At 46.2% G+C, this 57,671-nt stretch carries 59 protein-coding genes, 1 tRNA gene and 1 pseudogene (1 of these 61 running past the window's edge); 20 read left to right on the top strand and 41 right to left on the bottom strand.

Annotation, left to right across the window (positions count from 1 at the left end):
• From SSCH_RS11035 to ytxC (SSCH_RS21115), 17 genes and pseudogenes are all read right to left on the bottom strand, one after another.
• Positions 1 to 1,149, bottom strand: the 5' portion of a protein-coding gene (locus SSCH_RS11035; RefSeq protein WP_044665497.1) for an endonuclease MutS2. Its footprint begins 1,230 nt before the window's first position; only the first 1,149 of its 2,379 coding nucleotides appear in the window; it begins with the start codon at positions 1,147 to 1,149; its stop codon lies off the left edge, out of view.
• A gap of 25 nt (positions 1,150 to 1,174) precedes the next feature.
• Positions 1,175 to 1,927, bottom strand: coding sequence for a peptidase U32 family protein (locus tag SSCH_RS11030; RefSeq protein WP_044665496.1), 753 nt, complete (start codon positions 1,925 to 1,927; stop codon positions 1,175 to 1,177).
• 163 nt (positions 1,928 to 2,090) lie between these two features.
• Complete coding sequence (locus tag SSCH_RS11025; RefSeq protein ID WP_052835581.1) at positions 2,091 to 3,746, bottom strand: peptidase U32 family protein; 1,656 nt, start codon at positions 3,744 to 3,746, stop codon at positions 2,091 to 2,093.
• A 103-nt stretch (positions 3,747 to 3,849) separates the two neighbouring features.
• Positions 3,850 to 4,803: an NGG1p interacting factor 3 protein, NIF3 gene (locus SSCH_RS11020; RefSeq protein ID WP_044665495.1), complete on the bottom strand. Its 954-nt coding sequence runs from the start codon at positions 4,801 to 4,803 to the stop codon at positions 3,850 to 3,852.
• A gap of 33 nt (positions 4,804 to 4,836) precedes the next feature.
• On the bottom strand, positions 4,837 to 6,552 hold the full coding sequence (gene polX, locus SSCH_RS11015; protein WP_044665494.1) for a DNA polymerase/3'-5' exonuclease PolX: 1,716 nt from the start codon (positions 6,550 to 6,552) through the stop codon (positions 4,837 to 4,839).
• The gene (gene zapA / locus SSCH_RS11010; protein ID WP_044665493.1) at positions 6,549 to 6,851 is read right to left on the bottom strand and encodes a cell division protein ZapA; all 303 of its coding nucleotides are present in this window, start codon (positions 6,849 to 6,851) and stop codon (positions 6,549 to 6,551) included. The genes polX and zapA overlap by 4 nt, the downstream gene beginning before the upstream one ends.
• Positions 6,852 to 6,920: 69 nt before the next feature.
• Positions 6,921 to 9,329, bottom strand: coding sequence for a phenylalanine--tRNA ligase subunit beta (gene pheT / locus SSCH_RS11005; protein WP_044665492.1), 2,409 nt, complete (start codon positions 9,327 to 9,329; stop codon positions 6,921 to 6,923).
• Positions 9,330 to 9,341: 12 nt separating this feature from the next.
• Positions 9,342 to 10,014 (bottom strand): annotated as a pseudogene (gene pheS / locus SSCH_RS11000) (phenylalanine--tRNA ligase subunit alpha).
• 41 nt (positions 10,015 to 10,055) lie between these two features.
• Entirely contained in the window at positions 10,056 to 10,388 is a 333-nt protein-coding gene (locus tag SSCH_RS22475; protein WP_456300464.1) for a hypothetical protein, read from the bottom strand.
• Between the two features lie 566 nt (positions 10,389 to 10,954).
• Positions 10,955 to 11,827, bottom strand: a complete 873-nt coding sequence (locus SSCH_RS10995; protein ID WP_044665491.1) for a class I SAM-dependent methyltransferase — start codon at positions 11,825 to 11,827, stop codon at positions 10,955 to 10,957.
• 81 nt (positions 11,828 to 11,908) lie between these two features.
• Positions 11,909 to 12,736, bottom strand: coding sequence for a TrmH family RNA methyltransferase (locus SSCH_RS10990; RefSeq protein ID WP_052835580.1), 828 nt, complete (start codon positions 12,734 to 12,736; stop codon positions 11,909 to 11,911).
• Between the two features lie 74 nt (positions 12,737 to 12,810).
• Positions 12,811 to 13,164 carry a 50S ribosomal protein L20 gene (gene rplT / locus SSCH_RS10985; RefSeq protein WP_044665490.1) on the bottom strand — a complete coding sequence of 118 codons (354 nt, stop codon included), beginning with the start codon at positions 13,162 to 13,164 and terminating at the stop codon, positions 12,811 to 12,813.
• Positions 13,165 to 13,185: 21 nt separating this feature from the next.
• The gene (gene rpmI, locus SSCH_RS10980) at positions 13,186 to 13,383 is read right to left on the bottom strand and encodes a 50S ribosomal protein L35 (RefSeq protein ID WP_044665489.1); all 198 of its coding nucleotides are present in this window, start codon (positions 13,381 to 13,383) and stop codon (positions 13,186 to 13,188) included.
• A gap of 3 nt (positions 13,384 to 13,386) precedes the next feature.
• Complete coding sequence (gene infC, locus SSCH_RS10975) at positions 13,387 to 13,905, bottom strand: translation initiation factor IF-3 (RefSeq protein ID WP_044665488.1); 519 nt, start codon at positions 13,903 to 13,905, stop codon at positions 13,387 to 13,389.
• A 434-nt stretch (positions 13,906 to 14,339) separates the two neighbouring features.
• Positions 14,340 to 16,241 (bottom strand): threonine--tRNA ligase, encoded by a 1,902-nt coding sequence (thrS, locus tag SSCH_RS10970; protein ID WP_198142409.1) that lies wholly within the window; start codon positions 16,239 to 16,241, stop codon positions 14,340 to 14,342.
• A 411-nt stretch (positions 16,242 to 16,652) separates the two neighbouring features.
• Positions 16,653 to 16,958 (bottom strand): sporulation protein YtxC, encoded by a 306-nt coding sequence (ytxC, locus tag SSCH_RS21120; RefSeq protein ID WP_084711114.1) that lies wholly within the window; start codon positions 16,956 to 16,958, stop codon positions 16,653 to 16,655.
• A complete protein-coding gene (ytxC, locus tag SSCH_RS21115) occupies positions 16,909 to 17,526 on the bottom strand; it encodes a putative sporulation protein YtxC (protein WP_044665485.1) in 618 nt (205 codons plus the stop codon). Before ytxC (SSCH_RS21115) ends, ytxC (SSCH_RS21120) begins: the two co-directional genes overlap by 50 nt.
• Positions 17,527 to 17,960: 434 nt before the next feature.
• On the opposite strand from ytxC (SSCH_RS21115), the gene SSCH_RS10950 reads away from it, so the two are divergent.
• The 4 genes from SSCH_RS10950 to SSCH_RS10935 all read left to right on the top strand — a co-directional run bounded on the left by SSCH_RS10950 (position 17,961) and on the right by SSCH_RS10935 (position 21,247).
• The gene (locus SSCH_RS10950) at positions 17,961 to 18,437 is read left to right on the top strand and encodes a lipopolysaccharide biosynthesis protein (protein ID WP_044665484.1); all 477 of its coding nucleotides are present in this window, start codon (positions 17,961 to 17,963) and stop codon (positions 18,435 to 18,437) included.
• Positions 18,438 to 18,456: 19 nt separating this feature from the next.
• Positions 18,457 to 18,807, top strand: a complete 351-nt coding sequence (locus tag SSCH_RS10945; protein WP_044665483.1) for a hypothetical protein — start codon at positions 18,457 to 18,459, stop codon at positions 18,805 to 18,807.
• Between the two features lie 65 nt (positions 18,808 to 18,872).
• On the top strand, positions 18,873 to 19,235 hold the full coding sequence (locus SSCH_RS10940; protein ID WP_198142406.1) for a polysaccharide biosynthesis protein: 363 nt from the start codon (positions 18,873 to 18,875) through the stop codon (positions 19,233 to 19,235).
• 131 nt (positions 19,236 to 19,366) lie between these two features.
• The gene (locus SSCH_RS10935; RefSeq protein WP_044665481.1) at positions 19,367 to 21,247 is read left to right on the top strand and encodes a hypothetical protein; all 1,881 of its coding nucleotides are present in this window, start codon (positions 19,367 to 19,369) and stop codon (positions 21,245 to 21,247) included.
• 11 nt (positions 21,248 to 21,258) lie between these two features.
• Here SSCH_RS10935 and SSCH_RS10930 read toward each other — a convergent pair whose 3' ends face one another.
• The 5 genes from SSCH_RS10930 to SSCH_RS10910 all read right to left on the bottom strand — a co-directional run bounded on the left by SSCH_RS10930 (position 21,259) and on the right by SSCH_RS10910 (position 25,719).
• Positions 21,259 to 21,819 carry a hypothetical protein gene (locus tag SSCH_RS10930; RefSeq protein WP_198142405.1) on the bottom strand — a complete coding sequence of 187 codons (561 nt, stop codon included), beginning with the start codon at positions 21,817 to 21,819 and terminating at the stop codon, positions 21,259 to 21,261.
• 40 nt (positions 21,820 to 21,859) lie between these two features.
• The gene (locus SSCH_RS10925) at positions 21,860 to 22,852 is read right to left on the bottom strand and encodes a GNAT family N-acetyltransferase (protein ID WP_044665479.1); all 993 of its coding nucleotides are present in this window, start codon (positions 22,850 to 22,852) and stop codon (positions 21,860 to 21,862) included.
• Between the two features lies 1 nt (position 22,853).
• Positions 22,854 to 23,939, bottom strand: coding sequence for a polysaccharide deacetylase family protein (locus SSCH_RS10920; RefSeq protein WP_198142404.1), 1,086 nt, complete (start codon positions 23,937 to 23,939; stop codon positions 22,854 to 22,856).
• An 8-nt stretch (positions 23,940 to 23,947) separates the two neighbouring features.
• Positions 23,948 to 24,646 carry a polysaccharide deacetylase family protein gene (locus SSCH_RS10915; RefSeq protein WP_156972245.1) on the bottom strand — a complete coding sequence of 233 codons (699 nt, stop codon included), beginning with the start codon at positions 24,644 to 24,646 and terminating at the stop codon, positions 23,948 to 23,950.
• A 161-nt stretch (positions 24,647 to 24,807) separates the two neighbouring features.
• Complete coding sequence (locus tag SSCH_RS10910; protein WP_044665477.1) at positions 24,808 to 25,719, bottom strand: polysaccharide deacetylase family protein; 912 nt, start codon at positions 25,717 to 25,719, stop codon at positions 24,808 to 24,810.
• Positions 25,720 to 25,957: 238 nt separating this feature from the next.
• Here SSCH_RS10910 and SSCH_RS10905 point away from each other — a divergent pair, with 238 nt between their 5' ends.
• The 3 genes from SSCH_RS10905 to SSCH_RS10895 are packed head-to-tail and all read left to right on the top strand — an operon-like array spanning position 25,958 to position 28,722.
• Positions 25,958 to 26,983 carry a lipid II:glycine glycyltransferase FemX gene (locus tag SSCH_RS10905; RefSeq protein ID WP_044665476.1) on the top strand — a complete coding sequence of 342 codons (1,026 nt, stop codon included), beginning with the start codon at positions 25,958 to 25,960 and terminating at the stop codon, positions 26,981 to 26,983.
• A 24-nt stretch (positions 26,984 to 27,007) separates the two neighbouring features.
• Positions 27,008 to 28,096, top strand: coding sequence for a DUF354 domain-containing protein (locus SSCH_RS10900; RefSeq protein ID WP_044665475.1), 1,089 nt, complete (start codon positions 27,008 to 27,010; stop codon positions 28,094 to 28,096).
• Positions 28,093 to 28,722: a PIG-L deacetylase family protein gene (locus tag SSCH_RS10895; RefSeq protein ID WP_044665474.1), complete on the top strand. Its 630-nt coding sequence runs from the start codon at positions 28,093 to 28,095 to the stop codon at positions 28,720 to 28,722. The genes SSCH_RS10900 and SSCH_RS10895 overlap by 4 nt, the downstream gene beginning before the upstream one ends.
• Here SSCH_RS10895 and SSCH_RS10890 read toward each other — a convergent pair.
• The 8 genes from SSCH_RS10890 to SSCH_RS20375 all read right to left on the bottom strand — a co-directional run bounded on the left by SSCH_RS10890 (position 28,706) and on the right by SSCH_RS20375 (position 35,378).
• Positions 28,706 to 29,380 (bottom strand): PHP domain-containing protein, encoded by a 675-nt coding sequence (locus SSCH_RS10890; RefSeq protein WP_052835578.1) that lies wholly within the window; start codon positions 29,378 to 29,380, stop codon positions 28,706 to 28,708. The genes SSCH_RS10895 and SSCH_RS10890 overlap by 17 nt on opposite strands.
• Complete coding sequence (locus SSCH_RS10885) at positions 29,352 to 30,419, bottom strand: ATP-grasp domain-containing protein (RefSeq protein ID WP_052835577.1); 1,068 nt, start codon at positions 30,417 to 30,419, stop codon at positions 29,352 to 29,354. The genes SSCH_RS10890 and SSCH_RS10885 overlap by 29 nt, the downstream gene beginning before the upstream one ends.
• 3 nt (positions 30,420 to 30,422) lie before the next feature.
• Positions 30,423 to 31,430, bottom strand: a complete 1,008-nt coding sequence (locus tag SSCH_RS10880) for a glycosyltransferase family 2 protein (RefSeq protein ID WP_084711113.1) — start codon at positions 31,428 to 31,430, stop codon at positions 30,423 to 30,425.
• A 274-nt stretch (positions 31,431 to 31,704) separates the two neighbouring features.
• Positions 31,705 to 33,090 (bottom strand): geranylgeranyl reductase family protein, encoded by a 1,386-nt coding sequence (locus SSCH_RS10875; protein WP_052835576.1) that lies wholly within the window; start codon positions 33,088 to 33,090, stop codon positions 31,705 to 31,707.
• Positions 33,091 to 33,303: 213 nt separating this feature from the next.
• Positions 33,304 to 33,561 carry a hypothetical protein gene (locus tag SSCH_RS10870; RefSeq protein ID WP_044665473.1) on the bottom strand — a complete coding sequence of 86 codons (258 nt, stop codon included), beginning with the start codon at positions 33,559 to 33,561 and terminating at the stop codon, positions 33,304 to 33,306.
• Between the two features lie 86 nt (positions 33,562 to 33,647).
• Positions 33,648 to 34,481, bottom strand: a complete 834-nt coding sequence (locus SSCH_RS10865) for a CPBP family intramembrane glutamic endopeptidase (protein ID WP_044665472.1) — start codon at positions 34,479 to 34,481, stop codon at positions 33,648 to 33,650.
• A gap of 7 nt (positions 34,482 to 34,488) precedes the next feature.
• Complete coding sequence (locus SSCH_RS10860) at positions 34,489 to 35,229, bottom strand: DUF1616 domain-containing protein (protein ID WP_232294376.1); 741 nt, start codon at positions 35,227 to 35,229, stop codon at positions 34,489 to 34,491.
• Entirely contained in the window at positions 35,148 to 35,378 is a 231-nt protein-coding gene (locus SSCH_RS20375; protein ID WP_232294377.1) for a hypothetical protein, read from the bottom strand. The genes SSCH_RS10860 and SSCH_RS20375 overlap by 82 nt, the downstream gene beginning before the upstream one ends.
• A 321-nt stretch (positions 35,379 to 35,699) precedes the next feature.
• On the opposite strand from SSCH_RS20375, the gene SSCH_RS19395 reads away from it, so the two are divergent.
• From SSCH_RS19395 to SSCH_RS16830, 3 genes are all read left to right on the top strand, one after another.
• A complete protein-coding gene (locus SSCH_RS19395) occupies positions 35,700 to 36,179 on the top strand; it encodes an RNA polymerase sigma factor (RefSeq protein WP_198142403.1) in 480 nt (159 codons plus the stop codon).
• Entirely contained in the window at positions 36,112 to 36,942 is an 831-nt protein-coding gene (locus tag SSCH_RS17685; RefSeq protein ID WP_198142402.1) for a hypothetical protein, read from the top strand. Before SSCH_RS19395 ends, SSCH_RS17685 begins: the two co-directional genes overlap by 68 nt.
• 217 nt (positions 36,943 to 37,159) lie before the next feature.
• Complete coding sequence (locus tag SSCH_RS16830) at positions 37,160 to 37,366, top strand: hypothetical protein (RefSeq protein WP_052835575.1); 207 nt, start codon at positions 37,160 to 37,162, stop codon at positions 37,364 to 37,366.
• A gap of 9 nt (positions 37,367 to 37,375) precedes the next feature.
• Here SSCH_RS16830 and SSCH_RS10840 read toward each other — a convergent pair whose 3' ends face one another.
• From SSCH_RS10840 to SSCH_RS10820, 6 genes are read right to left on the bottom strand one after another with little or no spacing between them, the layout of a single operon-like run.
• Entirely contained in the window at positions 37,376 to 40,312 is a 2,937-nt protein-coding gene (locus tag SSCH_RS10840) for a type I restriction endonuclease subunit R (protein ID WP_232294371.1), read from the bottom strand.
• Entirely contained in the window at positions 40,300 to 40,692 is a 393-nt protein-coding gene (locus SSCH_RS10835) for a restriction endonuclease subunit S (protein ID WP_084711111.1), read from the bottom strand. The genes SSCH_RS10840 and SSCH_RS10835 overlap by 13 nt, the downstream gene beginning before the upstream one ends.
• The gene (locus SSCH_RS19390; protein ID WP_198142400.1) at positions 40,692 to 41,333 is read right to left on the bottom strand and encodes a restriction endonuclease subunit S; all 642 of its coding nucleotides are present in this window, start codon (positions 41,331 to 41,333) and stop codon (positions 40,692 to 40,694) included. The genes SSCH_RS10835 and SSCH_RS19390 overlap by 1 nt, the downstream gene beginning before the upstream one ends.
• Positions 41,334 to 41,352: 19 nt before the next feature.
• Entirely contained in the window at positions 41,353 to 41,721 is a 369-nt protein-coding gene (locus SSCH_RS19385; RefSeq protein WP_198142399.1) for a hypothetical protein, read from the bottom strand.
• A gap of 3 nt (positions 41,722 to 41,724) precedes the next feature.
• Positions 41,725 to 42,087 (bottom strand): hypothetical protein, encoded by a 363-nt coding sequence (locus tag SSCH_RS22470; protein ID WP_156972244.1) that lies wholly within the window; start codon positions 42,085 to 42,087, stop codon positions 41,725 to 41,727.
• Positions 42,088 to 42,137: 50 nt separating this feature from the next.
• Positions 42,138 to 43,826, bottom strand: coding sequence for a type I restriction-modification system subunit M (locus SSCH_RS10820; RefSeq protein WP_084711110.1), 1,689 nt, complete (start codon positions 43,824 to 43,826; stop codon positions 42,138 to 42,140).
• Between the two features lie 252 nt (positions 43,827 to 44,078).
• Between SSCH_RS10820 and SSCH_RS17670 the strand changes: the two genes are divergently transcribed.
• The 8 genes from SSCH_RS17670 (at position 44,079) to SSCH_RS22010 (ending at position 52,727) form a co-directional block, all read left to right on the top strand.
• Positions 44,079 to 44,237, top strand: a complete 159-nt coding sequence (locus SSCH_RS17670; RefSeq protein WP_084711109.1) for a type II toxin-antitoxin system HicB family antitoxin — start codon at positions 44,079 to 44,081, stop codon at positions 44,235 to 44,237.
• A 368-nt stretch (positions 44,238 to 44,605) separates the two neighbouring features.
• Positions 44,606 to 45,736: a hypothetical protein gene (locus SSCH_RS20370; protein ID WP_232294370.1), complete on the top strand. Its 1,131-nt coding sequence runs from the start codon at positions 44,606 to 44,608 to the stop codon at positions 45,734 to 45,736.
• A gap of 122 nt (positions 45,737 to 45,858) precedes the next feature.
• Entirely contained in the window at positions 45,859 to 46,197 is a 339-nt protein-coding gene (locus SSCH_RS10810) for a hypothetical protein (protein WP_044665466.1), read from the top strand.
• Positions 46,194 to 49,793 (top strand): InlB B-repeat-containing protein, encoded by a 3,600-nt coding sequence (locus SSCH_RS10805; RefSeq protein WP_044665465.1) that lies wholly within the window; start codon positions 46,194 to 46,196, stop codon positions 49,791 to 49,793. The genes SSCH_RS10810 and SSCH_RS10805 overlap by 4 nt, the downstream gene beginning before the upstream one ends.
• An 851-nt stretch (positions 49,794 to 50,644) precedes the next feature.
• The gene (locus SSCH_RS10800) at positions 50,645 to 50,992 is read left to right on the top strand and encodes an ABC transporter permease subunit (RefSeq protein WP_052835574.1); all 348 of its coding nucleotides are present in this window, start codon (positions 50,645 to 50,647) and stop codon (positions 50,990 to 50,992) included.
• The gene (gene pstA / locus SSCH_RS10795; RefSeq protein ID WP_044665464.1) at positions 50,989 to 51,834 is read left to right on the top strand and encodes a phosphate ABC transporter permease PstA; all 846 of its coding nucleotides are present in this window, start codon (positions 50,989 to 50,991) and stop codon (positions 51,832 to 51,834) included. The genes SSCH_RS10800 and pstA overlap by 4 nt, the downstream gene beginning before the upstream one ends.
• Positions 51,831 to 52,580, top strand: coding sequence for a phosphate ABC transporter ATP-binding protein (locus SSCH_RS10790; RefSeq protein ID WP_044665463.1), 750 nt, complete (start codon positions 51,831 to 51,833; stop codon positions 52,578 to 52,580). The genes pstA and SSCH_RS10790 overlap by 4 nt, the downstream gene beginning before the upstream one ends.
• A 48-nt stretch (positions 52,581 to 52,628) precedes the next feature.
• Positions 52,629 to 52,727 (top strand): hypothetical protein, encoded by a 99-nt coding sequence (locus SSCH_RS22010; protein ID WP_156972250.1) that lies wholly within the window; start codon positions 52,629 to 52,631, stop codon positions 52,725 to 52,727.
• Positions 52,728 to 52,748: 21 nt separating this feature from the next.
• Here the strand turns inward: SSCH_RS22010 and SSCH_RS10785 are convergent, their stop codons facing one another.
• The 4 genes from SSCH_RS10785 to SSCH_RS10775 all read right to left on the bottom strand — a co-directional run bounded on the left by SSCH_RS10785 (position 52,749) and on the right by SSCH_RS10775 (position 54,688).
• A complete protein-coding gene (locus tag SSCH_RS10785) occupies positions 52,749 to 53,240 on the bottom strand; it encodes a Fic family protein (RefSeq protein WP_232294375.1) in 492 nt (163 codons plus the stop codon).
• 1 nt (position 53,241) lies between these two features.
• Complete coding sequence (locus tag SSCH_RS19380) at positions 53,242 to 53,547, bottom strand: hypothetical protein (protein ID WP_198142397.1); 306 nt, start codon at positions 53,545 to 53,547, stop codon at positions 53,242 to 53,244.
• 243 nt (positions 53,548 to 53,790) lie between these two features.
• Entirely contained in the window at positions 53,791 to 54,564 is a 774-nt protein-coding gene (locus tag SSCH_RS10780) for a sugar phosphate isomerase family (RefSeq protein ID WP_044665462.1), read from the bottom strand.
• Positions 54,565 to 54,613: 49 nt separating this feature from the next.
• Positions 54,614 to 54,688 (bottom strand) — tRNA-Val (locus tag SSCH_RS10775).
• Between the two features lie 306 nt (positions 54,689 to 54,994).
• Between SSCH_RS10775 and ligD the strand changes: the two genes are divergently transcribed.
• Positions 54,995 to 55,975 carry a non-homologous end-joining DNA ligase gene (gene ligD, locus SSCH_RS10770; protein ID WP_198142396.1) on the top strand — a complete coding sequence of 327 codons (981 nt, stop codon included), beginning with the start codon at positions 54,995 to 54,997 and terminating at the stop codon, positions 55,973 to 55,975.
• Between the two features lie 285 nt (positions 55,976 to 56,260).
• Entirely contained in the window at positions 56,261 to 57,070 is an 810-nt protein-coding gene (locus SSCH_RS10765) for a L,D-transpeptidase family protein (protein WP_198142395.1), read from the top strand.
• Positions 57,071 to 57,093: 23 nt separating this feature from the next.
• On the opposite strand, the gene SSCH_RS18350 is transcribed toward SSCH_RS10765, so the two are convergent.
• Positions 57,094 to 57,234: a hypothetical protein gene (locus SSCH_RS18350; protein WP_156972243.1), complete on the bottom strand. Its 141-nt coding sequence runs from the start codon at positions 57,232 to 57,234 to the stop codon at positions 57,094 to 57,096.
• Between the last annotated feature and the right edge of the window lie 437 nt (positions 57,235 to 57,671).

The following is a 57,671-nucleotide window of genomic DNA, read 5'->3' as shown; positions in this document are numbered from 1 at the left end:
TTGTTCAATACTCTGCTCATCCCCGATATCGGCGAAAACATTCCTTAAAAAGGGGAGTACAGTTCCTTCCGCTGCCGGTATATGCAGCCCTGCCTGGGCCATCACGATCAGCAGTCCTACAGTCTTCAGGGCAACCGTCTTTCCACCGGTATTTGGCCCTGTGATCACCAGACAGTCGAAATCCTGGCCGAGCCTGACCTCAATGGGAACCACATCCCCCTTCAGCAGAGGATGGCGCCCCCCTTTGATTACCAGATGCCCCTCCTGACTGAAACCTGGCGGGTTGGCCCGCAGTTCCTTGCTGAAATGTCCCTTTGCTATGATGAAATCCAGTTCCCCCAGCAGATCTAAGTTCTCCTGAATTTCGTCATGATAAACAGCTATAAGACCGGATAGTTCCTCTAAAACTTTGAGTTCTTCCTGGCGCACTGCAGAGCGCCCGGCAGCCAGTTCATTGCCAAGTCTGACCAGGGGCATCGGTTCCATAAAAACCGTTGCCCCACTTGCGGACTGGTCATGCACCAGTCCAGGGAATTGGCTGCGGTATTCCTGTTTGACCGGCAGCACATAACGGTCCCCTCTTACTGTATAGATAGGTTCCTGCAGGAACCTATTCCATTCCTGTTTAACCAGCAGCTCATCCACCTGGTCGCGTATTTTTACCGCCAGGCTTCTCACCTTCTGGCGCTGTTTAGCCAATTCCGGAGAGGCATGATCCGCAATCTCGCCATCCGGTTCAATGCAGGCAGCAATCCTCTCCTGGAGGGTTGAGCCCTCCTCCAGGCGCGTGACACGGCCCTCCAAAAGCGGCAGTTCTATCTCCTGGCGAGCAAATATTCTTTTTAATCGCCTCGCTGCCTTCAGCAGTTCATACAAACTCAGCAATTCAACAGGCTCTAAGACACCTCCGATCAGGGCGCGCCTTAACAAAGGTGCCACATCTTGAACACCCTCCATCGTTATATCCGGGTACATCCTCAAGGCATCACATGCCTCTGAGGTCTCTTCCTGAAGCCTTAAAATTTCCTCCGCTTCTGTAGATGGTTCAAGATCCTGTACATAAGCTCTCCCCAATGAAGTAGAGCAGTGCCGCATGAGCATCTCTTTGACGCGGTGAAATTCTAACTTTTTGAGGGAAAACCTGTCCATTTAAGCCTCTTCCTCTCCTTCTTCACTAACACACAACACCCCTCAGATAGTGTCCGCGGGTCAAACCTGCCAGGGAGAGTTCTGAGAGTTTCTCCCAGATGATTTTTGCCTTCCCTGCGCCCCAAGCTCCTTCTAATACAGCATCACATGCCCTGCGGTAAATACCCGTTACCTGGCGGACATGTTCTGCTGAAGATGGGCGAAGTTCTAATCTAAGAATATCATATCCTGTCTCCATGATCTCAGTAAAATGTTCGATCAGGCAGAGCTCCCGTGAGTTGTAGATGGTCATCCGGCAGCTTTCATCACTGACCAGGGGAAAGAGATAACCAAGGCGGTCTTTTAGAAAAAATGACCTGTTGCAAAGAGCACCACACTTACCCTTCCCTCCCGAGGCAGCACCCAGAACACAGTGCTCACTGATCACCAAAGGCAGTGCCCCATGGACAATTAACTCTAAAAGGCCTGTCCCTTTAAAGGTAAGGTGCTGCAGCTGTTTGCGGTTTAGCTCAGGTGACAGTGTCAGGCGGCTGACCCCGGCCTCCAGCAGCGTATTTACTGCTGCATCATTAAACACGGGCACTGAAAAATCGGTAACCACCCTCAAATCATCCTCCAGGGAAAGTAAACACCCTCCCAGATCCCCGGCCAGCACCCCATCTGCAGCAAAGGATTGAGCCTGTTTTAAGACTTTCCCTGCCGCACTTTCCTGGTGCTCCTGCCAGATGCGCGGCAGAATCAGAAATGGGGCAACCCCTCGCTTATGGCACTCCTCCACTCCGTCACTGATCAGCCGCTCATTCCAGGGCTCCTTACCCCTAATTGAATAGCCACCGAAATAAACAAGGTCCGCACCCCCATTTAAAGCAGCCTGTAAACCCGCATAATCCCCTACTGCTACAGCAAGGCAAGGGCGCTTCCTCTGTTGATGCCTATCTGCTCTATCTGCTGATCCAAAATACGGTTCCCGGCTTTTTTTTACAAATGTCAGCTCTCTCTTTCAGCCTGAACCAATACGCTTTTTCTCTGTCCCGGAGGTCTGCGGGTAAACTGCGCTGAAAGCGGCGCAAACGGGCATTTTCCAGCGCTATAATTAACTGACGCCGCACAGCATTGATCTCACTTACCGGAAACATCACTCCCGGTTCTATGTCACACTCCAGATCCATAAGGTCAAAGGGTGTATTACCCAACCTGTCTACCTGTACGCGAACTGTCTCTCTAGTGAGCTCGTGTTTGATCGCTTTTTCACCGATAAACTCCCCTCGAACAGCAGCAGAGAAACCATCCTCATCCCTTCCCTCCAGCAGTAAAGGCTCTCCCAGGTGAGCCACAACCCGGACATAGAGGGGAACTCTTCGCCTGGAGATACCGGTGATGGTTTCATGGGCTTGTTCTGCAAGCCTCCGGTCATGGGTTTTAAAGATGCGGTCACCCTTCTGGACATGAAAGGAAACAGATATCTCCACCTGGCTACCCGGTGAAACCTGCTCTGCTTTCCTCCCAGCAAAATTCATCTTCTCCACTGTTAAGCCCCTGCTGCCATCACCGGTCCAAAATTCGATCTCATCCCCTGCCTCCAGGGGAAGGCGGGTTTTGAAAGCTATCTTACCCTTTTCGAATCTTAGAACCCGACCCAAATAAAGACCGCGGTTGTTGGGCTTGGTGTAGCCGATCAGCTGGCGCCCAGGATTGCCATGAAAATACCCGGTTGTAAAACCGCGGTTAAAGACAAGTGCGAGATCATGGATCTCCTGGGAACTGACAGCATAATTTTGCGGATCATCCCAGGCCCTGTCCAGGGCCTCCCGATAAATTCGAACAACCGCTGCCACATATTCCGGTCTTTTCATCCGCCCCTCAATTTTCAAGGAGGAGATACCTGCGATAAAGAGATCCGGAAGCTCCCGCAGCAGCATTAAATCTTTAGGGCTCAAAGGGTGCTCACCCGGAATACCGCTCAATTCCCGCCCCTTCTCATCTACAAGGTGATAGGGCAGCCTGCAGGGCTGTGCACAGCAACCGCGATTTCCGCTCCTGCCGCCGATCATGCTGCTGAAAAGGCACTGGCCAGAGTAACAGAAGCACAAAGCACCGTGCACAAAGACCTCCAACTCCATCAAAGACTCCTTGCGGATTTCCATTAGGTCAGCTAAACCCACTTCCCGGGCCAGGATCACCCGCTGAAAACCCATGTCCTCCAGAAACTTGACCCCCGCGGCATTATGCACCGTCATCTGGGTGCTGGCATGCAGGGGAAAATCCGGGAATAGGCCCTTAATCAACCCCGCAGCACCTAAATCCTGGATGATGAGGGCATCCGCTCCTTCCTGGTACAAAAAAAACAGGTAATCGGTAAGCTCTCCCAATTCCCCGTTATCCACCAGGGTGTTTACTGTTATATAAATCCGTACATTACGTGCGTGAGCATACTCCAAAGCACTTTTCAGTGCACTGCGGTCAAAATTCCCGGCATAGGCCCTGGCTCCGAACATTTCTCCTCCTAGATAAACAGCATCTGCGCCATTTTCCACCGCAGCCTTCAATGCCTGTGGATCTCCCGCCGGTGCCAATAATTCCGGTTTTCTTTTTATCATCCCTTAGTTCAATAACCTCCATTGATCCCATAGCGGGCCAGGGCGCCGCAGAAGCCACCCAGGCCCACCAGGATCAGATCATTGTCCATATATCTTAGCACAGCTATAGGCGGCTGACCCGCAGAAGCCCGGAACAAGGAATAACCTCCACACCCCTCTGGACGAGTTCATCCAAAAAGAGGTTCAATCCCAAAGAATCACTGGCCATATGCCCGGCAATGACCACATTGATATGGTGTTTCTCCGCCTCCTTGCGGTAGGGCTCACTCATGTGCATACCAACAATGGTACCCACCCCCGCTGCAGCCATCTTTTCAAAGGACTCCTTGGCTCCGCTGGTGCCCCCGGTCATATCCACAAAGATCTTACCGGCGCTGCCCTTCTCCTTGCCTGCCACAATCTTTGGCCCCGCATTGCGCTTCACTGCTTCGCGGTATTCAGGGATATCCTTCAACAGTGTTACTATATCGCCCACCCTTTCGGGTTCATTTTTAGCAAAATGCCTGTTCAGGAAATCCTGTACCAGGTTGTCGGCAGGGGTATGCACACACATCAAGGGTATACCTAACAGAGCTGCGGCATCCACCGATCTGTTGTGGTTCATGGGCATAAACCGACGCTCTACTTCAGCAATTCTTCCCGCCATCAGCCCCTCTGCCACATTGATAGGCACACCTAATTGGTGGAGTTCATCCTCCTGAATGTGCATCACTCCATACAAGGCAGCCAGTGCTTTACCCTCCGGGTGATGGGAGATGATCAGATCAATTCTTTTTCCCTTCTCCCGCAGTCGATCAGCCAGCAGAACCTCCCCTACCTCCATATCGATGCCTGCCAAAACTACCCGCACATCCAGTTCACTGTCACCACATAAGACCCTGGTATCACTATAAGGGTTTCTAAGTGATTCCTGATCAAAATCTTTTTTCTCACTTTCTTGAAGATCATCAAAATCTTTTTTCCGCCTGGCCAGTTCCTTTCTGACCCCCTCTTCACCCCGGGGGTCCACTGCAATACCTTTACGAATGGCTATCTCATAGATCTCCTGAATTCTCACCAGTTCTTCCTCCCCTTGTTCATAAGATATAGTTTATCTTCTATAAAGCCAGTCAAATAATTCGCTCAAGGGCAAAGCATTAATAATATCCGATCTCTCCGCCCAACCACGGCGCGCCTGTAAAACACCATACTGTATATCATCCAGGTAATACACATCATGGGCATCTGTATTAACCGCAAAGCGCACCCCTATCTCGATCCCCTGATGAACATACTCGTCATGGAGGTCAAGGCGGTCGGGAGATGCGTTGATCTCCAGGGCAGTACCCGTTTCCGCGGCAACCTGCAGCAGGGCATCGACATCAATATCATAAGGGTCCCTCCTGCCCAACAGGCGCCCTGTAGGATGCCCAATGATATCTACATGCTCATTCTGAAGAGCACTGAGGACCCTGCGCGTAATTGTCTTCCGGTCCTGCTTAAACCCCGAGTGCACCGAGGCAATCACGATATCCATTTCCGCCAGCAGTTCGTCCTCAAAGTCCAAACTGCCATCCGGCAGTATCTCAACCTCAATACCCGCCAACAGGCGGAAATCGGTGAATCCTCGATTGAGACGCCTGATCTCCTCCTGCTGCTCCCGGACCCTCTCTTCGGTCAAACCCCTTGCAATACGGAGAGACCTGGAGTGATCCGTAACAGCCAGGTACCGGTATCCTCGCTCCTGCGCTGACTGGGCCAGTTCCTCCAGGGTATTGATGCCATCACTCCACTCGCTGTGGACATGCAGATCTCCCTTAATATGATCTACATTTAGCAGCTCAGGCAGAACACCGTTTTGAGCTGCCTCGATCTCTCCCCGGCCCTCCCGAAGCTCCGGCGGAATGTAGTCCATCCCCAGCCGCCTGTAGAGCTCTTCCTCAGTCACTGGAGCAGCAACCTGGCCATCACAGTGGATTCCATATTCACTGATCTTTAATCCCTGTTCTCGCGCTATTCCTCGCAGAATTATATTGTGTTCTTTTGACCCTGTCAGGTGCTGCAGGGCAGAGGCAAAGAACTCCGGTTGAACAACCAGGAGATCCGCCTGAAACCCCCACTTGGTCATAATTGTCGCCTTGACCTCCCCTGCGGCAACCACTTCGTTGACAAAGGGAACTGTTTTAAAAGCATCCACAACAGGTGCAGGGTTGTCCGCTGCAGCGACAAAATCCAGATCACCCACAGATTCCTTGCCGCGACGAAGACTGCCTGCAATCTGAAGATTAGCCAGCCCGGGTAATGTATCCTTTAAATGGCTTTCTATTTCCCCGGCAAAAGCAAAGGCATGATGCAAGAGCAGCCTTCTTCTGCGCAGCACATGCGCCTCTAAACCACTTATGATGGCTTGTTCAGTTTTAACACCGATCCCCGGCAGTTCTTGCAATAATCTCTTTCTTGCGGCAGCCTCTAGATCCTGTAGATTGGTGATCCCCAGTTGCTGATAAATAATCTGGATCGTCTTGACCCCAATACCGGGGATCAGCAGCAGTTGACGAAGGGAAGTGGGTGCCTTTTTACGGAGCTGTGTAAGGTATTTCAATTCCCCTGTCTTTGCATATTCCTCAATTTTTTTTTCCAGAGCTGACCCAATCCCCGGTATTTCCTGCAGGCGCCCCTCATCAGCAAGCTCTTCCACATCGAGATAGGCATTCCCAAGTTTATGGGCAGCCCTCCTGTAGGCGCGAGCCTTATAAGGGTTTTCTCCGAGGATATCCAATAGGTCTGCAATTTCATCAAAAAGCTTCGCAATTTCCCAGTTATTCATGACCCACTGCCTAGTTTTTTCACCTCATCAAATTGTTTAGAAAGAGTATTGTAATCCTCATGCAGTTTGACAAAGTCTTCAGCGATATTCAGAGCTGCCAATACAGCTATCTTGCTCAAGGAAAGCTGTGGGTTTCTCTGTCCGACCAGACGCATCTTCCTGTCCACATAAGCGGCAATCTTTTCAATGACCATCGTGTCAGCCTGTCCTTTGATCACATACTCCTCATCGTAGATCTTCACCGCAATTTTATTCTTCCCCTGATTCGTGTTCTCCCTCCTGGTTTCCGCATCACTCATCAACTATTCCCCCTATCCTTGAGGATTATGAAAGATTTCTCCAAAGATATGGTAGAATCCTGCAACCGACTATCTTAACTGTGCCCCGATCTCCTTTGCCAGACTATCCATAATACCATTATGTACCGCGGCAACCTCTTCATCGGTCAGTGTGCGGTCCGGGGACTGGTAGAGCAGAGAATAAGCCAGACTCCTGTATCCTTTGGGAACCTGATCACCGTAATACACATCAAAAAGCCGGCAATCTGTAAGCATCTCTCCCCCGGCCTTGAAGATGACTTCCTGAACCTGATCAGCAGATATACTAACCGGTACAATCACAGCCAGGTCTCTGTTGATCCCTGGATAGCGAGGGATCGGTTGGAATAGAAGCTGCTCACTGGTGAATGGGAGTGCTGTTTCCAGGTCAACCTCACAGACAACAACCCTCAGCGGAATATCATAATTGGCCATAACATCCGGATGAAGCTCCCCGAGATAACCCAACTCTTCATTCTCATAAAGGATGCGTGCTGATCGACCAGGGTGCAACACCGGATAATCGTTGTACTGCTGGAACTGTAAATTATTGATCCCCAGCATCTCAAAGATGCCCTCTACAATTCCTTTGAGATAGTAATAATCACGCTCTTCTTCTATCCCCTGCCAGCCCGCCTGTATTTTCCCACAGGCTGTAATTCCTAGATGAAGGCGCTCTTCCGGAATCTGGCCGGGTCTTTGGGGTATGAATACCGCACCTACCTCAAACAGCCCCAGATCAGTCAGCTTACGGTTGTAGTTATACATTACAGCATCCATCAGTCCCGGCAGGAGTGTTGTCCGCATCACCCCCTGCTCCTCACGCAAGGGGTTTTGAATCATGAGCACACTGCGCAAGGGGCTTTCCTGGGGAATCCTCAACTTATCAAAATCACCCTCCCCGGTGAAACTGTAAGTAAGCGCTTCATCAAGGCCAAAACCACTCGCTGCGTTAATCACCCGGTCCCTGATCGAGTTGGGACGAAGACGGTTTTGAACCAGCACCCCCACCGGATAGGTAACAGGTATCCGGTCGTAGCCGTAAATGCGGGCTACCTCTTCGATCAGATCTATTTCCTCAAAGATATCTACCCTGTAGGAAGGTACTGTCACCAAAAGACTGTCCTGACTGCACAGCTCACAGGAAAAATCCAATCTGGCCAGGACATTCTGGATCTCCTCTCTGGATAACTTTGTCCCCAGGATCTTGTTTGTTCTTTCTGTACGCAGCCTTAGAGTGCGAGCTGCCTCAGGCCTCATATAAACATCCACAATCCCCTCTGTAATCTCACCGGCACCCAACTGCTGAATAAGCTGTGCCGCCCGGTTGAGAGCAGGCAAAATTCCCTCCGGATCGATGCTCTTTTCAAAACGCTTGGAAGCCTCAGTGCGCATCCCCAGATGGACCGCTGTCTTTCGCACATTTAAGGGCTCAAACCAGGCAGATTCCAGGAGAATTGTTCTCGTCTTCTCGGTCACTTCACTGGCCAGACCACCCATCACTCCGGCCAGTGCCACAGCTTCGGACTGGTCCGCAATAACCAGCATCTCCGGATCTATATCTCTGGTCACACCGTCAAGAGAGACCATTTTCTCTTCAGGCCGGCCGCGGCGCACGATAATCTGTGATCCTTTGATCATATCCAAATCAAAGGCATGCAGCGGCTGCCCAAACTCCAGCATCACATAGTTTGTCACATCAACGATGTTGTTGATCGGCCTCACCCCGGCTGATAAAAGCCGCTGCTGCATCCAGGATGGTGAGGCACCCAGCTTGATGTTCCGCACAACACGACAGGCATAGCGCCGGCAGAGATCGGGATCCTGGATCCTGACCTCAACATAATTTTCTGTAAGGTCATCCACTTCCACAACTTGAGCATCGGGAAGATGAAGCTTTGCCGCAGTAATCGCCTTAACTTCTCTGGCAACATTAATTACAGCCTGGCAGTCCCCACGGTTGGGGGTCAGCTCCAATTCCAGGATCCGATCATCCAGATTAATGGCTTTATCTAAACTGGTTCCTGCAGGTGTCTCCCCATCAAGGATCAGGATACCCTTGTCATCTCCATATCCCCACTCATCTGTTCCCAGTTCCGCACCGGAACAGAGCATTCCCTCAGACAGTTCACCCCGAAACTCTCGTGCCTCTACCCTTCCCCCTTTTAGCATTACACCGGGCAGGGCTACCGGAACACAGACACCGGTCTTTAAATTCGGTGCCCCACTGACCAGCTGGATAACCTCAGAACCTGTATCCACACGGCACAGCAGCAGGTGGTCAGCATCAGGATGGGGTGTTATTTCCAGGATCTTCCCTGTGATGATTCTGTCCAGGCCCTCGATAGGAGGAACTACACCCTCAACTTCGATACCCGCCATAGTCAGCTTCTCTGCTAATTCCTCTGCTGACAGCTCACATTTAACATAATCTTGCAGCCAACGATATGATACACGCAATGGATATCCCTCCTAAAACTGACGCAGAAATCTTACATCATTATCAAAAAAGAGACGCAGGTCGTTGATTCCGTATTTGAGCATTGCAATCCGCTCAACCCCCATCCCGAAGGCAAACCCCACAACCTCTTCGGATCATAACCGGTGTTGGCCAGCACCTTGGGATGGACCATCCCGGAACCCAGAACCTCTAACCAGCCTGTTCCTGAACAGACCCGGCACCCCTCTCCCTTACAGTTAATGCAGGAAATATCAACCTCAGCGCTGGCTCAGTGAACGGAAAAAAACTCGGCCTCAGCCTGATCTCCCGCTCCTGGCCAAACATCTGCCTGGCAAAAGTGAGGAGTACTCCTTTGAGATCCCCCAGTGTACAGTGTTTATCCACCAGAAGCCCCTCCACCTGATGAAACATCGGGGAATGGGTAGCATCATCATCCCTGCGGAAGACCTTACCTGGAGCAATAATACGCACCGGAAGCTCCGGCACCCGCTTCTCCAGGACGCGTATCTGCACCGGAGATGTATGGGTGCGCAGCAGGATCTCCTCACTGATATAAAAGGAATCCTGCATATCCCGGGCGGGATGCCCCTTGGGAATGTTTAGGGCCTCAAAGTTATAGTAATCATATTCCACCTCGGGCCCCTCTGCTACCTCAAAACCCATAGCAGTAAAGATATCCTTGATCTCTTCCAGAACTATCGTCAGAGGATGCTTATGGCCGTATGCTACAGGCCGCCCCGGAAGGTAACATCAATAGCATCCTCAGCCAGCTTCATTTCTTTCTCCTTTTCCCGCAGCACCGCCAACCTATTATCCAGTTCCCCCTCCAGAAGCTGGCGCACCTCATTGGCCATCTGCCCGATCTGAGGCCGCAGTTCTTTTGGAACTTTCCCCATCTCCCGTAAAACCTTTGTCAGCAGACCCTTTTTCCCCAGGTATTTCACCCTCAACTCTTGAAGCTCTTCCTTGTTTCCTGCTGCCTTGAGCTTTTGTTGGACACTCTCTTTAATCTTGTTAATTTCCTGTTCCAACCTGAACACACCCCTTTTTTCAAACATAAAAAACAAACCCCCGTTCACTAAGGGACGGGGGTCTAAATACCCACGCGGTACCACCCTTCTTTGCCATAAGAGGCCACTTTAGGGTAAACTCCGGTTTTAACGGCACCACCGGCACCACCTAATAACCTATATTAAACAGGTATTCAGCGGTGCAGCTAACAGGCGAACTTCAGAAAGACGGCCCTGGCCGTACTCCCAGTCTTTGGTACAGCCTCCCTGAAAGAGCCTTACTCCTTCTTACTTTCCCGATCATCGCTGTTGATGTTTAAAGTTTTGTGAAACACCAACAATTTTAGTGAAGAAGGTATTTACGATAAAGAATAAAGGCTTGCGGTGAACCAGTATACTTAAAAATCATCCAGTAAAAACGAGCAGGAACCGACATCCCCTCACATCCTTTATGGAGATAGACTGGAAACACCTTGACCGCATTATATCACAGAGTTTCTTCACAAACAACAACACTGAGACACGAAACGCGGGGACGGTTCTCGCGTCTCACCCTCCCGTTCCACGCGTGCACTGGGAACTGTCCCCCTTGCACAACTACTAACCACCAATACCTACTCCATTCTATCTGTGACAGACCAGAGGATCATGCCCAACCGGACACGATAAATTTCCCGGTAAACACCTGAAGCTGACTGCTCTTCAACATAACCTCTGATTGTCTTTTTAATTTCAGGTGTCGGTTCTGTATAGGACCAGAAGTACTGTTCAAAACTTGCTACAGCCTCTTCCACCGGCATTTCTCGATCCCGCACATCGATCCACGCCTTAAAAGACGGCATGTAACCTGACAGGTAGAGATAATTCAGGGGATACATGATATCGTGTCCAGCCAGTGGCATTTTCTCATTGAAGATCAAACGCCATAATTCCTCATGCCCGGGGAAGCAGCGGCGCCCTCCAAAGTCACAAAGGAAACACCACTTCCGTGAACAGCGGCACATTTTATCCAGTGTCTCCACATCTCTGATACCAGGGGTAAGTGAGGCAAAGACAAGATCAAAACCACCGCTTAAACCCTCTTCCTGCACATCGAGAATTTCCCATTCCTGATCCAGATAATCCACATTAGTAAGCCCTTCCTCATCGGCCCAGCTGCGCAGCACATTTAACATAGCAGGTGCCGGCTCCAGTGCTGTGACACGGGAGGCCAGTTTAGCCATGGGAATTGTAAAGAGCCCTGCTCCGGCACCGATATCCAGGACTTCTATCCCCGGCTGCCAGGCCCCCTGCCGTTCCAGCCAGGATAAAACCTTTTGCTGTCTTCCATCCCCATTCCGCCTCCTGGCTGTCTTCGCAAAAAACTCTGCCATAGAATCCCAGTATTTCATTTGATCCAGATCGCTGCGTCTTCTGGCATGCAGAGAGTGTTTATGTGCGTTCTCCCATGCCTGTTCCCAAAACTCCGGGCATTTCTCCTTTAGCATCTCCCTTACTCCCTTCCAACTGACCTGATCAGCGCATTTACCAAAATCTTCTCTCTTAAAGATAATAATACCTTTTAGTTTTTATTTTTTACATTTATACCCTTCCGGATCTCGCTGACGAAAGACTTCATAAAGGATTAGAGCCGCAGCGACAGCTGCATTCAGGGATTCAACTCCTTCTGACAAGGGAATGGATACTCTTAAATCAACTGTCTCCAGCAGTTCCGGACTGATCCCACGGCTCTCATTACCGATCAGAATCAACAAAGGACCTTTTTCTAAATCAGCGCAATAATACTTTAATTCTGCTCTAGGATCTGCAGCAATAGTAGTAAACCCCGTCAACTTCAATCTATTAATGAGGGAAACAAGCTCCACCTGATGAAAAGCAGGAACCCTAAAAACCGTTCCCATCGTTGACCGCAAGACCTTGGAGTTATATAGGTCCACTGTCCCCTCTCCTAAAAAAAACCCGCTGACCCCTGCTCCGGCACCGGATCTGATAATTGTTCCCAGATTCCCTGGATCCTGTAGTCCGTCAAGGGCAACCAGGAGGGCATCTTGGCCATAAATAACATCCTCTTCATTCCAAACTGGCATCTGGCTTGCAGCCACAATGCCTTGAGGGGTTTCCGTATCAGACAACCCGGCCAGAACATTTTCCTTAACAGAAAAAATGGGTATTCCCCGGGAACTGGCAAGATCAATGATCCCTTTTCCCTTCTTCCTCTGCCAGAACTTTTCTGAAACCAGCAGGTAATCAAGTTCAGTCCTACTGATAAGGGCATCTTCAACAAAATTGACGCCCTCGATAAGGAAGCGATTGGTAAGCTCTCTGTGTTTTCTTTTTTTTAGATCCCGTGCCAATCGGGCTGCCTGTTTGGCAGTTTTAATTTCCAAATATCTCACCTTGATGCTCCATTATTCCATAAAAAAAGTATGGTTCCCCAACCATACTTTTTGCATACCCATTTATTCAACATTTACTGGTACTGCTTGGCTAAATCCACAAGCTTGCCGAAAGCAGCATCATTATTGACAGCGAGTTCAGCCAGCATCTTCCTGTTGACGCCGACACCCGCCTTTTTCAATCCGTTCATAAACTTGCTGTAAGAAATCCCGTGATTGCGAGCAGCAGCATTGATCCTCGTAATCCACAGCTGCCGAAAATCCCGTTTTTTTAGTCTGCGATGAATATAAGCATAGTTAAGAGATTTCATAACCTGCTGGTTAGCTACCCGGTAGACCTTGCTCTTTGCTCCGCGGTAGCCGCGGGCTAACTTTAATACCTTTTTATGACGGCGCCGTGTAACTGGGCCACCTTTTACCCTTGCCATAATCGTCATCCTCCTTTGCTTTTACAGGTAAGGCAGTAACCGCTTTACATTTTTCTCGTCAGATGGACGTAGAACCTCCGCCTTGCGGAGACGGCGCTTACGCTTGCTTGATTTCTTTGCTAACAGGTGGCCTCTAAAGGCTTTAGACCGCTTCAACTTTCCGCTGGCTGTGCGTTTAAACCTCTTGGCTGCCCCTCGGTGCGTCTTCATCTTCGGCATCATCTAGTCTCCTTTCACCTGTTCCTGGGTTCTGGGCACCAGGACCATGATCATGTTGCGCCCTTCAACCTTGGGCTCTTTCTCCATACTGGCCTGTTCTTCTAACTCCTTGTAAAACTTCATGCACAGGTCATGTCCCAGAGCAGCATGGGTTATTTCACGCCCCCTGAACATCAGGGTAACTTTTACTTTATCCCCATCGGTCAAGAAACGCCGGGCATTCCTTACCTTAACCTGAAAGTCGTGTTCCTCAATTCTGGGCCTGATCTTGACTTCCTTGACATTGATGACCCGCTGTTTTTTACGAGCATCCCGTTCTTTTTTACTTTGTTCATACTTATACTTGCCGTAGTCCATAATCCGGCAGACCGGTGGTTTAGCCTGTGGTGCCACCTCAACGAGATCCAGGCCCTGCTCCGCTGCAACGCGCATCCCTTCCCTGACCGGTATAATCCCAAGTTGTTGGCCGTTGCTATCAATTACCCGGGCTTCCCGAACACGGATCTCTTCATTGACCCGCAATTCTTTAATAATTATCCGCCACCTCCTTGAATTTTTAAAAACAAAAAAATTAAGGCGAGTAGATCATCGATCCACCCGCCTTGTGTACGCAGTATTCCCTAAAGTTGACCCTAGCAGCACTCTGATAGCTCTAGGGTGAGAAGCGAGTGGCTTCTACTTGCGATAAAAAGTATACCATAAGTTTTTTGACAATGTCAACAAGTTTGGTGGTTAGTGGTTGGTCGTTGGTCATTAGTCGTTAGTCGTTGAAAAAAGAATTGCTCTGTTTTTTGCCAGATATCAACGATCTAAATATCAACAACAGTCCACTAGATTACCTGATCCAAGGCAGTTCCTGGTTTTTTGGAGCTTCCGGCTTCCGGTCTCCAATTTCTACTTTTATTGAAAAGGCCTGAGTTAAGACGTTGGTGAGACGCGAGAACCGTCCCCGCGTCTCAGGATTTTTGGTTGATTTCTTCTTTTATCTGGGTTACGAATTTTTGCAAAGGAAGGGAGCCTTGATCACCGGTGCCGCGCTTCCTTACGCTGACCATTTGAGAGTCAACCTCCTGGTCACCCAGGACCAAAAGATAGGGCACTTTTTCTACTTCACCCTCTCTGATCTTATAGCCGACCCTTTCATTGCGGTCATCGACCTCTACACGAATGCCTTCTTGTTCCAAGAGGTGTGCTATCTCAGCCGCATACTCCGCATGACGGGAGGCCACAGTGAGCACCTTGACCTGAACCGGCGCTAACCAGATAGGGAAGGCTCCACCATAGTGCTCGGTCAGAATTCCCAGAAAACGCTCGATACTGCCGAAGACAACCCGATGGATCATCACCGGGCGCTTCTTGCTCCCATCATCACTGATATAGGTGAGATCAAAGTTTTCAGGGTTCACAAAGTCAAGCTGAATCGTTCCACACTGCCAGCTGCGCCCTAAAGAATCCTGAAGGTGAAAATCGATCTTGGGACCGTAGAATGCACCATCCCCCTCATTGATCCGGTAGGGGATATCCTTCATCTCCAACGCCTTTTTCAAAGCACTGATCGCCATATCCCAGATCTCATCTGAACCCATAGCCTTTTCCGGCTTGGTGGACAGTTCCACCCGATAAGAAAAACCGAAGGTGCGGTAAAAATGGTCGATCATCTCCATCACACCGATGATCTCATCAGTGATCTGCTCGGGCAGCATGAAGATATGAGCATCATCCTGGGTAAAACAGCGCACACGCATCAAGCCGTGCAAAACCCCGGAGCGCTCATGGCGGTGCACCAAACCCAACTCCGCTATACGCAGGGGAAGCTCTCTATAGGAATGAACACGGGTTTTATAGTAGATCATCGCCCCCGGGCAGTTCATAGGCTTTACGGCAAAATCTTGCTCATCGATCTTCAAGAAATACATATTTTCTTTGTAATGATCCCAGTGCCCTGACCGCTCCCAGAGGTCACGGCTTAAGACGACCGGGCTCTTGATCTCCAGGTAGCCCCCTTTGCGATGCTCAGAGCGCCAGAAATCTTCCAGCTCTGTCCTGACCACCATACCTTTCGGGTAAAAGAAGGGGAAACCCGGACCCTCTTCGGCAATACCATAGAGATCCAGTTCCTGCCCCAACTTCCTGTGATCACGGCGCTTCGCCTCCTCGAGGTGCTCCAGATATTCATCAAGGGCCTTCTTCTTCGGGAATGAGGTGCCGTAAATCCGCTGGAGCATCTTGTTCTCCTCACTCCCCTTCCAGTAAGCACCGGCTACACTGAGCAATTTAAAAACACCGATCTTCCCAGTGCTGGGCAGGTGCGGCCCCAAGCAGAGGTCGACGAACTCTCCCTGTTTGTAGATGCTCACCTGGGAATCTGCAGGCAGTTCCCTGATCAACTCCACCTTATAAGGCTCACTCTGTTCTTCAAAAAGAGCAATCGCCTCCTCGTGGGAAAGCTCCTGCCGAACTATCGGGAAATCCGCCTTTTTGATCTTGTTCATTTCTTTTTCGATCAAAGCCAGATCCTCAGTTGTAAAGGGATGCTCAACATCGAAGTCATAATAAAAACCATCCGCAATAGCTGGCCCAATGGCCAGTTTGGCCCCGGGGAAAATTCGTTTGACAGCTTGAGCCAGCAGATGAGCAGATGTATGCCTGTAAACCGCCTGCCCCTCTTGATCAGCAAAAGTAAGGAATTCCACCTTTTCTTGGGGACGTGCCGGCAAATTGAGATCCTTCAAATTTCCATCCACCCTGGCAGCCAGTGCCTCTTTGGCAAGTTTCCTGCTCAAGCCCGCTGCCACATCGATCCAGGTGGTCCCATCAGAAACCTCATAAACACTTCCATCTTTCAGGATTACAGGTATCATATCTCCTGCTGCTTTTTGGTCTTCCACTTTTCCTTCCCCCATTCTATTAGAAATAAAAAAAGACCTCATCCTTCTTAAGGGGACGAGGCCTTCCCGTGGTTCCACCCCGATTAGCGAAAAAACTTTCGCTCACTCGTGTTGCACAGCTAACGGTGTGCAGCCGAACAAAAAAAATGCGCAGGCTGGTCTTCTCCAGACCTGATTACCGGAGAGGCTTTCAGCCACAGCACTCTCCTCTCTGAGGTAAGTATCTGGGTACTTTAGTCCTGTTATCGTTTCAACATCTGCTTTTGTTCTGCAATTATACGCAATAAATAAGTGGTTGTCAACAGCGATTGTGCCCCTTTCCTTGGCAGGTAAGGCTGGAAAGGCAGCGGGACCAGCCACAAGTACCGTCCCCTTGACAGGTCATTTTTTCTTGCTGCTGTACAGATGCCGACATCTTTCACAACCAGGACAGCGAATAACTCGATCCTCAAATACCTGCTGGATCGTGCGCAGTGGGTCACATTCCCAGATGCAATCAGACACGTGGAAAATAATTGTTTCAGGGACCAGGGTAATCAGCATGCTCAACAGATAATCCTTATAATTGAATTCCCCATCTGTAACAGAGAATGACGGTGTGCGAATATGCTCTCTGCGGATCACATGACCCTTCTTGTCACAGATAAAAAAAAGTTCCTTCCGGAGCAATAAAAATGTGAGTTTCATCAATTTTGGGTTCCTGCATCTCAATAAAACAACGCAGTAAGCGAACAAACTCTAAATAATCCTTCGCAGCTAAAACTTCTTCCCCGGTTCTTTTGACAATGCGCTCCAGTTGAGCCCAATAGCTTTGGAGGCGAAACCTGGCAAACCCCTCGATGTTGATTGTTCTGTATTCAACCAGGTAATCATAAACACTCTGTAACACCCTGTTTCTCCTGATTATTTTCAGTTTATCGAGAGTTTCCAATGTACAGCTCACAATTTCAAAACGGTCCTGAGGAGAGCAGTAATGATAGGTCTCCTCAATATAGTTTTTCACGAAGTCTGCTTCCAAATGATTGACAAACAGATCAGAGAGCGCCTTGGCAACTGCAAACCGGCAGGCAAATCTCCGCTCCCCCCGTTTGTTGTTACGAGATACTCCAACAATAAAAAACAACCATGGTGTATTTTCCCTCTCTTCAAAATGAACAATATCCTGCTCATCTGAAAGAAATTTTAGCTCTTTTACCAATCTATCTCTTATTTCATCAGCAAAAGAAGCAGTGCCTATGATGATTTGGGAGTTCAATCAACTCACCCCTTCCTGCTACCGTTATCATATCCATTACATGATATGTTATTACCCGGAAGGGGTTTTCATTATTTGTTACTCTTCAATAAAATCTTCAATATCTTCATAAATATTGTCAGATCTTTCAATAGATCCATCACTGGATAACTGCATCTGCATCTTCATCTTCTTCCCAAGGAATCTTCGACTAATCATAACACCGGCCGGTGCAGGTTAATGTTTAGGCAGTGATATACTGCATGTTCGTGGAAAAATCTTTACTAATTATGGCGAAATGAAATCCCTGCTTCAGCATTCAATCACCTGTTATGGAGGGTAGAAAAACGGTTGTTTGACATCTTGCTTTCTAGAATACCCTGAATTAAGTTTCCGAATTATAAACCTTTCAGTTGCCATGCAAATAGTATAAGAATAAACTGAAAGGATATTTTATGAAGATTATTCGGTTTCGAACAATCATAGCGAGATTTTACAGGCAGCTGCGAGACCCGCTCTTTAAAAACTCCTTTTTTTTAGCTTCTAGCAGGATCATCAATATCAGTGTCGGTTTTTTCTTCTGGATGGCAGCAGCAAGAATTTATTCTGTAGGAGATGTGGGGTTAACAACAGCCCTGATTGCCTCTCAGAGCTTGATCACCCTTTTCTCCCTCTTTGGTTTTGACTTCTCTCTCATTCGTTTTCTACCGGCCAGCAACAAACGTAATGTTTATAATACATGCCTTGTGATTACATCAGTTTTTTCCATTATTATTTCTGTCCTTTACATCTCTTGTATTGAGATAATTTCTCCAGAGCTGGTTTTCCTGCAAAAACATAAGCTTGCGGCTTTTTTTTCTGCTTTTCTCACTCTTGAATACCATAACCTTGATCAACGGAAATGCACTTCTTGCTTTAAGAAAGGGGGGTGAGTTCCTGGTTCAAAATATATTGCTGGCCTTAAGAATCCCCCTGCTCTTCATTCTTGCCTCTTTGAAAAGCTATGGAATTTTTGCTTCTATGGGATTGGCTTATTTTTTTTCAACAATGTTTGGAATATTTATGTTAAATAAGTTGATTGGAGTGCATATACAGGCTGACAAACACTTTATCAGGAAGTCCTTTAAGTTTTCCATCTGGAACTATCTTTCTAATATATTGGCCAACGTCCCCTCATTAATAATGCCTGTCATGATTCTCAACCTGCTGGGGGATGCAGAAGCAGCAAAATATTACATCGCTGCAGCAATCGCCAATTTTGTTCTGATCATTCCGGACGCCATCGGCATTCCCTGTTCGTAGAAGGAAGTCACGGAGAAAACCTTAAAAAGATGCTCATAAAATCCGCCTCAGCAATTGCGTTATGCATGGTGCCTCTTGTTATCATGATTTATTTTATGGGGAATACCCTGCTTTGTTTCTTCGGAAAAGACTATATTGAAGCTTACGGGCTCTTAAAACTGCTGGTTTTATCAAGCTTCTTCGTAACAATCTACATGCTGTTTCTGCCTATTCAAAACATCAAGATGAAGCCGCAGAGAATAACTCTCCTCAACAGCCTTCGGGCCAGCCTGCTCCTATCACTAAGCTATACCTTTATCAAAAAGCTCGGCATTACCGGCTACGGGTATGCCTGGATGATCACTTACGGAATACTGGGTCTAGGAGTGGCGGGCATAGCAATAGCTTTATACTTGACACACCGCATAAAGGCGGAAAGTAAAGGGTAGACACCCATACCGGACTGTACCCGCAGGTAATGAAAACAGGAGCGGATGGGAATGTCACCTTTATTTATCCTGTCAATATACTATAGAGCTACTTATAACATGCGCTTGGAAGATAAAAAGGATGTTGTATCTTGAATGAGCGGAATATAAAATTCTTCAAAACCGAAGAGTTGTTAATTTACCTGCTTCCTTTGGCAGCGTTTTTGGGGTTGGCAGTGCCATTGATATTTGGTTATCACAATCTAGTCCTTCTCGGCAGTTATCTGGCACTTCCCATGTTTGTTGCACCTTTAATCTATCTGAAAATTAAGAACATCCAGTTTTCAATACAACAATATGACAACAAATATTTAAGATATCTGTTAATTTGCTGCTATCTTTTCTTTTTATCAGTTTCTCTCTTTCTCCTGGCCATACATGATACCAGAACGATTTTGTATTATCTGGCAGTAACTCTGATGGCAGTATCGGTGTTGCTGCAAATTTTGCTCTTCCATACATCTAAAAAAGATGCACTTATTACCTTGCTGCAAATAATGATTCTGGTTTTAGGTATTATTTGGGGAGTAAACCTAAAATACCATTACTTTATCGGAAGAACCGATTTGTTCGGGCATACCTGGTTGATCCATAATTTACTCAATGATGGTTTTATCGGTAATGAATTTGAAATCTATAAAGCATTCCCTTTATGGCATGTTTTATGTGCTACCTTTATTAAAATATCAGGGATCTGGCTTCCCATCCATAAAACTGCCTTCTTTTTAAATGGGATCATCTATTCACTGATGACAGCCGGTATTTATCTTGTCTTGAATAAAATACTCCATAATAACAAAATTGCCTTATTAGGGGCATTGTTGGCCAGCCTTAACACCGATGTAATTTTTTATGGCATGTATTCTATCCCTAGAAGTGTTGTTTCGTTTTTAGAAGTTATCTTAATTTTATTGTTGGTTGTTCGGGCAACACCGGGAAAAATAATTCTATCAGTCATCTTGACACTTGCCATGGTTGTTTATCATCCAGCATCAATGCCTTTTATCCTCTTGCTGCTGCTACTGCTGCTGCTTATACACAAAACATATTCTTTAGAAAACCGGGGCTATCTGTTATCCTTAAATTATTTCATCTTTGCCATCTGCATAACACTCAGTTATTGGGCTTTTTACGCAGAAAGGCTTTTTCGCACCCTCATTGCAAGCTTTGTTACACCGGCTCCTAAAGGGATTCTTACAAAATCTATTATTCAAACACCTATCCCTGAGTTTTTTAATTATTTACAGTTTACACCACTCCTGATTTTTATGATTATTGGTTCTCTCTGGATACTCCGTTCAGAAAAAGTACCCGGGTTAGGCAAAATTATCTCCTTATTGGGCTTGTTATCGCCCATCTTTACCTTTCCGGGACCCAGCTTACTGTTAAACAGGCTTGCTGCCATGAATTTAGCCAGATTCGGAGAATACTCTTTCATTTTTATTTGCGTACCTGCGGCTGCGGGTCTATACTGCTTATTTTACAGTTGTACAAACAGGAAAATCAAAACAGCGACAATTATCTTATTTGCGATGATGGCTTTCCTTTCTATTTCCAATGATTTCACAGCATCAGATAAACCGCTTATGAAAAGACCATTTTATACATATTATCTGACAGAGCAGGAATGCACTGCCTTTGACCACCTGGCTTCCTGCGCATCGGGCTTCATCATGTCTGATTACGTAACAATCAGATATCTGCTGGCTTCACAATATCAAACAAAAGCCCATATACTGGAGGCCAACTCGCAGAATATGGTATTTTTGAGGCAATCTGAACAAGATATTATCTTAATTAGAAATGAAGAATTAAAAAAGAGGCCCTTGCTGCTTTATTCCTGCACTGGCCCCTTTCAATTCCAACCTACCTGGAGAACATTGGATTATTACTACCAGGATATGACTTTATGGAGCGATCTAAAAAAGCTCAACAAAATCTATGAATCAGATGAAGTTACCGGATTTATTTAAGAGCAGTTCTCCTAGACCCTAAAATCACTACAAAGGGTAAAAAAACCGACCCTTATGTATCTCAGAATTCCCAGCTTCTTAAATCCCGCCTTCTTGATTGTTTTATGAGCTATAGCATTATCCCAGTTTGATGTAACAAAAACCCTTTCTTCGTTTTTAATATTATTCTTACAAATTTGGGTCAGCATATAGGAGCTGATCCCCAGCCCCCGGTACTCCGGAAATGTCCGGCCGTAAAAAACCAAATAATCTGTGCCACCCTCAAATACCGCATGATCAGCAAAGGGGTAGGGGTGGAAGCGGTTTAAACTGGCTACAACGGAATGGGCTACAACGGCATTTTGATGAAATATAAGGTAGAGCTGACACCCTTGACGGAGATAATAAGCAAATTTAACGATTTCTTTCCTGATTTCCGGGCAGCAGGCCTGTCTTTCCAATTCGGCAAAGTCTCTGATAATTTCGCACCTGCATTCAATGCGCGGACCTGGATCCGGCATATCCGCCAGGGCTTCTGCAGACTTGCAGAACACATATTTATTCCCATTGCAGTAAAACCGCTGCTTCTGCAAGGACAACCAGCCAAGGACAACATTTAATACCACTTCTTGCTTATCTCCTCTTGATCAAGTTAAAATAAGCCCATTCTGCAAGCTGTCCTAACTTGTTTTTTTGATTTATTGCAAAAGTCAGTTCCAGTGAAGGGTTAAATTTTGTTTTAAACTGGCATAGATTTTTTCTGTTGGCACCATGCAGCTCAAAGGCCTTAAACCCTTTTTCTTTCGCTCTCTGGATCAGCTTCCAGGTTAAATATTCGTTACTGCGAATGGCATTCGAAAATCTTACAGCTCCCAGCCAGCCAATAAAGATTTTATATTCGTGGGTCATATTAACCCCGATTATCTCACGATCATCATACAGGTAATGAATAACAATATGCTCTGGATAAAGCCTGATTAGGTCTTCAAGATAGGACTTGCTGATGATGGGGAGATGCAAATTCTGTTCTTTGTATCTTTCCTTGAGAAAGTAATACAAAGGAGAGACATCGTTGGACTTAACCAGCCTTAGATACAATTTCTCCCCTAGTTTGATTTCTCTTCTTAGCTCATGTTGAAAGTTGTTCCAAATATTATCCAGCGTTTCAGTCAAATCGAGTATATAGGTGTAACTGGGGGTAACACTGTATTGATTCCAGGTGAAGGCTCTAATATCCAACAAGTTCGGCACCAGGGAGATATGGGTGTAGTGGGGAGATATTTTTGAGATCTGCCGGTGAAATTCATCCGCAACAATATTCAAGAAGTTTTCCTTTTTGTTCTGTTTTAAAGTGGTGTAGTCGCGGCACATGGCGAACCCCAGAAAGGGGACTCCTGTCTGCGGGGGCGGTGAAAACAAAAATTTCAATCCCCTGATCTTCTTATAAAAAAGGGGGATGACGCAGATCAGCGACTCTCCCTTATAAATTCCGTAGGGCAACAGTTCGTAACCTGAATGCAGCTCAATAGTTTTTAGGAAATTCCACTTATGAAATAATAAACCATGAGGACTTTTATCAATAAATTGGTCCCAGCGTGTTTGATCCTGAATTAAAACAAGCCCCACTTTACCACCACCTCCATATTTCCTCTCCAGAAGTCATCCAGGCGTTCTTTTGAGCTCCATATTCGAGAATCTTTTCATAAAGTTTATGGCAGCCGCGGCGGGGTGGGTAATGAAAAGAATTGTTGTGCCAGAGCAAAGTCAAAACACCGTGGTGCTCTGCTGCTGTATCAATCAGTTCTGATACTATTTCCCAGGCATCTTTCTCAGAAGCTGCCAATTCCATCATGGCACAGTCCATAATATTCAAGGGGAGCTCCAAGATATCGATCTCCTGGTCTCTCGCCAGGTTAAAAGGTCTAAAGGGGTGACAGAGGCCATTCCTGAACCCTACCTGATCATTAAAACCAAAGGTGGTGTCATATTTAAACCCCGCCCGCGCCAGGAGCTCCCAGGTTTCAGGAACCAGAAAGCGCAAATAGTGATTCCTGTATCCAAAAACCTGCTTCCCCAGAACTTCTTCCAATTTATTTTTTTCATCCTTGATCCTCTGAAGACTGTCGTATGTATAGTAACCTCCATGCAGCCCTATTTCCCAACCGCTCTCAGCGATATCCCTGATCATGCTTCCAATATCTTCGATATTGTACCTGAACCTGATATGATCTCTGCCTGAGGTCAAAAGATAGAAGGTTGACTTTGCACCGTATTTTGCTTCTAATTCCATAATATCGCGGAAATTGAGAAATGGTGACCTGTTTTTCCCTCTAAATCTCCATGAAAAATATTTTTTCATCTCCTGAAAATCAAGCCGGCCAAGACTATAAGCCGCAGCCAGAAGGTTGTGTATCCAGGTGGGGTATATTTCATCCACATCATGAGTTAAACAGATGGCAAAGTTTTTACCGTCCGGGTGCTGAAAAGCACACGAAGGTCTGCATGACAGGAGCTTAAAAAGAGGGGCTCTCACCTGGCTGGAGTCGAAACCAAATATACGGGCATAAGACATAAATGTCCGTTCATTTTTCCTTCCTGGACTTTGCTGAACAGCCACCTGCTTCCTGTAAAAAAGGGTATCCAAAAGCAGTTCGCTGTTCTCGAATATCTCTTCATCCGATATATCCAAATATCGCTTAACATAAGCCGCCATCTTCCCATTCATAACAAAAACATCACCCTTGTCACCTTTTTTCCTGCATTGTAAGCCAGATCGATGAAGTAGTATGTCAGGTAGTTGATCAGGTTTTTGCTCCATCTTTTCGGATGCGTAAGAATACAGATCTTTTCGAAACCACCACCAGTGATCAGTTCGATCAGGTCACCTGTATGTTTTACCTGAACCGGAGGCATATTAATGGAGCTGACCCTATCCTTGATCTTGTTTTTATTTCTCAGCCATGTTCTCCCACTGTCTGATAAATATAAAAATTGATTGTAATCCAAAGATAGGTAGGGCTCACCAATCAGATCAAAGTGACCCAGTTCGCAATTCTCCCAAATTTTTTTGTTATCGTATTTGGTGAGGGGGTTGCCGTGCATACAGGCAGTTTTGATCTCATACCTCTCCCGCAGCATCGCCAGCTCTGCAGCAAAAAGGCTCAAAGCCCTTCTCGTTTTTCCCCGGGTTTTGTCCAGGGTTTCGTAATGATAGCCGATCTCGTGCCCGTATAAAGCAATCTCATCAATAATGGCAGGGACAAAAACCCTTTTTCTGACTCGGAAATAGTACGTAGCCCTGATGCCTAAATCATGCTCCACTCTCGCCATATCCAGAGCATTTCTGGCATCTTCATCAACATCATGACGCATAATGAGCAAGTGTCCATCCTGGGAGGAGCATTCTAATAACTCTCTCATTGTTAGGACTTGATACTTTGATCCTTTTATAGCTCTACATAACCTTGCATACTGCTCTAATGTAAAATCGAGATAACTTAAAAGCCCCGGCAACTGATCACCCCGTTTCCCCGGATTATCAAGGCACTTTAACCAAGCATCAATCGTCTACATCGCCGGCACTAGCCATTGCTTTCCAGAAGAGCTTCTTTTAAAGTTATTTTTCTTACATGCTGAAATTTTCGCAGGATAGACCTGATTCTTTCCTCTACCACCCTTCCCTTGACAGCCCAATAGAGCGGCCTTCCCCTCCCGGCTTTAGGGAAGCTCTCCAGGGAAATATCCAAGGGATGAAAATAGAACACCGTATGCCCTCTGGCCATGCTCTGTTGCAGGCCCTTTGCAATGATGGAGGAACCAAGAAATCTCAGCATAGGCCCACCTGATGAGGGGATCTTAAAACCGAGCAGATCCAGATATGACCAGGGAAATTCCCAAAAAGGCCTTCCTTCACCAGGTTCTAAAAGGCCACCCACAGGGTGGTAAGGATGAGAGAAAACACCTTTGAGAGCTGAATCGGTTTTGTTATATAAGGAATTCACACACACAGATGAGTCATATTTAAACCCCATCTCTTCCAGTGAATCCAGCATCCATCCAGCAACCAGAACATTAGGAGCGCGGTACCCGATAACTTTCTCCCCACAAGCCGCTTCCAGCATTTCCTTGGCCAGCAGCGTCCGCTCCTCAAATTCACTGCGGCTGATCAAGGGTTCCCTGGTCTCCGGGTGGATCTTGCAGGAATGATCCAAACCATGACAGGCGATTTCATGGCCCCTCTCCACCACCCTCTCCACCAGGCCGGGATAATGATTTAATAGATCAGCTACAATAAAAAAAGTGGCAGTAATACCGAACTCATCTAAAAGATCGAGCACCCTTGCGGTGGGTTCGCTCAAATAATCATAACGGCAGCACCACTTGCCGAAAAAGTCGTCAATACCATCAAATACAGAAAAAGGCGACCCACAGACCGATGGAATGTGATACCAGTCCTCCAGATCAACTGTTATAGATAAACTTGGATCTTGCATGTAATGTGGCCCCCTCTGCTTACCATTCGGGGCCTATTATATTCACAAATAAAGCCCGGTATTCCATCACCTTTCTGCTGATACGTTCCCTAACTTCACCGGGGAAACTACCTGTCTGTATACCTGATAAACCTCTTCAGGTGACTCGAGTAACACACCCAGAATCCCTGAATATCATAATGTGTACGCCTGGTTCCAGCTCTATAAAATAAGCTCAAGCAGCTGAAAGGTGGTAGAAATGATCGAGATCGTTCAGGAAACCGATGAGTCTATATGGAGAGATTTCCTCGCTCAAAAGCCAGAGGCGGGCCTTTTTCATACACCGGAGTGGAGGAAATTTCTCTGTGATACATTTAACTACAGGCCATATTATCTTTTTGCCAAAAATAATTGCGGACAAATGACCGGCCTATTACCCCTTTTTTATATTAAGAGCATTCTGACGGGAAACAGGTTATCTTCACTCCCCTTCGCCTATAGGTGCAGCATCCTAGGAGATCCCGCTTCCCAGTCTGCCTTGCTCACCACAGCGCTGGAACTGGTAGAGGAATTGAAGCCTTCCTACCTGGAAGTGAGAGATTCCCTGGACCACAGTTCTTTTCAGTTCACCGACTGCTACTCCACCTACATTCTCGAATTGTCAAATAACCCTGAAGAGGTATGGAAAACAATTAAAGGCAATGTGCGGAGAAATATCAGACAGTCCCGGAAATATGGGGTCAGAGTAGAAGAGACAAAGGATCCTAAAGCATTAAAAGAATTTTACCGTTTAAACTGCATCACGAAAAAGAGGTTAGGATCCCCCTGCCACCCCTGGAATTTCTTTAAAAACCTCTTTCTTTACCTGGATGGTCATGCTACGCTCTATATCGCCCTCTATAACAGTAAAATCATCGCCGGGGGGGTGATGCTTTCCTTTAATGACCATCTTATTTACGGATACGGCGCCGCAGACCCAGCCTACATGCAGTGCCGTCCCTATAATGCCTTACTGTGGAAAAGCATTGAAGATGCCTGCGTCAGGGGTTACAGGTATTTCGATTTTGGGAGGGTATCTGCCGATAACTCCGGCTTGATTCATTTTAAAAGCCGCTGGGGGACTGTAGAAAAAAAGCTGTCCTATAGCTATTACCCCCAAAACCCTCGCTCACAGATTGTGAACCGGGACGGATTTACCTATCAAATGGCGGCGAAACTGCTGCAGGTGCTGCCACTCTCCATTTATGAAGGGTTGAGCAATTTTGCCTTTGGGCATATCGGGTAAATAGACTTTTAACGAGGGATAAAAATGAAGATAGTAGTGGATATCAATCACCCGGCACATGTACACTTTTTTAAAAATATGATCAAGCAGCTGAGCCAACAAGGCCACGATATCTTGCTCACCGCAAGCGACAAGGACCTTTCCATCAGACTGCTGGAAAGGTACGGCTTTCCCTTTATTAAACTCGGCAGCTACGGAACCTCACTTTTTAGTAAAGCTGTCAATCTGCCGCTCCTTGATTGGAGAATGTATCAAGCGGTCAAGGGACTTGATCCGGACATCTTCCTCGGTGCGGGCTCCATCCGTGCTGCCCACATTTCCAAATTGTTAAAAAAGCCCTGCATCATCTTTGAGGATACCGAACACTCCCGGGAGCAGTATCTTTTGTACGCCCCTTTTGTTGACTACATTTTTACCCCTTCCTCCTTTAAACGCAAACTGGGAAGAAAACAGTTTTTTTATGATGGCTTTCATGAGCTGGCCTATCTGCACCCAAACTCTTTTACACCAAATCCGGAGGTCCTGAAAGAAATAGACATCAGTGAGCAGGAGATATTTTCTATTGTCAGGTTTATCTCCTGGTCTGCCAGCCATGACATCGGCCAGCACGGCATCAGGGATAAAATTAAGCTGGTGAAGACCCTCGAAAGATATGGGCGGGTTTTCGTTGTTGCAGAAGGCAAGGAGGATCCCGCATGGGAGAACTATAATATCCGGGTCGCTCCGGAAAAGCTGCATCACTTGCTCTACTATGCCAGCCTCTATCTGGGAGAAGGGGGCACTACCGCAGCAGAAGCAGCATTACTGGGGACATATGCCATCCATGTTTCCACTACTGCCAAACACTGCGGTATCTTTACTGAGCTGCAAAAATACGGGCTGCTGGATTTCTTTGATGCTGAAGTGGAAGCCCTGCCGAAAGCCCTCGAAGTTCTCAAGAGTCCAAACTTAAAAATTGAGTGCCGGCAGAAAAAAAACAGGTTAATTAAAGATAAGCTGGATGTGACCATGTTTAAAGTTTGGCTTGTGGAAAACTTCCCAGGAAGACATAAAAAAATATCTCCGATCAACCGGAGTACCTGGATATATTTAAAGGCGGGGGAAGATAAATGAGGGCACTGATTCTATCACCACATACCGATGATGCTGAATTGGGGTGTGGAGGGCTGATCACCTGGCTCATCGAAAAGCAAAGCCCTTTACTGTGGATAGTCTTCTCCACCGCAGAGGAATCCCTTCCCGAAGGTTTACCAAGAGATACTTTAAAAAAAGAGTTCTTAAATGTGATCAGCGGCCTTGGATTAAATGAAACCAATTATCAAATATTTAACTATCAGGTGCGCAGACTGCATCACTACAGGCAGGAGGTCCTGGAAAACCTGGTCAAGATCAGGGATACATTTAAGCCGCAGCTGGTTGTAGGCCCCTCCCTCAACGACTTTCATCAAGACCACCAGACAATAGCCAATGAAATGATCAGAGCATTTAAAACAACAGCCAGCATCATCTGCTATGAACTGCCCTGGAACCACACCGGGTTTCATACCCAGCTTTTTGTTCCTTTAACAAGGGAACATGTTCTCAAAAAGTATCAGATGCTGTCCAAATATCACTCCCAAATAATTCAAAACAAATCCTATTTTTCTGAGGAGTTTATTTTCGGATTGGCGAAAACCCGGGGGGTGCAGTGCAATGCAGAGTATGCCGAGGCCTTTGAGGTGATCAGGTGGCTTTTATAGCTGGCACTGCCCAAGTGCAGCATTCATCGAGGTCGGCAAGTGAATGGGCATCAAAACCCCTGATCAACAGCTGCACGGGGATCGATCTCATCAAGGAATCAGACAGCAGGTTTTCTCTTAGATTAACCTCAACCAGGACCCCCTGTCTGATTGCAGCGGCAGCCAGGTTGTGTAAAAGAGAAAAACTTCCGGAGAGGAGTCCCGCTTTTTTTAAGAAACGCCCGGGGTGCACCCAGACCCTGATCTTGTCCCTCCATTCTGGCGAAGAAAATAGATTCTGCAGCGATTTTTGATATAACTCTCTGTCTTTCGGGAAAGAGTGACAGGCAAAACAGATAAGCGGAACCCTGGATGCCACCTCAGGTGCAATATCCAGCTCCCCTCCAGGCAGAACTTTTGCCTCCACACCTGCCCAAATATCCAGGCCAGGATAGCAGATCCTGGCCTTTTCAATATCCGCAAGAAATGTGTTGAAATCATAGGAAGGGTTTTTTCTGATGTGTTCGGTAAAAATCAGCACCTCAAAGGCATGATCAACCGCCCACTTACAGTAGTCATTCACTGTACACTTTCCGTCGGTATAGCTGGTATGCAGGTGAAAAAGGCATTTCTTGTTTAAGATCACCTCTTTAAACTTTTCCGATAAGCCTGCCGTCAATGACCCCTACCCCTCCCCAATAGCGAACAAACCTCATGCCATCTTCAATATCAACAGCATCCACTGCTGCCGGCACACCCAGAGCCTCCATCACCGCATAATAGATGAGGTTGAACCCGGCCATCACACTGGCCACCATAGTCCCCTGAACCCTGGGGTTACATTCCAACAGCTTCGGTATACCATCACTGGACACTTTAAACTGAAACCCGAAGCAGTACTTTAAATTTAGAGCCACAGCAAGCCTGGTAGAGTATTCGATCAGATCCTTTCTCAATTCGACTTCCGCATCAAAGGAGATGCCACTTCTGATGCTGCGCCTTTTTCTCGGTATCACCACAGTTATGCTTCCCCTGAAAACATCGATTGTATATTCCTCACCAGGAAGATAATCCGAAACAATCAATTCCGGCCATTTACCCCTGCTCAAGATCTGTACCAGGGAATCCAGATCTATTTCCGAGCCTTCGGGTTTGCTGTTCAATAATTGATCAACACCCAAACTCTCCCCGGACAGTATCCTTAAACCCCGCATCCCATGGGAGATCCTCGGTTTGACAACTGCTTTTTTGCGTGGATAGCCGAGCAGCCCTGCTGCCTTCCTTAAAGTTGTTTCAGAATCAGTGAGGTAATAACGCGGGCAGGGAATATTTATCTGTTTCGCCTTTTCCAGCAGCAGGTATTTATCGTTTGCAGTTTTAATGCTAACAGTCGGAGAAACAACAACCTCAACCCCCAAACCTCTGAAATGATCCATATGTTCTGCAAGGATGAAAATTTCTCTCGTGGTCTGAGGGATAATGATATCTACATCTTCATCCCTGATGATCCTTTCCAGACTCCGAATGTAGTCATCTTCCTCCGGAGATGGAACTTGATAAAAGCTGTCGGTTAAATACTTCCCCACCGCATCCCCGTTAATATCGGTAGAAATAATGCGAAATCTTTTCCTCTCCGGATTTTCTCGCAGGGCATAGACAGTTCCAGCAATACCCGGCGCCCCAGCACCTGTAACCAGCACAACAACATCTGCCATCATCCTTCACCCCCTCCCCCTCTCCCCCCGGAACCTGGCTTGCTTTTTGCTTTCGACATCTAGTTCAGTTGTCTCCATCTCGGGAGAAGCCATCAAATCATAAACCATACCAAATAGTAAAAACTGGGTGCCTGCTGCCAGCAGCAGCAGGGAAAGAACACCCCTGATAAACAGCGGCCCCTCAAGTACAAAAAAGTGATAAAGTGCATTCACACACCCCAGGAGCCCCAGGGGTATCAGCAAAATGCCCATCAGGTAGAAGAGAACAAGCGGATGGAATTGAAGAAAAAGATACTTGACACGCAGCCTCCAAAAAAACTTGCGCAGCAGCAGCCAGGATACACGGGGAATATAGGTGCTGTAGCGTATCTTTGACTTCTCCCTGCCGTATCTGGCAGGCATCGTAATATCCATTACCCTGAAGCCGTATGCATTCAGCTTCACCAGCAGGTCATTACAGTAACCATACCAGGGATAGATACTCTCAGGTGAGAAGCGCTGGAAAACCACGCTGGATATGGCTGTATACCCGTTTTGGGGGTCTGACAGATGCCAGTATCCTGACCCAATTCTCGTCAGAAATGTGAGCAATGTGTTGCCGAAATACCGCCATTTGCCCATTCCATCCCGATGCCCTCGGTATAACAGCCTGTTTCCCTTTGTGTAATCAGCTCTCCTTTCAACAATGGGATCCAACAGCCCGGGCAGCTCCTCCGGATCCATCTGGTTATCCCCTGCCATCACTGCGATAATATCTACCCCTTCCGCAATGGCCTCCTGGTAACCCGTGATGATTGCCGCCCCTACCCCTCTGTTCCTTTCATGCCTCAAACAAACAAATCTCCCCTCAATTTCCTGCAGCTTTTCTATTACTGCACCGGTTCCATCTGTTGAGCCATCATCAACAGCATAAATCCGATCTACATAACTGGGAATTGCCACCAGAGTTTCGTGAATCAACTCCCATTCATTGAAAGCAGGTACCACAACCCCAATTAAATGACCTCGATACATCGTTTTACTCCTGTATAATCGTTGATTTTCCCAAATCCGATAATACATATGGCTCGCTCGAGGTTTTAGCAACTCTAGACTTTTCCACAATGGCAAGTCAACATACCTAACTACTACAATATAAACGGTTTTTCCCTTGATACTCTCCACAAGCAGTGAAGTTTGATCAGTTGCTTAACCCAGCTTATGCCATTTTGTAATTAACAATATATAGGCTATGAAATACACTGAAATATGTTCCAAATCTATGATAAAAAGTTAAACAGCAAAACCGTCAGGATAGGGTACTCCTGGAGCCTTTTCCCATAACACGAGAACACCTATTGACAAAAGAAATCAACCCCTTAAGAAGAAAACGGTGTGCCCAGGGAGGAGCAAAAGCAAGCTTACCAGCCAGTACGGAGTGGTAATCCAAATCTGCATATTTCAAAATTATCCTGCGCCAGTATGGAGTATCTAAAAAGGCAATCATATTATCTATTTCCTGATCACTCATCTTCAAAAAAACATTGCGGTGCATTAAACCACAGCTTATTTCCTGTCCCACTTTTCCTTTCCAAGCCCTCTGGTAGTTTGAAAGAAACTTACTGCTGTAATCTCTAGCCTTGAGGGAAGATATCGCTGCTTCAGCACAACACCTGGCTGCCTCCAACCCCAGATAAAGTCCACCTCCTGAAATAGGTTTTATGTGACAGGCCGCATCACCTACCAACAGTGCATGGTTCCCGTATGAACGCTTCATCAACCCAATGGGAACAACCCCTCCGGTACATTTGAGAACACGCAAATCATTAAAAATTTTGGGATGTGCTTTCATAAGCTGCAAAAAAAGCTGGCTAGCACCTGGCCGGCAGGCAGAAAACCCTTCTTGCCTGACGACTCCTATCCCCACCCTGGCCAATTTTCGCCCGGCGGGAATAACCCAGGCAAACCAAGCCGGGGCAAGCTCCTGTCCTAAAAATATTTTCACAGCCTGCTCATTTGTTGACGTGAGTTCCACCTCTGCTGCATAAATAGAAACCTTTTGAGATGGATAAAGCAAACCAAGCCAACTGGCAACCAGAGATTTATATCCATCAGCACCGATCACCAGTCTGCAGGAAACATCATGCTCTGCATAAACTGAACCCTTAGTTTGAATCCGCGCCTTAATCCCTCCCGGAATACCAGTCAGGTGGATGACCCGGGAGCTTTTACGTATTTCTGCACCGGCTTCTCTTGCCTGAACAGCCAACTCCTGATCAAAGGCCACCCTGTCGATGGCCAACCCGTAAATCCTCTCCCCAACCAAATTGAAAATTCTATTATCGGGTGCATAAACCAGGGCACCTTTCAGCTCATTGAGCACTACGTGGTTGGAAACCTGGGAAAGCTCCAAAGCCCTGGAACTGATCAGTCCGGAACACTGGAGAGGTTCACCTACAGCTGAGTGTTCCTCCGCAACAAGCACCCTAAAACCCTCTGCTGCGATATCCCTGGCTGTGGCACACCCTGCAGGGCCTCCACCGACAACTAAAACATCATAATCCATTATGTTTTCCTCCGTTGCTGGCAAATGTCCAAATAGATCCCATCCCAGACGGTACCGGCAGAGAACAAAAATAGAGCCGAAGTCATGTAATGTTGTAGAACCTGCAATAATAATAACGGTTCCTAGCAAGTTCAGACCTCCGACATCCCGCTTCTGACCTCTATTTTCCGGGTAGACGCACATACCGCCGAGGCGGTACCAGGCAGATAATGAAAACAGAGGCCGGAGTCGAACAGCGGAAAACAGATTTCTCAATCCGACCACAGGGCATCAGACACCTATTTCCTTAAAGATTAACGACCAATCACTAACCACCAATTGGGCATCCGACCTCAGGCTTATCTATTTTGAAGGTACCACCTGATAGATTTTAGTTAAAACGATTATTGCAAAAACAAAAAACTGTGGCACCATCACTAAATACATGGTGCGATAAACACCCCGCAGTATTCCTGATAACAGCTTTTTTCCAGGAGTATGAATAATAGTTCTAATTAATTCTTTGGACACCAAAAGCACAATGAGAAATTGACAAGCGGTTACTTCCAGGACAGCAGGATCACCGACAGTTGCTGCCGGAGCAGGAAGGGTGGAAATCATACTTCTGCCCCCTTCTAATGGCATATTTCTCTCCTGTTTACAATATGCAGATATTCCGGCAACGGAACTATAAAAGGTTTGGTCGATCAAAAAAAGAGATCAAGATAGAGGATCATGTTCATCAAACCATGGGCCAGAGCAACCCCCCAGATTGATCCCGTACGCCGTACCATCCAGCAAAAAAGCAAGCCTACCAGAAAAGCAAAAACTACTTCTAGGAATATTAGCCGCGGGATCTGCAGCGCTGCAAATAAACAGCTGGCATAGATTGAACCTGTGATATAACCCATGTGGTCCCCGGCTGCCCTAAGCAAAACCCCACGAAAGATCAATTCCTCCAGAAAGCCGCTAAAGCAGACCAGGATAAAGGCCGCTTTCCCAAGTGAGAATAGCGATGTAAGCTGAGCCGGTGTAGTTGCTAAAAGCTTGTGTTCCAGCAGGCCGAGGGGAATACCGGTTATGCCAATGATTAATTGAAGTGATAAAAAATAAAAGAGTGGAAAAGAGATGGTTAAATAAATGTCTTGCACATTGTAGCCAGCAAACCTGATGATGAGAAAAGCTGCGGTGAAGAGAGGTAACCCGACTAGAATCAACCGGTACGCCATTGAAAAGTCAACTAGAAATAAAGGCAGCCCCACGACCCGAATCATGTACACTAACATCAGTGCCAGATAAAAGCGTGTTCTTGAATCTGGAAGCACCCTGCCCAAAGTTGCGTCAACTGCATCCTGAGCGGCATTTACCTGTATGTACGGGTAGGAGCGAATAGACTGGATGAAAACAACAGCAAGTAAAATGAAGTAAAGGATCAGGCCAGCAAAGGCTTTATCAAAAGCAATCATTAGTTCAGCGGCAGCGACCGCCAAAAAACAAGCCCAGGGGAACACTTTATCATCGCTAAAATAATTCCCAGCCATATCGTTTTTACCTCCCGCCGCCAACTGTTTTTTTATGAACAGTCACCCATAAATGTAAAGTCCGGTAAGGTTTACTCTCCTGGTCGCGGAAAAGAAGAAACTCCACTTTCAACTTCTCGTGCGGATAATTTGTCGATATCTTGACTGTTTCTTTCCATTTTTCCCCATGCTTTAAAATAATTGGCCCCTCTGTTGACTTAACAATATTCTGCATCCTGACGGTCATGTGGTAAGTTATCTTCCTTTGTTCATGGTTGACGATACCGGCAATCAGCTTTTCCTCCTTTCCTGCTTCCAGTTCCCTCGGGTAGCTGTCAGCCAGACCATTTTCGCCAAGGATGTAGAATTCGGTATATCTCTCACCCGGTTTTGAAAATGCAATACAATAAAGGCAGGATACTGTTGCAACAAGAACTCCCATTACTATCACTGAAACCATAATTTTATCCAAAACAGGCAACTGCGGGAGAGACCGTATTTCCAGCTCCAAAAAAGGAGCATATTGATCTTGTGGGGGAAGTTTGTGCCTGCGGTAGATGGCCAGGAGTGACATGGCTATAATAAAGGTGCTTATGGAGATCAGACAGGGCAGAAGCCTGACACCCCAAGGGGTGAAATTCAACAGAAATCCGGTAAGAGAAACTATGATAACACTGAAAGCAAGGCTTAAGAGTAACCGCTCCATCCGTCCCAGGTCATCTTTTCCCGGGAAAAAAGCACAGATAACAGTATAGCCGGGGAAATACAAGAGACAGATAACTGCCAGGGTACCCGGATATACTGCAGCCACCCCCCTTCCCCCAGGGCAACAATCCCTGCCAGGAAGAGAGTCAGGATAATCACAAGATGCAGTTCCCGCTCAAACCGGATCACATTAAAATCCTTTCCTTCGGTCAAAGAAACCCTGAAAGATAGAAACTTCAAAATTAGACCAATATTAAATTTAATGGCTGTTGATGAAAGCAACAGCCGCGGCAACAATACAATAATATGATTTATTAAGAAATAAGTGCATGTCCCTGAAGAAATATCGGGGCAGCTTTCAACAATAACATTCAGGGGTAGTCAGGATGTGTCTGCTTATGGCACAGTTCAAAGAAAAACCACGCTGCTCAGCGTGGGGCTTTCGTATAATAGAATAAATTATTTTAATTTGATGTAATATTTCGCTTTTAATCAGTAGTACATGGGTGAGGCAGAAAAGAAGGTGATGTAATATTGCTCGATAATGAAATAATTGACTTGTTCTATGAGCGCTCGGAGCAGGCAATCATGGAATTATCAAAAAAATATGGCTCAGTATGCAGAAAAGTCGCCAGAAATATTTTGAACAACAATCTTGACGCAGAAGAATGTGTCAACGACTCCTTTTTAGGAGCATGGAATACGATACCGCCTCAAAAACCAAATCCTTTGCTGACATATATTTGCCGTATTGTCCGCAACCTCTCTGTTAAAAAATATCATGCGAACACTGCCCTTAAGCGAAATAGTTTTTATGATGCTGCATTGGATGAGTTGGAGTATTGCCTTGCGTCGCCGGCCAATGTAGAAACAGAATTAGCCGCAAAGGAATTAACGCTGCTATTAGATAGTTTCCTTGATACTTTAGATAAAAAAAAATCGCATTATGTTTGTGCGCCGCTATTGGTATTCAGATTCCATATCCGATATTGCGGCAAGGTTTCAGATCAGTAGCAACAATGTTATGGAAGTCATTTCCGCCTATATCAACGGTGATAAAGCCGAGATATACATTTCTATGCAAGACATGACCGGCGAACGAATTGACGAAACAACCGACCTATTTGACAACTATAGCATCAATCGCCCTTTTTCCAGTAGCGCAACCTGTGAGAGGATAAGCTATGATGAAGAAACCAATACAGCAACTTTTTTGATCAGCATCACACAATGGGGGCAAAAAGAAATTGGCGGGAAAAAAATCACGTTTACAGTTGATAAATTTCTTAGCAACAAGCAGGAATACCATGATAAAATCCCGCAGATTGATTTAAATACAGTAAACCTCTCTCCGCAAACGCAGAGCGATGTGAATATGAGAGGTTGGAGTTTTAGTGGCGATATCAGCGAAAAGCCGGAATACATTCACTATTTAACAGCAACTTCCGAAGGATCTTTTTCTCCTGTTGACGGTGTCACTGTTACAGGTGTTGGCTTTATTGCTGGAAAGCTCCACATTCAGACATACTATGAGAACATCCTTGAAACTGACAATCATGGTTATGTCTATTTAGTGAACGCTGACGGTGACGAAATTAGAAGCGAAGCCTCTGTTGCTTTTTGGGATTCAGAACCGAGCGGAAGCTATGAGGAGTATATTTTTGATGTTTCACCGAATGAAATCAATAACTACGAACTCTACGGTCATTTCTTGACATGCAACTTTTTAACAAACGGAGATTGGCAAGTATCATTCCCTCTTGAATACAAAGAATAGTTTTTAATTTTCTGTAAAAGAAATACTCCTCACCACTGATTCAATGTCAGTGATGGGGAGCTTCTCTTTTTGATGGCCTATGCCTGAATTTCCGTGCCGTCCTTAAAGGTGAACCGTACATCGTCTTTATCATAAACAGTATCGTAGTCCACAAGGCTGCACCACAGCTTTTGGGTCGAATTCGGTAAGCAGGTTATCTTGCTTGCGGAGTGTGTCAATGAAGGTTCAGACACTTAACCCTCCCGCCTTTACTGCTCAACCCCCCGAGTACTGCACCTGCACCACCTGCTATGGGATTGATGAGGGACCCCAGTGCACCGCCAACTATTGTTCTGCCCAGGCTGAATCTCTTTCTTACAAAAGTTATGTTTGTGCTGTGGCATTTAGGGCAATAGGGGATGCGATCAGCCGCCCTGCCCAGTGATCCCCTGAATCACAATCTCATCTCACCGTCGAACGGCTTGCCTTCTACATTATAAGTTACACCGAATACCATATCAGCAAGCCATTTTTTAAAGGAAGGATTATCATTGTACTGCTTGAACAGCTCCATATTATCCTTCATCATGTTCATAACAGCTTTATCCAGTGCACGCTCACCTTCCAGTCGTGCATTTTGCCTATCTGAGTTTTTCATAGCGTTTTGGTAGGCGGTATCCTTGGAAACTACTGCTGGAATTGTAGCAATGTGTTTTTTTACCTGATCTTCGTCCAGCCAATCGATATTACCCCACATGTCATGAAAACTCTCAAGGATGCTGCTTAATATATCCATTTCGACTTCAGGTCTACCGCCGCCGGAACCTTCTGGAGGTGGATCAACAACATATTCAGCTTTATCTTCTAATACAACAGACATCGTTTGCTTGATCTCTGCACGATAACTGTCCAAGTCAACAGCTTCCAGAATACCTTTTGATAGGTCATCTTCTTTGGGAGACGGTAGTTTTGGAATGAGCAAGTTCAGGAACAGTGACAGCTTTTCCCAATCCACATTCCCATAAGGTAAAATGGCTCCTAAAAATCCATAAGTTCTTACAAAGGCCTTTGCATTTCCTTTGAAGCTTACCTGTTCATCTTCATCAAGCTCACCATAATTATTCGCACAGACATCAAGTATTGGGTCAAGGCGATCTCTTTCAGCAGCCTTTAGATAAAGTTCAACTATGGTATCCACGTGGTAATCCGTATATACCTGATGTTGTTCCATTTCACTGACCATGTCATAAAGTTTATTTGGATCTGTTTCTTCAGAAAGCACTGTCGTCATGTAATACGCCTCAAAAGAATCTTTGATCATATCTGTATCATTAGCAAAATCCAACACAAATACATCTTTCTTTCCTGGATAAGCCCTGTTTAGTCTGGATAAGGTCTGAACTGCCTTCACTCCGTTTAATACCTTGTCAACATACATGGTATGCAGGAGCGGCTCATCATAACCTGTTTGGAATTTGTCTGCTACTACTAAGAAACGGTATGGATCCTTCTTAAATTCACTTTCTATCTTGGCGCTGGGAAAACCGTTGATAGCAGCTTCTGTTAGCTTTTTTCCTTGGTATTCTTTCTCACCTGAAAAAGCAACAATGGCTCTATATTGGCTCTTTCTTCGTTTTAGGCATTTTTCGATGGCATAGTAATATTCAATGGCTCGTTCAATACTGCCGGTAACCACCATGGCTTTTGCTTTTCCGCCAATTTTGCCCCTGGCAATCACCTGCTCATGGAAATGCTTGACCATTATTTCAGCCTTTTGCTCAATAGCAAACACATTTGATTCTACATATTTACGCAGCTTTTTCTGGGCTTTCTTCTTGTCAAACATCGGATCATCTTTAATCGTCTTAGCGAGTCGGTAATAGCTCTTTATCGGCGTATAATATTTAAGCACATCAAGGATAAAGCCTTCTTCAATGGCCTGTTTCATCGTATAAATATGGAATGGCTTATGCATTACTTCGTGGCCCTTTGGCACAGGCACACCGAACATTTCCAGCGTTTTATTTTTAGGTGTGGCTGTAAATGCAAAATAGCTTGCATTCTTCAGCATTTTTCTGCCTTCCATGATCTTGATAATCTTATCTTCTACCGTTTCTTCCTCATCACCTTCATATTCCCCTGACAGCGCAATGTTCATCTTTGCAGACATACTGCCGCTTTGACTGGAGTGGGCCTCGTCAATAAGAATAGCAAAGGTGTTCCCCCTGTGAGATGTACCGATCTCATCTAAAATGTAAGGAAACTTATGAACCGTTGTGATGATGATTTTCTTGCCCTGGGTAATCAGTTTCCTTAAATCCTCTGAGCTTTCTGCATGGCCAACTGTGCTGGACACCTGCATAAACTGCTTAATGGTATTTTTAATCTGTTTATCCAGGTTAATTCTATCTGTAACTACGATGATTGAGTCAAAAACACTCTTACCGTTTTTTTCGAGGCCTACCAGCTGATGAGCAGTCCAGGCGATGGAATTGGATTTTCCACTTCCGGCACTGTGTTGGATGAGATATTTCTGTCCGGGGCCTTTTTCTTTGGCATCTGCAAGCAGTGCTTTCACCACTGATAACTGATGGTAGCGTGGAAAGATTTGTTTATAGTTCTTTTTCTTTGTCTGTTCGTCTGTTTCTACAATGACCTGGGCATAGTTTTCAATAATATTGGCAAGCTCTTCTTTTTTGAAGATATCTTTCCATAAGTAGTCGGACTTTAATCCGTTTGGATTAGGTGGATTGCCGGCACCACCGTTAAACCCTTTATTAAAAGGTAAAAACCATGATTTCTTGCCATCCAGCTTCGTGCAAAACTTAACTTCATTATCATCCACAGCAAAGTGCACCATACAGCGCTTAAACTGGAATAAGAGCTCTCTAGGATCACGGTCGAGTTTATACTGCTGTACTGCATCATCGACACTTTGTTTTGTTAATCGGTTTTTCAGCTCACAGGTGATCACAGGCAATCCGTTGATAAAAATAACAAAATCCAAGGCTAGTTGCGTGTTACTCTTAGAATATGCCAGCTGCCTTGTTACACTGAAAATGTTTTTGTGAAACATTTTTTTTGCTTTGTAGTTCAACTCTGTAGGGGTCATATAGAACATAATCAGACTCGCCGGATAAACATTGATCCCTTTTCTCAGAACATCTATCACACCGCGTTTTGCAATCTCACCCTGCAGGCGGTTAAAAAACTTGTTCTTCTTATGGTCGCTATGGAGTATTCCGAGTTTCTCTAATTGATTAGGCTGTGTATCCTTGAGGAACCTGAGGAGGCGTACTTCATCGATGGCATAATCACTGTTATAATTATCATTTGAGCCTTGTTCATAGCCATGATGATCTACAAGGTAGCTGACAATTAAATTTTCCAATCCGGCTTCTTTTGTGTTGGTTGGCATATTAACACCTCCTTGTCCTCCTCCCCGATTTCCTCTTCAAATACACCTTCCTCGTCCTCAGCGATATCCTCTATGAACTCATCAGTATCTTCAACAGGTATATGTCGAACATCCACCTTGCCCGTTACTACTGCTGAAATAAGGCTGGTGCGGTATTCTCTTAGCAAGTTTATTTTACTTTGAATAGCATCAATGTGTTTCTCGATAACTTTAATTTTGGTTTCAATATAGATTACAATAGCCTGTTGTTCTTCTATAGGTGGAAATGGAATTTTGCAACTTAACAATTCACTAGTATTTATTGATGGAACCGTACCACCATTATCAAACCAAGACATATCTATAACTCTCATCAAGTAATATTGGAATAATAAATTAATCTCATATGGTACATTGCTTGCATATTGTTATCTATCAAACAGACCTTTTTGTTTATTTTCCGATGGTTTTTCTTTAATGCTTCACCGATTTTAGCAAATAATATACAATTACTCGGGATAATAGTCCATCGATTGTTATTTACTAATTCTCGACTTACATAATTATTAGATTCAGATACAAAGATTTCTGCTTTGTTAATATCACTCACTTTATAAAATGGAATCTCTCCAAAGTCATTGCCTTGATACTCAATTGGAAATGCATTTCCGTTATATAAACGATTATTGTTTTTTATCCTTTTTATCTCCCAATGTTCCGGTATCTCCCCAAGCCACTCCACACCACTATCCTTCTTCGGTACACTAGGATCAATACCTTTCGTTATAGCTTGATTTATAATGGCTTGTTTTAGTTCTTTAAAAAGCTCTATTTCCTTCTTTTTTGCTTTTATAAATCGGTTGATTTTAGAAAGACGATTGTCTAGAAATTTAGCTATTTTATCTTGTTCTTCTTTTGGGGGAAGAGGTATCATTGAATTTTTTAATACGTTATAGTCTATGTTCTGACCTTCCCTAATCCCTGTTACACACATTTTTAGTAATTCGATAAACAATTTTGATTTACCCAGATGTTTAAAAAAAGCCAGGAGCAATTTCGCTTTTTGGAATCATTATTGTATATGCAGGACTTATTATCCCTTGATAATACGCATACTCTATGCCACCTTGGAATGATCTTAGACTAATAACAAAATCACCTTTTTTAACTAGTTTTAATAAATGTAAATCCTTTTGTGCAACTACCGTTCTGTTTTCATACATATGCTTAGGTACTACACCTTTGTTTTGTGTGGCTGCTAATAAGGTTTCATCAGGATATCCTTTCTCTACTCTTTCATCAAATAAGTATTTGACTTTTCTCTGTCCCCAATGACTCGGGATACGCTCTAGCCATGGCAAATCAACTTCTTTATATTCCTCATACGGTTTTATTTTTGCCATATACTACACCCCTATGATCTCATTCAATAACCCATCAGTTTCCTCTTCAATAGCTTCAATATCTGCCACAATCTCCTCAATACTTCTTAGCTTCACTGGCTTATAGAAATACTTTGTAAAGCTAATCTCATAGCCTATCTGTGTTTTGCTGTCATCTATCCAGGCATCCGGGGTGTAAGGCAGCACTTCTTCTTTAAAAAATCCTTCGATACCCCCTGGATATCCAAGAGGAATCTGCTCTGTATCTCGCAGCTCTGTATCCACTTCATATTCAACAATCTTGTCGTTAACCAAAAAACTCCCATAGAGTGGATTTTCTTTTCCTTTTTTGATTTTCTTTCTTGATCTCAGGCCTTGCATTTTCATCCTTTACAGCAAAGTGTTCGGCAATCAAGCGCTTTTTCTTTGCCGGAAATTTATGATTTTTTTTTCTTTGTTGCTTTTGCTACTTTTTCTTCAAATTCCATGTATGTGTCATAGGAATCTTTCATGTTTTCTGCATAAACCTCTTGAACTAACTCCCATGCGATGCCATCTTTAGCTTCTTCTGCTATCTGTTTAAACTCATCTATTTTTACTCTATTCACTTCAGCTTTTCGTCTTAGAGGACGTTCAACTGTAATCTTCCAATAACCGAACTCTTGATTATCAAATATCTTAGAGTACTCATTTTCTTCAAAATTAAGATAGAGTTCCATGATCTGCTGTCTGATATCTTCTGTTAACTGGCAGTTTTTGTTCCCTAGATTTTTCCTCAAGGGAGACTTTAAGTTTGTTGCGTCAATAAGCTGAACTTTTCCTTTGCGTCTGCTTTCTTTTCGATTGGTGAGAACCCAAATATAGGTGGCAATTCCCGTGTTGTAAAACATATTTTCAGGTAAGGCAATGATTGCTTCGAGATAATCACTTTCGATCATATAGCGTCTGAAATTGCTTTCACCCTGGCCTGCATCTCCTGTAAATAAGGATGAGCCATTATGAACTTCTGCGATTCTGCTTCCAAGCTCTGTATTGTGTTTCATCTTAGAAATATTATTGGCTAAGAAAAGCATCTGGCCATCGCTCACCCGTGGGATCATATTGAATTCGGGATCTCCTGCAAAATTGAGAACAAAGCGAGGGTCAGTAATATCCTTCTTGCCACCTAAACGTTCTGCATCTGTTTTCCATGACTTTCCATAAGGCGGATTGCTTAGCATGAAGTCAAACTCTGTTGTGGCATGGCCATCGTTGGATAGTGTAGAACCATACACAATATTATCGGCGGCTTTGCCGTCACCTTTTAATAATAGATCCGCTTTTGCAATTGCATATGTCTCAGGGTTGATCTCCTGACCGAAAAGGTGAATAGATACATTCTTGTTGTTTTCCCTGGCCAGCACTTTTAGCCTTTCATCAGCGATAGTCAGCATTCCGCCTGTGCCACATGCTCCGTCATAACAGAGATATGTGCTGTCTGTTATCTTGTCTTTAATCGACATGAAGATCAGGTCCGCCATTAATTCAATAACATCTCTCGGCGTAAAGTGTTCTCCGGCTTCTTCATTATTTTCTTCATTAAACCTTCGAATCAGTTCTTCAAAGATAACCCCCATGGTATGGTTGTCAAGACCAGGGAGATCAACATCTCCTTTGTCATCTAATACCGGTTTAGGGCTTAGGTTGAATCTGGGATCAACAAACTTTTCGATAACAGCACCAAGGATGCCTGCATCGGTCATGGTATCAATTTGATTTCTGAACTTAAACTTCTCGAGTATCTCCTGCACATTAGGTGAAAAACCGTCCAGGTAGGCAATAAAATTAGCCTTGAGCTGCTGCGCCTTTGCTCTCGACCTTAAGTCTTTTAATATAAAAGGAGAGCAATTATAAAACGCTTCTCCGGATGCATTGCATAGGGCACTTGTCTGCTCTAATATTCCTGCTTCGTCCAGCATTTTTTTCATAGCAAGCACTTCATCTTTTGTTTCTTCAAGCACTGCATCCAGTCTGCGAATGACTGTCATCGGTAAAATAACATCTCTGTATTTTCCTCGCACATAGACATCTCTTAAACAGTCATCTGCGATTCCCCATATAAAACTAATAATTTGATTTTGGTTCATTACCAAATACCCTGCCTTCCGTTCTAAATGCACAATTACCATTTTTACCGGCACAACGTATAATGCATTGTATTTAATCTTTTCGAAATAACCAATTACGTATTGTTAAGTCACTTCGATTTAAGATGACAATATCCTGCATCCCCTCCCATAAAGCGGTATTCACTTTTTAGCTTTGCGTGGCATCAGTCAAATAGGATTCAATTTGATTATGTGTTAGGGTTGATAATTACCAGAAAGGAGGAAATAATCATGCAACGAAGTTTTAAGGTTGTCTTAGAAAAAAACGACAGTAATTGCTATACAGTTACTGTTCCTGCACTGCCTGGTTGTGTTACACAAGGGAAAAACAAGGATGAAGCTTTAGCAAGAATTCGGGAAGCCATTCAGGGATACCTGGAAGCATTGTAGATTGAAGGGTTACCAATGCCGGACAGTGATATAGAATGAAATATCATCCAAGGGGATTTTGATTTCGTATTCATAAGAGAGTGAGGCATATTTTGGCTGCACTCCCGGAGACGTGCTCCCATCGGTGTGATAATTGGTGATCTCTATCACCTACCAGTGCCAATGTCAAATCAGAGAACTGAAACCGGAGGATACCACCCTACTTCTGTCAAAGACGTCAATCAGTACATAATAACTCCATGAAATGTTGATTCACAATTGAAAACACGACGCTCAAACGACTATAATTAAACTGTCATTTAAGAAAGGACGGTTTTAGGTTGGAATACATATCTGCTGTGGAGGCCTCTGAAAAGTGGGGCGTTTCTTTGAGGCAGGTGCAACGGTTTTTGGCCGACAACCGGATACCCCGCGCCAAAAAATATGGAAGGTCGTGGATGATCCCGGTTGATGCGGAAAAACCCATCGATCCGCGCAGGGAGAAGAAGCTTCCGCAAATATCGCTTTCTTCTGATCTGTCCTGTGTCATTGCCGCCACCGCCATTCCTATGCCGAGCGGCAACCCCGACGCGATTTTGGATACCATAGACGAGGACAGGCTGCGGCTCATATATGAAGCGGAACTGGCCTATCTGCGGGGCGACTTCCGGCGGGCGATGCAGTGCTGCCATAAAACCGAGGGGGACGACGCGGCCAGGCTGCGCGCCTGCCCGTTGGCCATCGCGGCAGCTATTAGTATGGGCGACTACCGTACTTACACGGAGATAGAAAGCTATCTCAAGAGATGCATTGATACCAATAAAGGTAGTGAAATAGCCGCATGTGCGGAGATTTCTCTCGCCACCGCCGTAGTGAGCGTGATTGCCCCAAACATGGTTCCCGACTGGCTGAAGGTAGGGGACTTGAGCGCCCTTCCACCCCAGGCAATGCCCAACGCCCTTTATCTACGGGCAAGGTATCTCCATTATATCGGACAGCCTGACGTCATGCTGGCCGTAGCACAGACCGCGCTGACACTGAGTTCCCCGGAGCGGGGAATCACCACGACCGATATCTATTTGCGGGTAACCTGCGCCATCGCCTGCCACGCGCTGGAGCGGGAGGACGAGGCCAAACGCTGGTTGCTGGAGGCTATGCGCCTCGCCCTGCCCCACGGCTTTATCACGCCTTTTGCGGAGCTTGTCACCGCTCTCGGCGGTCTGATGGAGCGGTGCCTTGAGCAGGAGTTTCCCGGCTATTACGGTGCGGTCATGGAACAATGGAAGCGCACATGGAAAAACTGGATCACCTTCCATAACCAATTCACAAAGGATAACATCACCCTCATCCTGTCCCTGCGGGAATACCATATCGCCGTGCTTGCGGCGCGCCGTATCCCTTATGCAAAAATTGCCAAGCAGTATTGTATTTCGGTGGGAAGGCTCAAGAACATCATGCTGGAAATTTACGAAAAGCTGTTTATCTCCAGCCGGGACGAGCTTGCAAAATACGTTTTGTGAGCCGAAAAAAGTGACTTTTTGGGTGTGAAAAGTCACTTTTGCAGACATGGATTTGCCCCTATGATAGTCGTAAACAAGCTATCATAGGGTTTTTTTATCTATGGGGAAAAGAGTGCGAACTGATGGAGCCTGAACAAAAGCGGACATATAGGGTGTTCCGGGCGGGAGGCCGCAGCTTTCCCGTTTACCTTGAATATGACGAGCAGCTTGACGAAAGCTACCCGGCCTATCCCGACTTTGAGGAACGCCCGGAGTATACCGAGGAGGGACAGCCCTTTGCCACTGCGGAACAGGAGAGCTGCCTTCACTGCAAGCCCAACGCCGTGGGGAAGCCCCCGCCCGGCGACTGCGGCGGCTGCGCCTGGTTTTACCGGGAGCAAACACCTTGCGATCCCATCGGCATCTGTATGTGCGAAGCGCGGCGGCGCGAATACAAATCGGGAGAGGAGAGAAGCGAATGAAAATGAGAAGGTTTTTATCTGTTCTGCTATGTGCGGCTTTCATACTGACTTTAGTGCCCGTCGGCAGCGTACACGCGGCGGAAAACTCTTTTACATTTGACGGGCTGACTATATCAGGTGATATAGCCGCCTCTGATTTGTTGTATGATGATATTAAGACACTTTATCTAAAACCGCGTCAGGACGGGGGATTTCATACCATAACCCTCTCGGGAACAACTGTGGGGAAACTGTCTTTTGTCGTTAGTCAGAATGCCCGGGCTTATATCACACTGAACAATCTGCAAATGATTGGAGATAGTTTTACATTCAGCGTGGGCAGCGGGGCCACGGCAATCCTTTACTTAAGGGGACAAAACACATTGATCTCCAATTCCGGTTCCGGGCTGATTGTCAACTATAATGCGACAGTGATTATTGAGCAGGCGCCGCCAAAGCCCGGCGAAAATGAAGAGGATATAAAAGGCTTTTTATATGCCACCGGTTCCGCAGACAATCCGGGCATCAGCGCGGCCCGCAAAGACTGGGCGGACGGAACTCATTCCTACCCCACCCTGTACATTAGGAGCGGGACCGTTACCGCAATAGGCGGCAGGCAAGCCGCCGGCATCGGCGGCGGAAATGTTAAAACCGGAGGTAAAATCAACATCAGCGGCGGTGTTGTGACCGCCATCGGCAACAGGGGCGCGGGCATCGGCGGCGGCAATTGTTCGCAAAACGGAGGCGAAATATATATATCCGGGGGCATAGTCAATGCGTACAGTTCTGAAGCCGGCGCGGGCATCGGCGGTGGTGACGATGACAGCGACGGGGGTAAGATTTACATCGCCGGTGGCCTGATTAACGCCGTCGGCGCCGGTTATGCGGCAGGCATCGGCGGCGGAAACAACGGAACCAGCGGGGATATCACGATCACAGGCGGAACGGTTATTGCCACCGGTGGGAGCGGCGGTGCCGGTATCGGCGGCGGAAAACATAATAACAACGAGGGAGGAAACGTCGATACGATCAGGCTTTATGGCGGCACCATTTTCGCCAGCGGAAAAGACGGTGGTGAAGATATTGGGAGAGGAGCGGGCGGCACAAGCATTAGCGAAATCTTTATTGCGGATCACCCAGATGCACCCACCAATATTCCCACTGCGGTTTTTTTGCGCAATGACACCCCTCAAGCATCGACATTCACAAATATAGATTCCGTATATTCCCATGTCGGCCCAAAGGATTATGCCGGAATATCCCAATACGGAATCGAACTCCCAACCCTTTTTCCCAGCACCCGGCCTGCTATTACAATGACACTGCCGGAAGGTGTGGAGGGGCCCGGCGATGACTGGCTCACAAATTTTTGGGCAAATCAACTCAATCTCTGGTCATCGGCTGCCAATGCCGGAGCATACCTCCAACTAAAGTCGATTTATTACCATAACATGAGCATGGGTCCGGGAGAGATCGTACAGTCACAGCATAGGGGCACTGCCGGGAAAATCCTGGATGGCAGTATCGTCAGCAATCCAGGATATACGTTTATTACATGGAAAACATATGCAGGCAAAACATATAACCCAGGAACAAGCTATACCTTCAATGACAGCCTTGAACTCGATGCCACCTGGTCACCAGTGACATATGATATCAGCTACGATCTCGATGGCGGCACGGTTTCCATATCGAACCCCACAAGCTATACAATTGAGACCGCTGATTTCTCGCTGAATAACCCCACAAAAACAGGCTATACCTTCGCCGGATGGTCGGGCACGGGGATTATTGGAACATCCATGAATGTGACGATTTCAAAACGCTCCACTGGAAATCGTTCCTACACGGCAAACTGGACTCCGAACACCTATACCGTCTGTTATGACGCCAACAGCGGCACGGGAACCATGGCAGACACCACCCACACTTATGATGTGGAGGCGCCTTTGCGGAATAATGCCTTTACACGCAGCGGTTACAGCTTCGCTGGCTGGGCAGCGTCCCCCGGCGGCGAAGTTGCCTATTTGAACGGGCAAAGTGTAATAAACCTTACCCAAAGCGGCGTGGTCAACCTGTACGCCAAGTGGACGCCGGACGACTACACCATTACCTATCATCTTAACGGCGGCGCGGTCAGCCCGGCCAACCCCACAAGCTACACTATCGAGAGCGATGCCATCACGCTGACCAATCCCACAAAGACCGGCTATACCTTCGCCGGATGGTCGGGCACGGGGATTAGCGGAACCTCTATGAATGTGACGATTCCCGCAGGCTCCACCGGACCCCGCTCCTACACGGCAAACTGGACGGCAAACTGGACTCCGAACAACTATACCGTCTGTTATGACGCCAACGGCGGCACGGGAACCATGGCAGACACCACCCACATTTATGATGTGGAGGCGCCTTTGCGGAATAATGGGTTTACACGCTTCGGTTACAGCTTCGCTGGCTGGGCAGCGGCCCCTGGCGGCGATGTTGTCTATTTGAACGGGCAAAGTGTAATAAACCTTGCCAAAAGCGGCGTGGTCACCCTGTACGCCAAATGGACACCGGACAACTACACCATTACCTATCATCTTAACGGCGGCGCGGTCAGCCCGGCCAACACCACAAACTACACTATCGAGAGCGATGCCATCACGCTGACCAATCCCACAAAGACCGGCTACGACTTCGCCGGATGGTCGGGCACGGGCATCACGGGCGACCCGGTCATGACCGTGACCATCCCGGCGGGCTCTACGGGAAGCCGATCCTATACAGCCCACTGGACAGAGACGCCTCCCTGCTATTCGTTCCGTACGCTTACCGACATAGCGACAGGTATATCCGTATCAGGTACCATCCGCGACGATGCGGCACTAACGGTTAAGGATATGACCCTTGGTACAGATGCCGCCTGCGACGCCATCGGGCAGCGAATGAACGACGATGATTACGTGCTCCTGCTGGGCAAGGATATATCGCTCTCGCAAGGCTTCATCGGCACGCTAACGATTACGATGCCGGTGGGCGCGCTGTACAATGGGCAGACCGTGACCATCCTCCACTGTGCAGGCGGCATGCTTCAAACCTATACCGCCACGGTGACAGACGGAAAGGCTTTGTTCAGCGTCTCAAGCCTTTCGCCCTTTGCGGTATTCGCACAGGTTTTTGTAACGCCCGATTATGATCCGCCCACGGTCGTGACCACTTCCGTAACGGAGGTATCGGCCATCGGCGCGAAACTCAATGGCAGCGTGGTTGCCGACGGCGGCGCAGCGGTCACGGAGCGCGGGTTTGTTTGCGGTACAGTGTCGAATCCCATCATCGGCGGCGCGGGCGTGATAAAGGTTACGGCAGGCAGCGGCACGGGCAGCTTTACGGCAACCTTGACTGGACTCAAACCGGACACAGCCTATTATGTGCGCGCCTACGCCACCAACAGCGAGGGTACATCTTATGGCGCAGCGATCAGTTTCTGCACAGACAAAGATGATCCGGACGTCATCCCCAGGACCGGCGACAGCAGCTCTCCGTGGGTTTGGTGGCTGCTGTGCGGCGTATCCGCGGCGGGCATCATAACACTGGTTGTGTTGAGTAAACGGATAAAGGTGTATAAACGTTAATGTAATTTGCTGGAACGGAGGGGGCGGCCTGCCGCCCCTTATCCTTTAAAACGCAAAGGTACCGGTTACCACCCGACTTTTGTCGAATGCGGTCCCCCAGACTGCTACGGGTTAGCAACACTACCTAGAACCGCTGTCTCCCCCCATTTCCCGTTTCAGAAAAATAAAAAACCAACGCAGCTTGGCGTGGCATCATTACTTTTGTCCAAAGTGCATCAACGCAGATTATCAAAGTTCATTATTGGTAAGAGTAGGCCAGGTTACTGTAGAAATCAAGTTGGGGTTTGATCCGAAACTGTTGCTGGACAGTTTTGTGCAAAAGCAAATAACCCCGTGTTGCACGAGGTTATTTGCTAATTCTCCCCTAACATCCTCTCGAACGCCAGGAAGTATTCTCTATAACCAGTATATTACCCAATTTTATTTGTGTCAATCCACATTTTATCTCAACATTTTATTTATTATTTCTGTAATAATTACAATTCTATCATCAGCAATCTGCCATAAATCGTCATGAGGATTGCTATGGAACAAATTAATTAGAACCCCTTCGTTTTTGGCTACTTTAATTGCTGGCAAAAAATCGCTATCACCTGTTCATTACATCATTGGGCAAATCGACGGCTGCTCATTAAGAAAAGAGTACCAAAAAAAAGTTTACGCATAAGTAAAAATGAAGTAAAAAATGTATATATCTCCAGCCTTATGAACTAAAGGCAGATTAGCTGTAGTCTTTCATAAAAATGGGATGTCATAAGTACATTAATAACCATAACCTGAAGTTATTGGACATATGACAACAACTAATTATATAATAAATATTAATTTAATATATAACGGGTGATGCCGCTATGTCTCTGGGAGTATCGCGGCAATACCTGGCTCTACGTATTCTGGTTCCTTTGGCTCGCAAAGGTATGCTGGGCTCGCTGGTACTGGCGTTTGGACGAGCCATGGGTGAAACTATGGCCGTACTTATGGTGGCGGGTAATATCTTGATGTTACCATTTTCCTGGTTTAACAAAGGTGAACCCCTACCGGCCTTGATTGCGCTGGAACTGGGGAGTTCTATTCCCGGTAGTATCCATTATCAAGCCCTTTTTGCCGCCGGACTGGTGCTAATATTAATGGTAATTGCGGTCAATTTAGGTGTAAACCTGCTCCTGCGCCGCTTAAGTAGCGGGGTGAAGCAAGTTTGAGGCTAAGAGCTATTACTGACTTGTTTTGGAAATGGTTTTTCTGGCTGTCTGGCCTGTTCATACTGCTGGTCCTGCTGGCCATAATTACATATCTCATCTGGCGCGGGGGACCTTATGTTAACAGCCAGTTTATACTGGAAAACCCTGCTGGAACTCCGCTGGGTAGTGCAGGGGGAATCTTTCCGGCTATAAAGGGAACCTTATGGTTGATTCTACTGGCCCTGGTTTTCTCCATAGTGCCCGGTCTGTTAACTGCCATCTACCTGAGTGAATACGGGCGTAGCGGACGATTGGCAGAGATGATAAACCTGCTGGTACAGAGTATGTCCGGGGTACCCTCTATTGTTGTCGGTTTGTTTGTTTATGCTCTGGGAGTAGTTACATTAGGTTGGGGAATATCACTGCTGGCTGGAGGATTGGCTCTGGCCATCATGGTTTTTCCGGTGATTGTGGTTTCCAGCCGGGATGCTCTACTGGCAGTTGATGAAAATTACCGACTGGTGGCTAATTCCCTGGGGGTTGCCCAATCCTATACCCTGCGCCGGGTAATTTTACCCCGTGCTGCTGCTGGTATTCTGGCCGGAATACTGCTGGCATTGGGCTATGCAGCTGGAGCTACCGCCCCCATTATGGTCACTGCTGCCGCCATCATAGCCGATTCCTCAGGAGCACTGTTAGAACCAGTTATGGCCTTACCTTATCACCTTTATATCCTTTTTAATGAACACATATCAATAAATCAAGCTTATGCTACTGCCCTGGTGCTGGTTATTTTGCTTCTCTTACTAAATACCCTGGCCCTATGGCTGCACAGTTTACAAGAAAGGATTAATAATAGATGAATGCGGTTGAGCTTATAAACTTTAGTACCTGGTACGGTTCCAAAAACATTTTAAAAAACGTAAACATTGGGTTTAGTTCCGATGCCATTACTGCTATTATGGGGCCATCAGGTTGTGGGAAAACTACTATGCTGCGCAGCATTAATCGTACTGCCGAGATGGAAACAGGTTTTAAATGGGATGGCGATATCCATGTGCTGGGGCAGTCAATAAATAAAGTGAAGAATGTTGCCAGGGTACGCCGGCAGGTGGGGATGGTTTATCAAACCCCGGTGGCATTACCCATGAGCATAAAGGAAAATGTACTTTTCGGCCCCAGGTATTACGGACTAAAAGGTCGGTCACATGGGGATGCCATAGTGGAGGACTGCCTGCGTAAAGTAGCCCTCTGGGATGAGGTTAAAGATCGGCTACAACAACCAGCCTCCAAGCTTTCAGGTGGGCAAAAACAGCGCCTGGCCATGGCCCGGGTATTGGCGGTTGAACCCCGGGTATTACTACTGGATGAACCCTGTTCCAGTCTGGACCCGGCCTCAACTAATTTGATTGAGGAATTATTAAAACGTCTGACAAAGGATTTATCTATTATTATTGTCACCCATAATCTCTTTCAAGCCCGTCGTATTGCCGATGAGACTGTTTTTTTGCTGGAGGGCCAGGTAGTGGAGAAGGGACATACCGGTACAATATTCACATCTCCCCGCCATGAAAAAACCCGAGGTTTTATTTCTGGATTATTTGGGTAGTAGAACCGTAAAAAGGTACCGGTTACCCCCCCGTTTTTACAATCAGCTATAGCCAGAATTGAAGGTGGCAAAGTAATCCCCCGTCTAGATAACCTGGCAAAAATAGCCCGTGCTTGCGGAAAAGAACTTAAAATTGATGTGCAATAAAAAAGGTACCGGTTACAACCTTTAGCGGAGTGTGGTATGCCCTGATAAGCCCTTACGCTTTTGTTTTATACCGCTGGCAAGTAGTAATGTTTTTTCCCAAGTTTTTTCTGTTTCATATTTAAAGAAATTGTATAAAGGGTTTATTTCCTCGGTTTCATCGTATTGTTGCAAGCACTCATAATACAAGATCTTGTCTTCATCATAGACAATTAAAGGGGGATAATCATGGATCATGAGGTAGTAGTTTGTGAGTGTTCTGCCAACCCGCCCGTTGCCGTCAGCAAAGGGATGGATATATTCAAACTTTGCATGTAAATATGCAGCTACTTTTAAAATGTTTTTTCCTTCATACTCATTTACTTCAATAATTAACTCTATCAAGTCCTTTTCCACATCTTCTACGGCAGAGCCAACCTCATGGATACCGGTTATGTAATCATGTCTTTTAAACTCGCCGGGCTGCTCTTTATTTGCAATATATCTGTGCTCATCATATGTTCCACTGGTAAGTATCTTATGGATCTCTTTGACCAGCTCTATGCTCAGATGTTTCTTTTTTTACTATCTTTTCTTTCAAAAACTCATAACAGAGTTTTTGGTTTTGCTGTTCAAATATAGCCCGGGGGCTTCCGGTATAGTTTATAACTCTTCCATTTTCAAAGATTTCTCTTGTGTCAAAATATTTTATTCCTTCATTTTCTATTTTTCCGGAATGAAAAGCAAATAGGATACGAAAGTTGTCAAGGTATTTATCTAAATCACCAGCGGATGCAATTTTATACGACTGCCACAGTTTAACAACCCGATCATATGTTTCCAAACATATCCCTCCTTTCTTAACATATTTGTCTCCATTGTATCATATATCATTAGCAAGCTCGGGGAGAAAGCCCCTACCCTCGCAAAGGTATCGGTTATCACCCGACTTTTGCCGAATACTGTCCACCAGACTGCCACGAATTAGCAACACTACCTAAAACCCCAGTCTCCCCCCATTTCCCGTTTCAGAAAAATAAAAAACCACGCGGCTTGGCGTGGTATTAGCATTCTTGTCCCAAGTACATCAGAGAGCAAAAGGCGGTTCATTGGCCAACGACTGCAAAAGCTCTTCAGCCGCTTTTTCCTGCTGGGGTTCTCCATCTATAGCAAGCCAGACGCTGCCTTCAGCCCCACAAACGCCGCCGCCTGCAACCAGTTCCGCCTCTGCACCGGTCAACAATTTGATAGCGTCGATCTCTGTAAAAACCTGACCAGGCACAGGAAGGAGACGTGGGCCACGCGCCCCCGGCACATTCAATTTTCCTGCCAGCACATCAAGATCACCGTCAATGCGCTTCTCCAGCCCCACGGGCAGGAGCAAACGCACGCGACGTCCTACCACTGCCTGCAGCGCTGCAGCTATTGTTCCCCCTTTGGGATGGCCGATATAGACAGCAGCCCGTTTCCGCTGCAGATCCAAAGCGTTGGCCCCCTTCAGGATAACATCGCCTTTTTTAAGGCTATCTACAACATCAAAGATCGTTTTTCCCTTCTGCCAGACCCCGCCGGTAATAATCATATCACCGGGAAAACCGCTCTCATCCGGCAGCTGCCCGGCATCAGTAGTGGTGACCGAAGGGGGAAGAGTGATCCCTCGAAAGAAGCGCTTTCGGGTAAAGTCTTCCCTGTCTTCCGAGCCAATAGTCTCAAGTATTTCCTCGGCAACATAACCATTTGTTGTCCCAGCCACGATCACAACAGTCCCATGATCAAGTGCCTTTTGTATTTCAGGATGCGAAGCCACGGCCTTGCCGATCAGTCGCTTTCCTGCTGCTGGTGTAATATTATACTGCCTCATGTGATGAACCTCCTTACCTTCTCACCTCAACACTTCCCCAGAAAATAAATGGTGGGCGCGATAGGGATTGAACCTATGGCCCCCTCCGCGTCAAGGAGGTGCTCTCCCACTGAGCTACGCGCCCGAATTACTATACATATTATAACTGGATCCCTGCTTCGGGTCAAGCTACCTGCAAATTTTTGTTACCTGCAAATTTTTTCGTTTCCGCGTTACTAATAAGAATGGGAATGGCTAATCTTGCCTGAAGACAATAAAGCAAGCCTGGCGAAATAAGATGTGGGAGGTGGGAGGTTGGAAGTGGGAGAAAAAGATTGGCCACTACCATCTTAAGACAATAAAGCAAGCTCGGCCTAGAATGCGAATCATTTTCCCTGTTGAGCAGAAACTAAATACCAGACTTCTTTACAGAAAGTCAAAAGAGGTGCAGATGATGAAGTGGTCCCCAGGACAGCTGAAACCCATGGAACCCTCTCCTCATCCTGACCCATTTGATTCTGATAAACATATTTTTGAGATCAAATGGGATGGTATGCGCCTGCTGGCCTTTATCAAGGATGAAGAAGTGCGTTTGCAAAACCGCAGTCTGATAGAGCGCACGGCATTTTTTCCTGAGTTGGAAACTCTCTACCGGTTTTTTCACGGCAGGGAGGGGATTGTTGATGGTGAATTGGTTGCACTGGAAGAGGGTAAGCCCAGCTTCCCGTTGCTGATGAAACGCTGCACCGGTTCTGCTGTGACAGCAGCATCCAGGGCACACCGGATTCCTGTTGTTTATATCCCCTTTGACCTTCTCTACCTGAACGGAGAGGATCTCACAGGGGTTCCCCTGATGAAGCGCAAAGACCTTTTGCTGAAAACCTTCGAAGGTGGACCACATGCCATGCTTTCCCCAGTATTTCCAAAGGATGGTATTTCCCTTTTTCAAACCGTCAAGGCCCAGGGACTGGAGGGAATTGTGGCCAAGGGGAAAAACTCCCCCTACCTTATTGGGAAAAAAAGCAAGCACTGGCTGAAGATCAAGAACCGCCGCAGACAGCCGGTGGTAATCGGTGGGTATCTCATCTCTTTTGGACAGTTGAGCAGCATACTGGTGGGTGCCTTTTGGGAAGACAAATTGAAATATCTAGGCCGTGTTGGCTCGGGGTTTGGGAAAATTGGAGATGAACTTCTTTCCCTTCTCTCAACCACCCCCAGGGAAAACTCCCCCTTTGAACCCACACCAAGGTATAAAATGGATGTTCACTGGGTGGAACCCCTTCTGGCAGCTGAAATTGAATTTCAAGAATGGACACCAGACCTCAAACTGCGGCAGCCGGTTTTCATTAAACTCCTTGATGTTCCACCACAAACCTGTTCGCTTTTTCCTGACAGCCAGAGGAATAAAAAAACTGAAGGAAAACAACAATAACTTCAGAGAATTCTACCGGAACTACGGTGGAGAACCTCTTCATGCCATCTTCTTCTTCCGTCCGTTCTATAATTTCATTCTATAATTGGTCCAAGAAAGAGAGGTAAATAATTCTAGTGGGATACCGGGGTCATTTAATAAGAAGAATAATTCTTATCACACTGATGCTCCTCTTAGTCATCCTGGCTGCGCCGGATATACTCTTTGCCTCTGATAAGCCTCCTTGTCCCTGCGCTTTATACAACAGGGACTTATATGAAACTAAACCGCATATGCGGGGGGAAGATGTCTGGGGAACTCCAAAACCGCCTCCAACAGCTCGGTTTTTTTAAGGGAGAGTGTGACGGGATCTATGGCAAGAAAACAGCAGCAGCTGTGCGTTCTTTTCAAAAGAAGAAAAAACAACCTGTCACCGGAAGGGTCGTGGATGCTACCTGGCAGGCCCTGGGTGAAGGCTGTGAACACCCGGTGAGCAACCCTGCGGATAAGCCACCTGAAAATGTTAGTGTACTCGTGGATCTGGAGAAACTGACACTGACCGTTATGGAGGGTGATCTTCTCTTCAAGCAGTACCCTGTAGCTGCAGGGAAACCGTCAACTCCCTCACCCATCGGGGAATGGAAAATTATAAGCAAGGAATTTGATTGGGGTGGTGCCTTCGGGGCACGCTGGATGGGGCTCAATGTCCCCTGGGGGAATTATGGGATTCATGGCACAAACAGACCCTGGTCCATCGGCAGCTCAGTTTCTGCCGGCTGCATCAGGATGTTTAATGAAGATGTTGTTCAGGTTTTTGAATGGGCACCTGTGGGAACAAAAGTAAAAATAAAGGCACCCCTTACCTGGCTGGCAGGCAGTGGGAACCGCACCCTTAAAAAGGGTGATTGTGGGCCCGATGTGGTCTATCTTCAACTGCTGTTAAAGGAAACCGGGTTCAATCCCTATTACTGTGATGGTTGGTACGGTGCCCTCACTGAACTTACTGTACGGACATACCAACTGCATACAGGGCTACCCATATCGGGACAAGTTGATGAAAAAACCCGTCACCATCTGGAAGAGAAAGCCGGTGTCTTCGAAACACAAAACCAATAATTAATTTGTCCATTGGCCTGTCATTAATCCCCGGTGAAAGCGCATCCCTTCCCTATCTTACTGCGCTCAAAAAGGTCAATACTCAAACCCAATCTGGCACCTTCCACTGCCGCTGCCAGGTCTGCAGGCCCACCCCCAACCACACAAACTCTTTTTTTCCCCATACTAACTTACGCTCTATTCACAAAACACTTGGCAAAATTCGCATGTTACAATTTGCTACAGTATAATAGATTTTTTGTGTTTATCATTTCCTGTTGCCTCTCACTCAATTTGACGCTGCAATTCTCACCGCCAATAACGGAAGAATTATAGCGACAGTCTGCCATAAAGTTGAGAATTCAGGTGCCAATCAAAGTCTAGCTAGATAATGCCAGTCAGTGTGCATAGTGTGGATAATGTAGAGATCCCCCCAGCACCCAAACCAAACCTGTCATGGATACTGAGAGGATCCTTACCCTTTAATTACCTTACCCCGCTGTGCCACGCTGCCTTTCCATATCAGCAAGAATACGCCCGATATCTTTGTCCTCAACCACATCACTGCCCCTTTGCTGTGCATCGTAGAGGGCATACGTGCAAATATGATTTATCAATCGGT

The organism is Syntrophaceticus schinkii (assembly GCF_000946815.1).
Taxonomy (GTDB): domain Bacteria; phylum Bacillota; class DSM-12270; order Thermacetogeniales; family Thermacetogeniaceae; genus Syntrophaceticus; species Syntrophaceticus schinkii.
The sequence above is the reverse complement of the archived record's forward strand: the minus strand, read 5'-3'. Positions and strand labels throughout refer to the sequence as shown.

Excerpts from the sequence above, each read along its gene's own strand:
- SSCH_RS10790 (WP_044665463.1), top strand. The coding sequence starts at position 51,831 with ATGAATGCGGTTGAGCTTATAAACTTTAGTACCTGGTACGGTTCCAAA.
- SSCH_RS10885 (WP_052835577.1), bottom strand. The coding sequence starts at position 30,419 with ATGATGGCAGATGTTGTTGTGCTGGTTACAGGTGCTGGGGCGCCGGGT.
- SSCH_RS10920 (WP_198142404.1), bottom strand. The coding sequence starts at position 23,939 with ATGGCGGCTTATGTTAAGCGATATTTGGATATATCGGATGAAGAGATA.
- SSCH_RS16830 (WP_052835575.1), top strand. The coding sequence starts at position 37,160 with ATGAAGGTTCAGACACTTAACCCTCCCGCCTTTACTGCTCAACCCCCC.
- SSCH_RS10780 (WP_044665462.1), bottom strand. The coding sequence starts at position 54,564 with ATGAGGCAGTATAATATTACACCAGCAGCAGGAAAGCGACTGATCGGC.
- SSCH_RS10905 (WP_044665476.1), top strand. The coding sequence starts at position 25,958 with ATGATCGAGATCGTTCAGGAAACCGATGAGTCTATATGGAGAGATTTC.
- SSCH_RS10940 (WP_198142406.1), top strand. The coding sequence starts at position 18,873 with ATGGTGCCTCTTGTTATCATGATTTATTTTATGGGGAATACCCTGCTT.
- SSCH_RS17685 (WP_198142402.1), top strand. The coding sequence starts at position 36,112 with ATGTTTGTGCGCCGCTATTGGTATTCAGATTCCATATCCGATATTGCG.
- SSCH_RS10800 (WP_052835574.1), top strand. The coding sequence starts at position 50,645 with ATGTCTCTGGGAGTATCGCGGCAATACCTGGCTCTACGTATTCTGGTT.
- SSCH_RS18350 (WP_156972243.1), bottom strand. The coding sequence starts at position 57,234 with ATGGGGAAAAAAAGAGTTTGTGTGGTTGGGGGTGGGCCTGCAGACCTG.
- ytxC (WP_084711114.1), bottom strand. The coding sequence starts at position 16,958 with ATGAAACTCACATTTTTATTGCTCCGGAAGGAACTTTTTTTTATCTGT.
- SSCH_RS22470 (WP_156972244.1), bottom strand. The coding sequence starts at position 42,087 with ATGAAAATGCAAGGCCTGAGATCAAGAAAGAAAATCAAAAAAGGAAAA.
- SSCH_RS10765 (WP_198142395.1), top strand. The coding sequence starts at position 56,261 with ATGTCTGGGGAACTCCAAAACCGCCTCCAACAGCTCGGTTTTTTTAAG.
- SSCH_RS11025 (WP_052835581.1), bottom strand. The coding sequence starts at position 3,746 with ATGATAAAAAGAAAACCGGAATTATTGGCACCGGCGGGAGATCCACAG.
- SSCH_RS10835 (WP_084711111.1), bottom strand. The coding sequence starts at position 40,692 with ATGAGAGTTATAGATATGTCTTGGTTTGATAATGGTGGTACGGTTCCA.
- SSCH_RS22475 (WP_456300464.1), bottom strand. The coding sequence starts at position 10,388 with ATGTTTGAAAAAAGGGGTGTGTTCAGGTTGGAACAGGAAATTAACAAG.
- SSCH_RS10870 (WP_044665473.1), bottom strand. The coding sequence starts at position 33,561 with ATGATTTCCACCCTTCCTGCTCCGGCAGCAACTGTCGGTGATCCTGCT.
- SSCH_RS10915 (WP_156972245.1), bottom strand. The coding sequence starts at position 24,646 with ATGAGAGAGTTATTAGAATGCTCCTCCCAGGATGGACACTTGCTCATT.
- SSCH_RS10820 (WP_084711110.1), bottom strand. The coding sequence starts at position 43,826 with ATGAACCAAAATCAAATTATTAGTTTTATATGGGGAATCGCAGATGAC.
- SSCH_RS10910 (WP_044665477.1), bottom strand. The coding sequence starts at position 25,719 with ATGCAAGATCCAAGTTTATCTATAACAGTTGATCTGGAGGACTGGTAT.
- rplT (WP_044665490.1), bottom strand. The coding sequence starts at position 13,164 with ATGGCAAGGGTAAAAGGTGGCCCAGTTACACGGCGCCGTCATAAAAAG.
- SSCH_RS10810 (WP_044665466.1), top strand. The coding sequence starts at position 45,859 with ATGGAGCCTGAACAAAAGCGGACATATAGGGTGTTCCGGGCGGGAGGC.
- ligD (WP_198142396.1), top strand. The coding sequence starts at position 54,995 with ATGATGAAGTGGTCCCCAGGACAGCTGAAACCCATGGAACCCTCTCCT.
- SSCH_RS10900 (WP_044665475.1), top strand. The coding sequence starts at position 27,008 with ATGAAGATAGTAGTGGATATCAATCACCCGGCACATGTACACTTTTTT.
- SSCH_RS10995 (WP_044665491.1), bottom strand. The coding sequence starts at position 11,827 with ATGCTAAAGGAGAAATGCCCGGAGTTTTGGGAACAGGCATGGGAGAAC.
- SSCH_RS10950 (WP_044665484.1), top strand. The coding sequence starts at position 17,961 with ATGAAGATTATTCGGTTTCGAACAATCATAGCGAGATTTTACAGGCAG.
- rpmI (WP_044665489.1), bottom strand. The coding sequence starts at position 13,383 with ATGCCGAAGATGAAGACGCACCGAGGGGCAGCCAAGAGGTTTAAACGC.
- SSCH_RS10805 (WP_044665465.1), top strand. The coding sequence starts at position 46,194 with ATGAAAATGAGAAGGTTTTTATCTGTTCTGCTATGTGCGGCTTTCATA.
- polX (WP_044665494.1), bottom strand. The coding sequence starts at position 6,552 with ATGAATAACTGGGAAATTGCGAAGCTTTTTGATGAAATTGCAGACCTA.
- SSCH_RS10880 (WP_084711113.1), bottom strand. The coding sequence starts at position 31,430 with ATGTATCGAGGTCATTTAATTGGGGTTGTGGTACCTGCTTTCAATGAA.
- SSCH_RS10895 (WP_044665474.1), top strand. The coding sequence starts at position 28,093 with ATGAGGGCACTGATTCTATCACCACATACCGATGATGCTGAATTGGGG.
- SSCH_RS10865 (WP_044665472.1), bottom strand. The coding sequence starts at position 34,481 with ATGGCTGGGAATTATTTTAGCGATGATAAAGTGTTCCCCTGGGCTTGT.
- zapA (WP_044665493.1), bottom strand. The coding sequence starts at position 6,851 with ATGAGTGATGCGGAAACCAGGAGGGAGAACACGAATCAGGGGAAGAAT.
- SSCH_RS17670 (WP_084711109.1), top strand. The coding sequence starts at position 44,079 with ATGCAACGAAGTTTTAAGGTTGTCTTAGAAAAAAACGACAGTAATTGC.
- SSCH_RS19385 (WP_198142399.1), bottom strand. The coding sequence starts at position 41,721 with ATGGCAAAAATAAAACCGTATGAGGAATATAAAGAAGTTGATTTGCCA.